Source organism: uncultured Schumannella sp., from assembly GCF_905479755.1.
Classification (GTDB): Bacteria; Actinomycetota; Actinomycetes; order Actinomycetales; family Microbacteriaceae; genus DCRR01.
The window spans coordinates 1-57671 of the sequence record NZ_CAJQNT010000014.1; the positions used below are offsets into that span (position 1 = coordinate 1).

At 69.8% G+C, this 57671-nt stretch carries 47 protein-coding genes and 1 tRNA gene; 18 read left to right on the top strand and 30 right to left on the bottom strand.

What is annotated here, in order from left to right:
• Positions 1-35: 35 nt before the first annotated feature.
• Together QZ258_RS04330 and QZ258_RS04335 are read right to left on the bottom strand one after the other, a co-directional pair.
• On the bottom strand, positions 36-401 hold the full coding sequence (locus tag QZ258_RS04330) for a hypothetical protein (protein ID WP_294179317.1): 366 nt from the start codon (positions 399-401) through the stop codon (positions 36-38).
• A 193-nt stretch (positions 402-594) separates the two neighbouring features.
• Positions 595-1787, bottom strand: a protein-coding gene (locus tag QZ258_RS04335; protein ID WP_294179318.1) for an IS3 family transposase whose coding sequence is annotated in 2 segments (ribosomal slippage) — positions 595-1500 and positions 1503-1787 — 1191 coding nt in all. Because the reading frame shifts where the segments join, the coding sequence is not laid out codon by codon here.
• 104 nt (positions 1788-1891) lie between these two features.
• On the opposite strand from QZ258_RS04335, the gene QZ258_RS12395 reads away from it, so the two are divergent.
• Positions 1892-3157 (top strand): recombinase family protein, encoded by a 1266-nt coding sequence (locus QZ258_RS12395; RefSeq protein WP_363182030.1) that lies wholly within the window; start codon positions 1892-1894, stop codon positions 3155-3157.
• On the opposite strand, the gene QZ258_RS04345 is transcribed toward QZ258_RS12395, so the two are convergent.
• From QZ258_RS04345 to QZ258_RS04355, 3 genes are all read right to left on the bottom strand, one after another.
• Positions 3114-3190 (bottom strand) — tRNA-Met (locus QZ258_RS04345). The genes QZ258_RS12395 and QZ258_RS04345 overlap by 44 nt on opposite strands.
• A gap of 50 nt (positions 3191-3240) precedes the next feature.
• The gene (locus QZ258_RS04350; protein WP_294179320.1) at positions 3241-6126 is read right to left on the bottom strand and encodes a UPF0182 family protein; all 2886 of its coding nucleotides are present in this window, start codon (positions 6124-6126) and stop codon (positions 3241-3243) included.
• A gap of 85 nt (positions 6127-6211) precedes the next feature.
• Entirely contained in the window at positions 6212-7357 is a 1146-nt protein-coding gene (locus QZ258_RS04355; protein WP_294179321.1) for a PDZ domain-containing protein, read from the bottom strand.
• Between the two features lie 113 nt (positions 7358-7470).
• Here QZ258_RS04355 and QZ258_RS04360 point away from each other — a divergent pair, with 113 nt between their 5' ends.
• Positions 7471-8826, top strand: coding sequence for a zinc-dependent metalloprotease (locus QZ258_RS04360; protein WP_294179322.1), 1356 nt, complete (start codon positions 7471-7473; stop codon positions 8824-8826).
• Positions 8827-9583: 757 nt separating this feature from the next.
• On the opposite strand, the gene QZ258_RS04365 is transcribed toward QZ258_RS04360, so the two are convergent.
• Together QZ258_RS04365 and nudC are read right to left on the bottom strand one after the other, a co-directional pair.
• Positions 9584-11305, bottom strand: coding sequence for an ATP-dependent helicase (locus tag QZ258_RS04365; protein ID WP_294179323.1), 1722 nt, complete (start codon positions 11303-11305; stop codon positions 9584-9586).
• Positions 11302-12273, bottom strand: a complete 972-nt coding sequence (nudC, locus tag QZ258_RS04370; RefSeq protein WP_294179324.1) for an NAD(+) diphosphatase — start codon at positions 12271-12273, stop codon at positions 11302-11304. Before nudC ends, QZ258_RS04365 begins: the two co-directional genes overlap by 4 nt.
• A gap of 73 nt (positions 12274-12346) precedes the next feature.
• Between nudC and QZ258_RS04375 the strand changes: the two genes are divergently transcribed.
• Positions 12347-13333 carry a phosphotransferase gene (locus tag QZ258_RS04375; RefSeq protein ID WP_294179325.1) on the top strand — a complete coding sequence of 329 codons (987 nt, stop codon included), beginning with the start codon at positions 12347-12349 and terminating at the stop codon, positions 13331-13333.
• A 9-nt stretch (positions 13334-13342) separates the two neighbouring features.
• Here QZ258_RS04375 and QZ258_RS04380 read toward each other — a convergent pair whose 3' ends face one another.
• Positions 13343-14686: an MFS transporter gene (locus QZ258_RS04380; RefSeq protein ID WP_294179326.1), complete on the bottom strand. Its 1344-nt coding sequence runs from the start codon at positions 14684-14686 to the stop codon at positions 13343-13345.
• 83 nt (positions 14687-14769) lie between these two features.
• Between QZ258_RS04380 and QZ258_RS04385 the strand changes: the two genes are divergently transcribed.
• The gene (locus QZ258_RS04385; protein WP_294179327.1) at positions 14770-15621 is read left to right on the top strand and encodes a LysR substrate-binding domain-containing protein; all 852 of its coding nucleotides are present in this window, start codon (positions 14770-14772) and stop codon (positions 15619-15621) included.
• Between the two features lie 21 nt (positions 15622-15642).
• Here the strand turns inward: QZ258_RS04385 and QZ258_RS04390 are convergent, their stop codons facing one another.
• Positions 15643-18900, bottom strand: coding sequence for an ATP-dependent DNA helicase (locus QZ258_RS04390; RefSeq protein ID WP_294179328.1), 3258 nt, complete (start codon positions 18898-18900; stop codon positions 15643-15645).
• Positions 18893-21985, bottom strand: a complete 3093-nt coding sequence (locus QZ258_RS04395) for an ATP-dependent DNA helicase (protein ID WP_294179329.1) — start codon at positions 21983-21985, stop codon at positions 18893-18895. The genes QZ258_RS04390 and QZ258_RS04395 overlap by 8 nt, the downstream gene beginning before the upstream one ends.
• Before the next feature lie 89 nt (positions 21986-22074).
• Between QZ258_RS04395 and QZ258_RS04400 the strand changes: the two genes are divergently transcribed.
• Together QZ258_RS04400 and QZ258_RS04405 are read left to right on the top strand one after the other, a co-directional pair.
• Positions 22075-22299: a DUF3107 domain-containing protein gene (locus tag QZ258_RS04400; protein WP_294179330.1), complete on the top strand. Its 225-nt coding sequence runs from the start codon at positions 22075-22077 to the stop codon at positions 22297-22299.
• An 8-nt stretch (positions 22300-22307) separates the two neighbouring features.
• Complete coding sequence (locus QZ258_RS04405; RefSeq protein WP_294179331.1) at positions 22308-22604, top strand: hypothetical protein; 297 nt, start codon at positions 22308-22310, stop codon at positions 22602-22604.
• A 47-nt stretch (positions 22605-22651) separates the two neighbouring features.
• Here the strand turns inward: QZ258_RS04405 and QZ258_RS04410 are convergent, their stop codons facing one another.
• The gene (locus QZ258_RS04410; RefSeq protein ID WP_294179332.1) at positions 22652-23368 is read right to left on the bottom strand and encodes a ferritin-like fold-containing protein; all 717 of its coding nucleotides are present in this window, start codon (positions 23366-23368) and stop codon (positions 22652-22654) included.
• Positions 23369-23438: 70 nt separating this feature from the next.
• Here QZ258_RS04410 and QZ258_RS04415 point away from each other — a divergent pair, with 70 nt between their 5' ends.
• Positions 23439-24860, top strand: coding sequence for a DEAD/DEAH box helicase (locus QZ258_RS04415; RefSeq protein ID WP_294179334.1), 1422 nt, complete (start codon positions 23439-23441; stop codon positions 24858-24860).
• Between the two features lie 42 nt (positions 24861-24902).
• Here the strand turns inward: QZ258_RS04415 and QZ258_RS04420 are convergent, their stop codons facing one another.
• Complete coding sequence (locus QZ258_RS04420; protein WP_294179335.1) at positions 24903-25754, bottom strand: PHP domain-containing protein; 852 nt, start codon at positions 25752-25754, stop codon at positions 24903-24905.
• Between the two features lie 25 nt (positions 25755-25779).
• Between QZ258_RS04420 and QZ258_RS04425 the strand changes: the two genes are divergently transcribed.
• Both QZ258_RS04425 and QZ258_RS04430 read left to right on the top strand, forming a co-directional pair.
• Complete coding sequence (locus QZ258_RS04425) at positions 25780-26787, top strand: endonuclease/exonuclease/phosphatase family protein (RefSeq protein ID WP_294179336.1); 1008 nt, start codon at positions 25780-25782, stop codon at positions 26785-26787.
• A 33-nt stretch (positions 26788-26820) separates the two neighbouring features.
• The gene (locus QZ258_RS04430; protein ID WP_294179337.1) at positions 26821-28305 is read left to right on the top strand and encodes an aminopeptidase P family protein; all 1485 of its coding nucleotides are present in this window, start codon (positions 26821-26823) and stop codon (positions 28303-28305) included.
• A 3-nt stretch (positions 28306-28308) separates the two neighbouring features.
• Here the strand turns inward: QZ258_RS04430 and QZ258_RS04435 are convergent, their stop codons facing one another.
• The gene (locus QZ258_RS04435; protein ID WP_294179338.1) at positions 28309-28797 is read right to left on the bottom strand and encodes a general stress protein; all 489 of its coding nucleotides are present in this window, start codon (positions 28795-28797) and stop codon (positions 28309-28311) included.
• 36 nt (positions 28798-28833) lie between these two features.
• On the opposite strand from QZ258_RS04435, the gene QZ258_RS04440 reads away from it, so the two are divergent.
• The 4 genes from QZ258_RS04440 to QZ258_RS04455 all read left to right on the top strand — a co-directional run bounded on the left by QZ258_RS04440 (position 28834) and on the right by QZ258_RS04455 (position 32851).
• A complete protein-coding gene (locus tag QZ258_RS04440; RefSeq protein ID WP_294179339.1) occupies positions 28834-30144 on the top strand; it encodes a magnesium transporter MgtE N-terminal domain-containing protein in 1311 nt (436 codons plus the stop codon).
• On the top strand, positions 30131-30649 hold the full coding sequence (locus QZ258_RS04445; RefSeq protein WP_294179340.1) for a DUF1003 domain-containing protein: 519 nt from the start codon (positions 30131-30133) through the stop codon (positions 30647-30649). The genes QZ258_RS04440 and QZ258_RS04445 overlap by 14 nt, the downstream gene beginning before the upstream one ends.
• Entirely contained in the window at positions 30639-31736 is a 1098-nt protein-coding gene (locus tag QZ258_RS04450; protein ID WP_294179341.1) for an Mrp/NBP35 family ATP-binding protein, read from the top strand. The genes QZ258_RS04445 and QZ258_RS04450 overlap by 11 nt, the downstream gene beginning before the upstream one ends.
• Positions 31737-31939: 203 nt before the next feature.
• A complete protein-coding gene (locus tag QZ258_RS04455) occupies positions 31940-32851 on the top strand; it encodes a LysR family transcriptional regulator (RefSeq protein WP_294179342.1) in 912 nt (303 codons plus the stop codon).
• Between the two features lie 48 nt (positions 32852-32899).
• On the opposite strand, the gene QZ258_RS04460 is transcribed toward QZ258_RS04455, so the two are convergent.
• Positions 32900-34360, bottom strand: a complete 1461-nt coding sequence (locus QZ258_RS04460; protein WP_294179343.1) for an aspartate aminotransferase family protein — start codon at positions 34358-34360, stop codon at positions 32900-32902.
• Complete coding sequence (locus QZ258_RS04465; protein WP_294179344.1) at positions 34360-35802, bottom strand: MFS transporter; 1443 nt, start codon at positions 35800-35802, stop codon at positions 34360-34362. The genes QZ258_RS04460 and QZ258_RS04465 overlap by 1 nt, the downstream gene beginning before the upstream one ends.
• A 67-nt stretch (positions 35803-35869) precedes the next feature.
• On the opposite strand from QZ258_RS04465, the gene QZ258_RS04470 reads away from it, so the two are divergent.
• The gene (locus tag QZ258_RS04470) at positions 35870-37462 is read left to right on the top strand and encodes a succinic semialdehyde dehydrogenase (protein WP_294179346.1); all 1593 of its coding nucleotides are present in this window, start codon (positions 35870-35872) and stop codon (positions 37460-37462) included.
• 19 nt (positions 37463-37481) lie between these two features.
• Here QZ258_RS04470 and QZ258_RS04475 read toward each other — a convergent pair whose 3' ends face one another.
• A complete protein-coding gene (locus QZ258_RS04475; RefSeq protein ID WP_294179348.1) occupies positions 37482-37874 on the bottom strand; it encodes a sec-independent translocase in 393 nt (130 codons plus the stop codon).
• Positions 37875-37925: 51 nt separating this feature from the next.
• On the opposite strand from QZ258_RS04475, the gene QZ258_RS04480 reads away from it, so the two are divergent.
• Positions 37926-38555 carry an O-methyltransferase gene (locus QZ258_RS04480; protein ID WP_294179350.1) on the top strand — a complete coding sequence of 210 codons (630 nt, stop codon included), beginning with the start codon at positions 37926-37928 and terminating at the stop codon, positions 38553-38555.
• A 23-nt stretch (positions 38556-38578) separates the two neighbouring features.
• Here the strand turns inward: QZ258_RS04480 and QZ258_RS04485 are convergent, their stop codons facing one another.
• The 3 genes from QZ258_RS04485 to dapE all read right to left on the bottom strand — a co-directional run bounded on the left by QZ258_RS04485 (position 38579) and on the right by dapE (position 41103).
• Positions 38579-38752: a DUF3117 domain-containing protein gene (locus tag QZ258_RS04485; RefSeq protein WP_294179352.1), complete on the bottom strand. Its 174-nt coding sequence runs from the start codon at positions 38750-38752 to the stop codon at positions 38579-38581.
• Positions 38753-38821: 69 nt separating this feature from the next.
• Positions 38822-40045, bottom strand: a complete 1224-nt coding sequence (locus tag QZ258_RS04490; RefSeq protein WP_294179354.1) for a hypothetical protein — start codon at positions 40043-40045, stop codon at positions 38822-38824.
• Entirely contained in the window at positions 40024-41103 is a 1080-nt protein-coding gene (dapE, locus tag QZ258_RS04495; protein ID WP_294179356.1) for a succinyl-diaminopimelate desuccinylase, read from the bottom strand. Before dapE ends, QZ258_RS04490 begins: the two co-directional genes overlap by 22 nt.
• A gap of 39 nt (positions 41104-41142) precedes the next feature.
• Between dapE and dapD the strand changes: the two genes are divergently transcribed.
• Both dapD and QZ258_RS04505 read left to right on the top strand, forming a co-directional pair.
• A complete protein-coding gene (gene dapD, locus QZ258_RS04500) occupies positions 41143-42078 on the top strand; it encodes a 2,3,4,5-tetrahydropyridine-2,6-dicarboxylate N-succinyltransferase (protein WP_294179358.1) in 936 nt (311 codons plus the stop codon).
• A 257-nt stretch (positions 42079-42335) separates the two neighbouring features.
• Positions 42336-43187 carry a DUF559 domain-containing protein gene (locus QZ258_RS04505; RefSeq protein ID WP_294179360.1) on the top strand — a complete coding sequence of 284 codons (852 nt, stop codon included), beginning with the start codon at positions 42336-42338 and terminating at the stop codon, positions 43185-43187.
• Positions 43188-43491: 304 nt separating this feature from the next.
• On the opposite strand, the gene QZ258_RS04510 is transcribed toward QZ258_RS04505, so the two are convergent.
• The 9 genes from QZ258_RS04510 to QZ258_RS04550 form a co-directional block, all read right to left on the bottom strand.
• Positions 43492-44790, bottom strand: coding sequence for a citrate synthase (locus tag QZ258_RS04510; RefSeq protein ID WP_294179361.1), 1299 nt, complete (start codon positions 44788-44790; stop codon positions 43492-43494).
• 91 nt (positions 44791-44881) lie between these two features.
• Positions 44882-45979: a succinyldiaminopimelate transaminase gene (dapC, locus tag QZ258_RS04515; RefSeq protein WP_294179363.1), complete on the bottom strand. Its 1098-nt coding sequence runs from the start codon at positions 45977-45979 to the stop codon at positions 44882-44884.
• A gap of 9 nt (positions 45980-45988) precedes the next feature.
• The gene (gene fdxA, locus QZ258_RS04520) at positions 45989-46309 is read right to left on the bottom strand and encodes a ferredoxin (RefSeq protein WP_294179364.1); all 321 of its coding nucleotides are present in this window, start codon (positions 46307-46309) and stop codon (positions 45989-45991) included.
• Between the two features lie 9 nt (positions 46310-46318).
• Complete coding sequence (locus QZ258_RS04525) at positions 46319-46741, bottom strand: hypothetical protein (RefSeq protein ID WP_294179365.1); 423 nt, start codon at positions 46739-46741, stop codon at positions 46319-46321.
• The gene (locus tag QZ258_RS04530) at positions 46738-47208 is read right to left on the bottom strand and encodes a hypothetical protein (protein WP_294179366.1); all 471 of its coding nucleotides are present in this window, start codon (positions 47206-47208) and stop codon (positions 46738-46740) included. Before QZ258_RS04530 ends, QZ258_RS04525 begins: the two co-directional genes overlap by 4 nt.
• 71 nt (positions 47209-47279) lie before the next feature.
• The gene (gene typA / locus QZ258_RS04535; RefSeq protein WP_294179367.1) at positions 47280-49181 is read right to left on the bottom strand and encodes a translational GTPase TypA; all 1902 of its coding nucleotides are present in this window, start codon (positions 49179-49181) and stop codon (positions 47280-47282) included.
• A gap of 57 nt (positions 49182-49238) precedes the next feature.
• A complete protein-coding gene (locus QZ258_RS04540; protein ID WP_294179368.1) occupies positions 49239-51011 on the bottom strand; it encodes an ABC transporter substrate-binding protein in 1773 nt (590 codons plus the stop codon).
• A gap of 21 nt (positions 51012-51032) precedes the next feature.
• On the bottom strand, positions 51033-52673 hold the full coding sequence (locus QZ258_RS04545) for an ABC transporter substrate-binding protein (RefSeq protein WP_294179369.1): 1641 nt from the start codon (positions 52671-52673) through the stop codon (positions 51033-51035).
• Between the two features lie 34 nt (positions 52674-52707).
• Positions 52708-54372 carry an ABC transporter ATP-binding protein gene (locus tag QZ258_RS04550; protein ID WP_294179370.1) on the bottom strand — a complete coding sequence of 555 codons (1665 nt, stop codon included), beginning with the start codon at positions 54370-54372 and terminating at the stop codon, positions 52708-52710.
• Positions 54373-54419: 47 nt separating this feature from the next.
• On the opposite strand from QZ258_RS04550, the gene QZ258_RS04555 reads away from it, so the two are divergent.
• The gene (locus QZ258_RS04555; RefSeq protein ID WP_294179371.1) at positions 54420-55016 is read left to right on the top strand and encodes a PH domain-containing protein; all 597 of its coding nucleotides are present in this window, start codon (positions 54420-54422) and stop codon (positions 55014-55016) included.
• 5 nt (positions 55017-55021) lie between these two features.
• Here QZ258_RS04555 and QZ258_RS04560 read toward each other — a convergent pair whose 3' ends face one another.
• Positions 55022-56107 carry an ABC transporter permease gene (locus QZ258_RS04560; protein WP_294179372.1) on the bottom strand — a complete coding sequence of 362 codons (1086 nt, stop codon included), beginning with the start codon at positions 56105-56107 and terminating at the stop codon, positions 55022-55024.
• A 2-nt stretch (positions 56108-56109) separates the two neighbouring features.
• A complete protein-coding gene (locus tag QZ258_RS04565) occupies positions 56110-57648 on the bottom strand; it encodes an ABC transporter permease (protein WP_294179373.1) in 1539 nt (512 codons plus the stop codon).
• Between the last annotated feature and the right edge of the window lie 23 nt (positions 57649-57671).

The window sequence follows — 57671 nt, forward strand, 5'->3', positions numbered from 1 at the left end:
CCGCTACTTCTCCGAGCACTCCATGGCACTGCTGCTCACCGACCCCGAGGAGGTAGCGATCCCGGAACTGACCGCGGCATAATCCCAATCAGCTGATCTCGCACGGTGTTGAGAAACTCCACCAACCAGCGGGACGTCACCAACTTGTCCCAGTTGGAGAGAACAGTGGCGCTCATGCCGTCGAACTCTTTGCGTACAGCGATCAGGGCCGCGGCACCCAGTAGACCGATGAGGAATAGAAGTCCGCTCAGCAGCAACAACCCGCGTGGAACGATCTCACCCCATGCAATACTTTGCGTCACCCAAATGGTCGGTGCTAGCGCGAAGAGCAGGGCGATGAGGCCGAGCAGCGTGGTGAACAGCAGCTGCGCCCGAGAGAGCACCCGGTCCAGCGATGCCATCTGCGCATCAAGCTGAGTCGTCGCGACATCGATGACAGCCGCGAGACCGTCTCTGCTCCACCCCTTCAGAGAACCAGTCGTGCGCGGTGCCCGAAGCGCCACCGTTCGCCCGGTAAATAGTGCGCCAATGAAACGCGGAAACAGTGGCCAGTTGGCGTACGGGACTGCTGCACGGATAGGTGACAGGTTGTAGTCACGCCGCCAGTGCGACGGTCGTGTTCATGATGGTCTCGAACTCGATGGGCGTCAAACGGCCCAGGCGGGGTTGGCGTCGGCGGCGGTGGTAGGTCCGCTCGATCCAGGTCACGATCGCGATGCGCAGCTCATCGCGGGTGGTCCACGCGCGTCGGTCGAGGACGTTCTTCTGGAGCAGGGCGAAGAACGATTCCATGGCCGCGTTGTCCCCGCTGGAGCCGACTCTGCCCATGGACCCGACCATGCGGTGGCGGGTCAGAGCGCGCAGGAACTTCCGGCTTCGAAATTGGCTGCCTCTATCGCTGTGGACGACGCAGCCGGCAACGTCGCCGCGCATCGCGACGGCGTTCTCAAGGGCTTGGACGGCCAGCCGGGACTTCATCCTCGAGTCGATCGAGTAGCCCACGATCCGGCCGGAGAACACGTCCTTGATCGCGCAAAGGTAGAGCTTGCCTTCACTCGTCTTGTGCTCCGTGATGTCCGTGAGCCAGAGCTCGTTCGGCGCCTCCGCAGCGAACACATGCCGTGTCCTGCCGTCCTCGTCGATCACGGCGCAGAGGTCATCGTGGACGGGCGGTCCGGGGCGGCGGCCCTTGCCGCGCTTGGGCTTTCCGAACGCACTGAACCAGCCGTTGATCGACGCGATCCGCCACGCCGTCCGATCCGCCATCGCCTCACCCGCCTCCGCGGCTTCGTCGGCAAGCAGCCGATGCCCGAACTCCGGGTCGTCCTTGTGAGCGTCGAACAGCGCGTTCGCGCGGTATGCCTCCACCACCTCGCTGGGCGTGATGGGGTCCGCCAGCCACCGGTAGTAGGGCTGGCGAGAGAGCTTGAGCACCCGGCACGTCACCGTCACGGGTATCCCCGATTCGGCGAGCTCTTTCACGAGCGGGTAGAGCCTTTTCCCGGCAGGTTCGCCTGTGACAGGTACGCCGTCGCGCGGCGGAGGACCTCGTTCTCCTGCTCGAGAAGCCGGACCCGCTTACGCAGCTCGCGATTCTCCGCCGACTCCGTGCGCGTCACGCCTGGAGCGGCACCGCTTTCGACCTTCGAGCGCTGCAACCACTTCTGCAGGGTCATGGGGTGGACACCGAAGTCTTTCGCGATCTGCTCGATCGTCACTCCGGGCCCGCGGTTCCTCGCGACGCGGACGACGTCGTCACGGAACTCGGACGGGTAGGGCTTGGGCACAGCAACATCCTTCCAGGCCCACCCCTCGGGCAAGCCAGATCAGATGTCACCTATCCGTGCAGCAGTCCCAGGTGCGCGCCAACGGCCGCGACATCAGCAAGAAGATGCTCCACAAAGCGCAACAAGGCGGCACCGTCGGGCGCGCCAAGCTCGGCTACCTCAACGTGCGCAAGACCTTCGACGGGCGCCTCGTGAACACAATCGACATCGACCCTGAGCGCGCGCCGCTCATCAAGTGGGCGTTCGAGGCGTACGCGTCAGGCGACTACACGATCAATGAGTTGCACCGAGCCCTCGCTGATCAAGGCCTGAGGACACGTCCGTCGCGTCGCTGGCCAGCCAAGCCGGTCTCGCAAAGCCAGATATCGCAGATCCTGCACGACCCTTACTACGCGGGGGTCATCCGATACGTCGGCGAGCTCTTCCCCGGACGCCACGAGCCCCTGATTACGAAAGAACTGTTCCTTCGCGTGCAGGACGTCCTGTCCGAACGGGCGCAGCGGGGCCAGCGAGACGTCACGCATCACCACTACTTGAAGGGGCTGTTGTACTGCCAAAAATGCTTCGAGAAGGGCACGCTCAGTCGTCTCGTCTTCAGCCAGATCAAAGGCAGCGGTGGTGTCTACGACTACTTCATCTGTCGCGGTCGGCAAGAGGGGATCTGCGATCTCACGTCGCTGCCCGTGGCCGAGGTTGAAGAGAAGATCGCGCGGCACTTTGCTGACATCGGCCTGCCCGCAGACTTCATCGAACGCATCCGGGGCGACATCGAAGATGCGGTCGCCGCGACGCAAGTCGCAGATCGTGAAATGCGCGGCAACATTGCCCGGCAACTCAAGACACTCGACCGACGCGAAGAGCAACTGCTCGACCTGGCGGCTGATCCAGACTTCGTGACCGAGAAACTCAAGGACCGGCTGAGGGTCCTCGCACTCGAGCGCGCAGCCCTCCGAGAGACCTTGACGCAGACCGACAGCAAAATCGAACGAGGCGTCGCGACGATCATGACCTACCTGGAACTGCTTGCCGAGCCCGGGCGGCTATATCGCCACGCCACGGAGAACGCCCGTCGCCAGCTACTCGAGGCCTTCTACAGCCAGATACGCCTGAACGCCGAAATCGACGTCTTCGCAGACGAACGAGAGTCGGTCGCGGAGCTTCGCGACGGTGCTCGCGCCATGCACGAGTTCAAGTCCAGCCCGCGCACCCAAGAGGGAAGCACCGAACGCAAAAACCCCGGTCTTTCGACCGGGGCCTCTGCGTTTGAAACTTCCGTTGGCCTACTCGCGGATCTCTTTCGATCCTTTAGTTTGAGTAAGGCAACCTTGGTTGCGGGGGCAGGATTTGAACCTACGACCTCTGGGTTATGAGCCCAGCGAGCTACCGAACTGCTCCACCCCGCGGCACAAGGATTGACTCTACCACGGCCGCGGGGTGGACACGAATCGGGACGCTATTCGAGCGCCGCGATCGCACGTTCGACGGCCGCCTGCATGCGCTCGTCGGCTTCCGCCGCGGCGACCAGGTCACCGGCGGCGTAGGCCGCGTTGCGGTCGGCGAGCGCGTCGACGTAGTCGTCGAGCGCCGCCTGCAGGGCAGCGTTGTCAGGATCGGTCGGCGTCTCCGGGTCAGTCGGATCCACCGGATCCACAGGATCGGTCGGATCCGTCGGGACATCGACGTCACCGTCGCCCGCCGACGCGCCGGCGTCGCCGCCGAAGAGCACATCGAGCGCCTCGGTGAGCGTGTCCTCGAACGCCACCTTGTCGCCGAAGGCGACGAGGATCTTCCGAAGCAGCGGGTAGCTGGTCTCACCCGTCGACTGCACGTAGACCGGCTGCACGTAAAGCAGCCCGCCGCCGACCGGCACCGTCAGCAGGTTTCCGCGACTGACGCTCGTGCCCTGCTGCTCGAGCAGGTTGAGCTCGGTCGCCACCTCGGTGTCCGAGTTGAACGAGTTCTGCACCTGACCGGGGCCGGGCGTCGTGTCCTGCTTCGGAAGCTCCAGCAGGGTGAGCTTGCCGTAGTCCTCGCCCGCATCCGCGTTGACGGCGAGGTAGCCGGTGAGCACCGAACGACTCGCGTCGCCGGCACCCTGCTGCGGGATGTAGGTCGAGTACAGCGTGAAGGCGGGCGCCTCCGTGCCGGGCACCTGCATCGTCAGGTAGTACGGCGGCTGGGCCACCCCTGAGGTCTGCGTCGGGTCGGCGGGCGTCGACCACGCGTCGTCACCGGAATACCACGATCCAGCCTGCGTCACGTGGTAGGTCTCGAGGATCGAGCGCTGCACCTTGAACAGGTCTGCCGGGTAGCGCACGTGCGCCTGCAGGTCCTCGGTCATCTCGTCCGCCGAGACGAGCGTCGCCGGGAACACCTTCTGCCAGGTCTGGAGGATCGGGTCCTCCTCGTCCCAGACGTACAGCACAACCTCACCCGTGTAGGCGTCGACCGTGGCCTTCACCGAGTTGCGGATGTAGTTGATGTCGTCGAGCGCATACAACGGCGCCGGCGTGTAGGTGTCGGCGATCGCGCTCGAGAGCTGCTCGATCTTCGAGTACGGGTAGCTCGCCGTCGTCGTGTACGCGTCGACGATCCACAGGATGCGCCCGTCGACGACCGCCGGGTACGGGTCGGAGTCGAGCGTCAGGTACGGCGCGACGTTCTGCACGCGCTCCATGGGCGAACGGTCGTACAGGATCTGCGAGTTCTCGTCGATCCCGTCCGAGAGGATGATCTGCTCGCTCTGGAACTTGATCGCGTAGACGAGCTGCTTGAACAGGCTGTCGAGCGCCGGACCGCCCTCGGCGTCGTAGGTGGTGAAGGCGTTGCCGGTGCTGTCTTCACCGCCGGCCGGGAAGTCGAGCTCGATCGGCGCCCCGTTGTCGTTTCCGCCCACGATCGAGTACTCGGGGCTCTCTTCGCCGAAGTAGACGCGCGGCTCGAACTCGCCGAGCGCTCCCGAGTTCGGGATGCCCGACTCCAGGAAGCGCGGCTGACCGTCGACCTCGCGCTGGTTTCCGTACGCCGCGACGACACCGAAGCCGTGCGTGTAGACGAGCGTGTTCGAGTACCACGTGGTGCTCGTCTGGCCGCCCTGGTTGAGCTCGCGCAGCGCGATCACCGTGTCGGTCGACTTGCCGTCGATCACGTAGCGGTCGACGTCGAGGTTCGGGAACTGGTAGTACTGGCGCACCTGCTCCAGCTGGGCGAAGGTGTCGCCGACGAGCGCGGGGTCGAGGATGCGGATGTTCGCCGTCGTTTCGGCGTCGGCGCGCAGGGCGCCGGGTTCCGCATCCGTCACCGCGTTGTAGGGCACCACGTTGACGTCGTCGAGGCCGTAGGCCGTCCGGGTCGCATCGATGTTGCGTTGAATGTAGGGCGCTTCGAGCGTCTGCTCGCTCGGCTCCACCTGGAAGCGCTGCACGAGCGCCGGGTAGATCGACCCGATGACGAGCGAGGCGACGAGCAGCGCCGCCGTTCCCAGCAGCGGCAGGCGCCAGCGGCCGATGATCGCCGTCAGGAGCGCGAGCAGGGCGACGAGCCCGGCGGCCAGCGCCAGAATCGCGCGACCCGGGATCACCGCGTTGACATCGGTGTAGGAGGCGCCCGTGATGAGCGAGCCCTCGCCGAGCACGGTCGCGTACTGGTCGAACCAGATGCTGACCGCCTGGATCCCCAGGTACAGCCCGGCCATGATCGCCAGGTGGATGCGCGCGGGGCGCGTGACGCGCACCTCGCGGCCCGAGACGCGAATCCCGCCGTAGAGGTAGTTGGTGGCGAGCGCCGCGAGACCCGCGACGAGCACGACGGCCGAGGCGTAGGCGAGGATGCCGCGCAGGAACGGCAGCTCGTAGACGAAGAACGAGACGTCGAGACCGAACTGCGGGTCGAGCGTTCCGAACTCGGTGCGGTTCAGGAACTGCAGCACGGTGGGCCAACGAGTGGCGGTCGACACCCCCATGAAGAGGCCGAGCACCAGCGGGATGCCGTAGATCGCCAACCGGCGAAGCGGCTCGATCACCTGCTGGTAGCGGTCCAGCTGCGCGCTGAGCTTGGCGTACACGGGCCGCGTGCGGAACGCGATCGTGATGCTCACCCAGACGACGAGCGCCATCGAGATGAACCCGATCGCGAACAGCACGCCGAAGGCGATCCACTGGGTGGTCAACACCTCCAGGTAGCCCAGCTGGTCGAACCAGAGGATGTCGGCGTAGAAGCCGGAGAAGGCGATGAATCCGATGACGATCACCGCGATGATCGCGGCGGTCACGGCAAGGGCAACTCGGCTCGAGCTGCGCGCGGGGCGCTGCTGTTCAGTCCGGTTGGTGGGCGAAGTCACGGGTGGCTCCTGTCAGGTATTCCATCGGCACAGACGGATCCCTCACATCCTACGTGGCACCCGGAGGGGGCCCGCTGGGTGTTGGCTACGACTCGCAGCGCGCGAGATCGCTCGTGTCACCGCCCACACCGACGGTCTCGACGACGGCGAGCGCGTCGTCGAGCGTCGCCACCTTGAACACCTCGAGACCGTCGGGGATGTTCCCGACGACGGAGTCGCAGTTGCCGGCGGGGGCCAGGAACCACTCGGCCCCGGCGGCGAGCGCGCCGTACATCTTCTGCTCGATTCCGCCGATCGCGCCGACCGTCCCATCGGCCGCGATCGTGCCGGTGCCGGCGATGTGCTCGCCGCCGGTGAGCTCCCCCGGTGTGAGCTTGTCGAAGATGCCGAGCGCGAACATCATTCCGGCGCTCGGACCGCCGACGCTCGAGAGCTGAATCGAAACCTCGATCGGGAAGTCGTAGGTACCGCTCACGAGCACCCCGATGATCGGGGTCGTCCCGTCAGTGGCGAGCTCCGGGGTCGCGAACACCTCCTGCTCGACGCCGTCACGGCGAATGAGGAACGCCATCGGCGTCTCGGCCCCGTTCTCGCTGATGCGCTCGCGCAAGGCGGACACGTCGGGGGTCGGGACGCCGCCGGCGGCGAGGATCTGGTCGCCCGCCTGCAGGACCCCCTCGGCGGGGGACCCCTCCTGCACGGACGCGACGTCGACCACGCCGGAGTACTCGATGTCGAGCTGGGTGAGCGCGGCGGCGATGGCCTCCTGCTGCGAGTTCTGCATCTCGATCGCGGACTGCTCCTGCGCATCCTCGGTGCTTTGATCCTCCGGGTAGATCGCCTCGATCGGCACGACGGCGCTGCTCGGCTCGAACCACGCCGTCGCGATGTCGATCCAGCTGGGCTGGCTCGTGCGATTGCCCTGGATGCGCACCGTCAGCAGGTCGAGTTCCCCGCTCGTCGGGTAACTTTCGGCCCCCTCGATCTCGATGAGCGGGACCGCTTCGCCGTCGATCAGCACCTCACCGAGCGTGTCGTAGACGGGCCCCGGCTTTTCGATCACGTACGGCGCGGGGGCGCTGCCGAGCAGCAGGGAGCCCACGACGGCACCCGCCAGGAGCACCCAGCCCGTGCCGCGCGCGATCGCCGTCCGGTTCTGCTCCCGGCGCAGGGCGGCGCGTTCCTCGACGCTGGGGCGATCCGAGGGCAGGGGAGGGAAGAGGTCGCTCACGGGGTCCTTCACAAAAGCGGGCGCGGCACTGTTCGCTCCCGGCGCAAGGCCAGTCGCCCGCGTCTCGGCGAAAACCCGGGCGGTGCCACGGGCCACCGGTTAGCGTAGTTGGCATGCCTGATGATCCGCGGGATGAGCCGGAAGCCGCCGACAACGATGACTTCCGTGACATGTTGCGCGAGTTCCTCTCCGGTGACGGAGACATGGACCCCGCCAAGCTCGCGAGCGCCGCGGGCCTGCCCTCCGATCCGGCGCTCGTCGCACGCCTAATCAGCCAATTGCAGGATGCGCTCAGCAACACGAACGACGGCGTCAACTGGGACCTCGCCCTCGAACAGGCCACGACGTTGGCGGCGCGCGGCGCCGTTCCGAGCACGGCCGATGAGCGCTCCGCGTTCGACAGCGCACTGCACGTCGCGGCCCTGTGGCTCGATGAGGCGACCGACATCGCGGGGCTGACGCGCGAGCCCGTGCTGTTGAACCGCTCCGGCTGGGCCGAGTCGACGATGCCCGTGTGGACCCAGCTCGCCGAGCCGGTCGCCACCTCGATCGCCGACGCGCTGACCGAGGTGCTCGAGGAGAGCCTGCCCGAGGACGCCTCCGGCATGTTCGGCGCCGACCCGGCGAAGCTGCTGCGCAACGTCGGCGGCACCCTGTTCGCGATGCAACTCGGCCAGGTGGTCGGCCAACTCGCCGCCGAGGTCGTCTCGGGCGGGGACATCGGCATTCCGCTGAGCGACGGTGACGAGCGTCAGGCCGTGATCGTGCCGCAGAACGTGGATGCGTTCGGCGCCGGCCTCGACATCCCCCTCGACGAGGTGCGCATCTACCTCTCGGTGCGCGAGTTGGCGCACGCCCGACTGTTCCGGCACGCCAAGTGGCTGCGCCTGCAACTGATCTCGCAGATCACCGACTTCGCGCACGGCATCCACGTCGACACCGAGCAGATCGAAAACCTGGCGGCGCAGTTCGACCCGAACAACCCGGAGGAGTTGCGCGACGCCGTCACGAGCGGTGCACTCATCCCGCCGAAGAGCGAGGAGCAGTTGGCGGCACTCGCCAGGCTCGAGACGCAGCTCGCGCTGATCGAGGGCTGGGTCGATGTCGTGACGGCGAGCGCCACCGCGCGGCTTCCCAAGAGCGGCGCGATCGCCGAGACCGTGCGCCGCCGACGCGCCTCCGGCGGCCCCGCCGAGTCCGCGTTCGCGACCCTGGTGGGACTCGAGCTTCGACCGCGACGGCTGCGCGAGGCCGCCGCCATGTGGCAGCAGGTCAGCGACGCGGTGGGTGCGGATGCCCGGGACGCGCTCTGGGCGCATCCGGACGTGCTGCCGACCGCCGCCGACATCGACGACCCCGCGGCGCTCATCGCGCGGCTCACCTCGACCGAGCCCGCGGAAGACGACGTCGACCGCGCGATCGCCGATCTGCTCGGCGACGAGTCGGGCGACCGCCCGCGCGAGGAGTAGCCGGCCCCAGCCCCATGCCGGCGCCGCGCGCGGGTGTGGAAAGCGCTGACGGCGCGCGCCTCGAGCGCGGACCATGGAGTGATGGTCCTGCGACTCGACCCCCGATTCCCCGTGTTGTGGCGCTCCCCCAGCTCCCTGCAGATCGGCGTCCATCCGGGGATCGTGCTCGATGAGGTCGATGCGCCCACCGAGCGTGCCGTCTCGGCCCTGGTGGCGGGGATCTCCGAGTCGGGTCTGCGCATGATCGCGAAAGGGATCGACGCGGATGCGCTGCTCGAACGACTCTCCCCGGTGCTGCTTGGCGCCGAGCCCCCGCGCACCCGCATCGCGGTCACGGGCGATGCCGCGCTCGCGAAGGAGATCGCGCGGCAACTCGACGAGGAGCACCGACGCGTGTCGGCGGATGCCCACCCCGAGCTGGTCATCGTCGTCGCCGACCATGTCCTCCAGCCCGAAGATCACGGCCGCTGGCTTCGCCGCGATGTCGCGCACCTGCCGATCGTCGTGAGCGAGGAGCGCATCGAGATCGGACCGTTCGTGGTGCCCGGCTCGGGCGCCTGCCTGTACTGCGTGTTCCTTGCGCGCTGCGACGCCGACCCCGCCTGGCCCGCGATGGCCACGCAGCTGGCGCGCCGCGCCCCCGCGTCCCTTCCGCGCACGGCGATCGCCGAGGCGGGCGCGTTCGCGGTGCGCCGCAGCGCCACCCGACCCGACGGGTTCGGGCGCGTGTGGAGCATCGATCCGCTCGGCGGCCCGCTCATCGAGGGGCGCGTTGCCCCGCATCCCGAGTGCTCGTGCCAAGCTCTGCCAGAAAACGGCTCGGGTCTCGACGCTGTCCCCGAAGTCCCGCCCGCGACCAGGAGAGAGACAGCCGTCGCCGTGCCCGCGTGATCCCCACGTAGAGCAGCCGGCGCTCCTCGTCGATGCCCGCGAGACCGCGGGCATGACTCACCGGCACGAGGCCCTCGCTCAACCCGACCAGGTACACCGAATCCCACTCGAGACCCTTGGCACTGTGCAGCGTCGAGAGCACGACGGAGGAGAGCGTCGGCTCGTGCTGCGCCGCCTGACGGTCGCGCAGCTCGGCCACGAAGGCCGCGAGGCTCGTTCCCGCCGGGGCCTGATCGGCGAGTTCGATGATCGCGTTGAGCGCCTCCCAGCGCTCCCGCACGGCGCCCGCCGCCTCCGGGGCCTCGGCCGACCAGCCGTTGGCGCGCAGCACATCACTCACCGACTGGAACAGCGGAGGCTCGGGCGTCGCCCGCTGCTCGCGCGCGACGCTGCCGAGTTCGAGGATCGCGCGCTTCACGACGTCCAGGTCGAAGAACTTGGTTCCCCCGAGCTCGCGCACGCTCACCCCCGCGGCGGCGATCGCCGCCTGCAGGTGCGGGCCCTGAGCGTTGACGCGATAGAGCACCGCGATCTGCTCGGGGCGGGTGCCGCCCGCGATCTCCTCCGCGATCGCCGCGGCCACCGCCCGCGCCTCCTCGACGTCGGTGTCGTAGGCGACCGGTGCGGGAACCTCCGCGCGCGAAGACGACGGGAGTGCCGGGGTCAACTCGAGCGCCCCGGCGCGCCCGCGCATCAGCCGGTTCGCGAGTTCCAACACCGGCCGTTCGGAGCGGTAGTTGTTCTCCAGCCGCACGACGCGGGCCCCCGGGTAGCGCGAACCGAACCCCAGCAGGTAGTCGCTCGTGGCACCGGTGAACGAGTAGATCGTCTGGCTTGCGTCGCCGACGACGCACAGTTCGCGGCGCGGGCCGAGCCAGAGATCCAGCAGCGACTGCTGCAACGGCGAGACGTCTTGATACTCATCGACCACGAAGAAGCGGTACTGGGCGCGCACCTGCTCCGCCACCCAGGGCTCGTCGTCGAGCATTCCCGCCGTGGCGAGCAGCACATCCTCGAAGTCGATCTGGCGACGTTCGTCTTTGATGCGCTCGTAGCCCTCGTGCAACGCGACCATCGTTTCAAGCGACACGTCGTTCGGCATCGAACGCGACGCGGCCGCGCGCGCATACTGCTCGATCGTCAGCTGCGAGACCTTGCGCCATTCGATCTCGGCGGCGACATCGCGCAGCACCGCGGTGTCGAGCTTCATCCGCACCGACTCGGCCGCGTGCGCGATCGCGGCTCCCTTCGCCGCGAGGATGCGCGGGGTCTGCCCCCCGATGACGCGAGGCCAGAAGAAGTTGAGTTGAGCCAGCGCCGCGGCGTGGAAGGTGCGGGCGCTCACCCCGCCCGCGCCGAGCGCGCGCAGCCGCGTGCGCAGTTCGCCCGCGGCGCGGGTGGTGAAGGTCAGCGCCATCATGCGCTCGGGATCGAAGGCTCCGGTCGCGACCCCGTAGGCGATGCGATGGGTCAGCGCGCGGGTCTTCCCGGTGCCCGCGCCCGCCAGAATGCACACCGGGCCGAGGAGCGCCTCGGCGGCCTCGCGCTGCTGCGCGTCGAGACCGTCGAGAATCTTCTCGGCGTTCACCGGGCTCGCTGCCCGTCGTCGATGTCGGCGCCGAACCAGTCTTCGATGATCCGGCGGGCGATCGAGGTCGGTCCGGGAAGCAGGATCTCGTCGAGCGCCGCGGCGAGTTCCTCACGGCTGAACCAGCGCAGTTCCAGGATCTCCTCGCCATCGGGGCGCCCGGTCGGGTCCTCCCCCTCGGCGAGGCGGGCACGGAATCCGACCATGAGCGAGGCCGGGAACGGCCACGGCTGAGAGCCCAGATAGACCGGATCGACGACCCGGAGTCCCGACTCCTCGAAGATCTCGCGCTCGACCGCCGCCTCGAAGCTCTCGCCCGGCTCGACGAAGCCCGCGAGCAGCGAGAAACGGTTCGACTCCCACACGGCGTTCGAGCCGAGCAGCAGCCGGTCGTCGGCATCCGTCACCCCGACGATGATCGCGGCGTCGGTGCGCGGGAAGTATTCGGAGCCGTCGGTCGGGTCGCGGCGCACCCACCCCGAGAGCACCGAGTCGGTGGGGCGCCCGGTGCGCGGCGAGAAGGCGGCGCTGCGGTGCCAGTTGGCGAGCGCGAGGGCCTGGGTCACGAGTCCCGCGTCGCGCGCGCCGAGGCTCGCGCCGAGCCGGCGCAGATCCCCCCACACGACCTCGCGCGGGAGAACTCCGCGCGCGGTGAGCGCCGCGACTCCCGCCTCATCGACGACGATCGCCAGCACGGGGGTGCCGACCGCCAACTCCTCGTCGCCCGGGAGCGCCGTGCCGAGGAAGAGCACGAGCGCCTCCGGCGGCAGTTCCGCGAACCGCGGAGCCGGCGGAAGCAGCACGCGTGCGTCCCCGTCACCGCGCAGCGGCACGCGGCCCTCGTGCAGGATCACGACGCGGGCACCCGGCACAGCGAGGAGCGCCTCGGGTTCGCGGGCGCGCAGGAGATGGTCGCGGTCGAGCGCCGTCCGGGAAAGCGGAAGTCGCGTACCGAAATCGCTGCGCACAGGCACCTCTCGGGAACGGACGAAGGGCGTGGCGTACGGGGCCGACGCACCAGGGGCGACCTACCCTGTCTCCATGGCCAGGTCGCACTTCACTCTAGCCGCGCTCGCGACGTCGGCCGTGGAGGGCCTCGACATTGCGGGCGCGACCCCCATCGGCTCCCCGGGCGGCGACTTCGACGCGGCACTGCTCACCGGTCGCGACGGTCGGCACTGGATCGTCCGAGTGCCGCGCAGCGAGAGCGCCGAGGCAGCACAGTCGGCCGACCTCGTCGCGCTCCGCGCGCTGAGCGCGGGAGTCCGTGCGCGCCTCCCGTTCGCCGTCACGACCTTCGCCGGCCAGGCGCCCGCGGGCGACACCCGCGCCGTCGTCTACGAGTTCGTCTACGGCGCCAAGGCCGAGCTCGCCAGCCTCGACCACGACCTGGCGACCTCGATCGGCGAAGCCATCGCCGCGATCCACGCGCTGCCCACCAGCTTCGTCGCCGACTCGGGTCTGCCCAGTCGCACCGGCATCGAGGCGGCCCGCGACGCCGCGCGACTGCTCGACCGCGCCATCTCGACGCGGGTGGTTCCCGCCGTCCTGCAGCAGCGCTGGGAGCGCGCGATCGGAGACCCGACGCTGTGGCAGTTCGCGCCGGCCGTCGTCAACGGGGCCCTCGAGGCCGAGTCGTTTCTCGCCTCCGAGGGTGTCGTCACGGGGTTGCTCGGCTGGCAGTCGCTGCACGTGGGCGATCCGGCCGCCGACCTGCACTGGTTGCTGCGCGCGCCGGGCGACGGCATCGCCGAGACCGCGTTCGGCGCCTACGCGCGAGTGCGCGGGTCGGTCGACCGTCAGCTCACCGAGCGCGCGCGGTTGCTGAGTGAGCTGGAGCTCGCCAAGTGGCTGCTGCACGGCACCTCGACGCGCTCGACCGAGATCGTCGATGACGCCGTGGAACTCATGTCGGCACTCGTCGACACGATCGCGCAGAACGACACCTCGTCGATCCGTCGGCCCGAGTCAACCCTCGACGTCGACGAGGTCGAAGAGCTGCTGACGCGCACCGCCACGGCCCGGTAGGTTCCCGCCTCAGCTTTCGAGGATCGACTGCCCGCGCGGCACGATCCGCACCAGTCGGCGCGGGGTCCGAATGTTCACCCGGATGCGCAACTGATGGCGTCGCGCGAGCACCACGGCGATCACGACGCCCGCGAGCGCGGGCACTCCCCCGGCGACCATGAACGCCACGTGGGCGCCGAAGTGCTCGGCGATGAAGCCCATGATGACGCCGCCGAGCGCCTGGCCGCCCACGACGACCATGAAGTAGAACGACATGATGCGCCCGCGGATCCCGGGGTTCGTCGACAGCTGGGTCATCGACTCGGCGCCGGTCGCGAACAGCAGGCGCGTGATCCCGATTCCGACGAGCGCACCGAGAAACAGCGGATACCAGAGCGCGACACCGGCGAGCGCCGTCACGAGTCCGTAGCCGATCGTCGCGATCACGATCGCGCGCAGGCGCAGCGACCGCCGTTGCGCCGAGAGCACCGCGCCGATCAGGGCGCCGACCGCGGCGAGTGAGCTGTAAAGCCCGTACCCGGCGGCGCCCGTCCCGAACGAGGTGGCGGCCGCGGTGAAGAGCACCGGCAGGTTCATGCCGAACACCGCGACGAATCCGAGCAGCACGATCGGCCAGAGGATCGTGGGCTTCCGCATCGCGTAGGCGAGCGCTTCACGGATCTGCCCGCCGCCGCGCGCCTGCCGCGGCGCACGGTGGAGCTCGTGCGTGCGCATGACGAGCAGCGTCGTGAGCGCGACGGACGCCGTGGCCGCATTGATCGCGATCGACCAGCCGGAGCCGACCGCCACGATCAGCACCCCCGAGATCGCCGGGCCGACGAGCCCCCCGAGGTGGAAGATCATCGCGTTGACGCTGATCGCGTTGCGCAGACGCGCGGTGCCGACCATCTCGCTCACGAAGGCCGAGCGGGAGGGACCGTCGATCGCCATCGCGATGCCCGTCGTCGTCGCCACCAGGAACACGTGCCAGACCTCGACCGCGCCGAGCAGCACGAGCAGGGCGAGCACGGCGTTCGAGACCAGGCCCACCGATTGGGTCGCCATCAGCACGCGATGCCGGTTCGCGCGGTCCGAGAGCACCCCGGCCCACGCCCCGAGCACGATCGTCGGGGCGAACTGGAGTGCCACGACGATGCCGACGAGCGCGACGTTGCCGGTGAGTTCGAGCACGAGCCAGTCGATGGCGATGCGCGCCATCCAGCCGCCGGTGTTGGCGAAGAGCTGGCCGATCACGTACGCGCGGTAGTTGTACGAGCGGAGGGCGATCGCGGTGTCGCGCCAGCGGGGACGACCGTTGATGACCGGGATCGGTGCGGTGAGATTTTCGGCATCGATGCCGGATACGGATGTCATGTCCCTTCCACGGTACGGGCGAGTCGGCCATTACATTGTGGAATGCTGGCTATAAGTCCCATTGACTTTTCGAATGGAGCACCGTGTTCGACCCGGTCTTGCTGCGCACCTTCGTCACCCTGGCGGAGACGTTGAGCTTCACGCGCGCGGCCGCCCAACTGGGCCTCAGCCAGCCCACGGTGAGTCAGCAGGTCCGAAAGCTCGAGACCGCCGCGGGTCGAATTCTGGTCGCCCGGGACACGCGCCAGGTCGCCCTCACCGACAACGGCGACGCCTTACTCGGCTTCGCCCGCACCATCCTCGCCGCGCACGACGAGGCCGCGGCCTACTTCACCGGCTCCGCCATGCGCGGACGGCTCCGCTTCGGCTCGGCGGATGACCTCGCCCTGACCCAGCTGCCGCAGATCCTGCGCGACTTCCGGCAGCTCTACCCGCAGATCAACCTGGAGCTGACCGTCGGGCAGAGCCCCTTCCTCAACCGCCGGCTGCGCGCCGGCCAGCTCGACCTGGTGTTCGTGCGCCAACCGGCGGATGCGGGGATCGGCCGCGTCGTCCGCCGCGAGCGCCTGGTCTGGGCCGCCCATCGCGCCGTCACGCTCGAGCCGGATCAGCCGGTTCCCCTCATCGTTTACCAGGCGCCCAGCCTGTCGCGCCAGGCGGCGATCGACGCCCTCGAAGCCGCGGGACGTACCTGGCGCATCACCTGCAACACGCGCGAAATCAACGGGGTGCTCGCGGCCGTGCGCGCCGGCATCGGGATCGCGGCCTTCCCGCAGAGCATGATCCCCGGGGATCTCGTGCCCGTCACCAACACCTTCGGTCTGCCGCTGCTCGACGAGGTCGAGTTCGCCCTGCTCGACAACCCGCAGGCCGACCGCGGCCCGATCGACGCGCTCGCTTCCGCGATCGTCACCCGCTCGCGCCTCGAAGTCTGAGCGCGGCCCGACCGTCGGCGCTCAGCCGAGCGCGGCGCGCCAGCGCTCCCGCAGCTCCGCCTCACTCTCCACGTGGGCGGGGCGGATCACGCGGTCCTCCGCGACGAAGTAGAAGGCGGCGTCGATGAGCTCCGGTTCGACGCCCGCCCACCGCGCGTAGGCGAGCCGGTAGAGCGCGAGCTGCAGTTGTTTGCGCTCAAGATCCTCGGCATCCCGGGGCGCCTTGCCGGTCTTCCAGTCGACGATCTCGAGTCGCCCGTCGCGCTCGTAGACGGCGTCGATCTTGCAGACGATGGTGCGGCCGTCGAAGGGCAGGTGGATCTCGCGCTCGACCTCAACCGGCTTCAGCGCCGCCCACGGCGACCGCTCGAAGATCGCCTTCAGCTCGGCGAACCGGTCGGCGTCGACCGCCACCAGCTCACCGTCGGCGTCGAGGTCGAGCTCGCTGAGCCGCGCATCCAGCTCCTCTTCGAGGCCATCCGGGTCGGCGCGATGCTCCACCCAGGCGTGGAAGAGCGTTCCGAGCCGGGTGGCGCGGTAGGGGCGCTCCGGCATCGGTCGCCGCAACTCGGCGGCGACCTGCTCGGGATCGGTCACGTACTCGTGGAAGCGCGAGGCGGGGATGCGCGCGGGCGGCGCGATCGGCGAGGGCCCGGCGAGCTGGCGCCGCCGTTCGGCGAGCAGCAGCTCGACGTCGCGCGCCCACGGGCCAGCCGCCGCGGTCGCCGACTCGACCGTCGCGCCCTCGAGCGCGCCGCGCACGAGCTCGGCCGCCGCCTCAACGGCATCCCGTCGCGTTCCCAAGGGATCACGCGGCCAGCTCACGCTCACGGGGTCGCCGATCAAGGGGTTGGTGTCGGGCTCGACCGGTTCCGTCGGCAGCTCGCCAATGACCCCCGCCTGCTCGAGTTCGAGCAGAAAACGGCTCGGGCCGCGCCACTTCGTCTGCGACGACCAGAACGACCCCGAGAGCAGCAGCTCGTGGCGGGCGCGCGTGATCGCGACGTAGGCGAGGCGACGATCCTCATCGAGCTGACCCGCCGCGACCCGCTCCTTGAATTCGGTGAAGCGGGAACGCAGCTCGGCCCGCGAGGTGGCACTGCGCCAGGCGAACACGGGAAGCGCGTGGGTGTCGCCGCGGAACTCGTAGGGCAGCTGACCGAAGCCGACCCACGCTCCCGTGTCGCGGGCGCGCGAGGGAAGCTCCCCCTCGACCAGGCGCGGAACCGCGACCAGATCCCACTCGAGTCCCTTGGCGCCGTGGATGGTGAGGATCTGCACGCACCCGGGCTCCGGCGGATCGCTGCGCGGGCTCAACCGGTCGCGAGTTTCCGCCTCGCGCAGCCAGCCGAGGAACGCGCGCAGGCTCCCGCCGCGTCCCAACTGTTCGAACTGGGACAGGGCGTCGAAGAATGCTTCGAGCACCCGCCCGCTGCCGGGCCGGGACTCGTTGGCGGCCGCCTCGATGTCGAGATCAAGCTCCTGCAGGACGACCGTCACGAGGTCGGGGAGTTCGAGCCGCGTGCGCGCGCGCAGGTTCGCGAACAGTTCGCCCGCCTCGCGAAGCCGCGCCAGCCCCTCCTCGCTGAAGCCGCGGATCGCGCCGTGCTCACGCTTCTGCAGCGCGAGGAAGTCGAGGGCATCGACGATCGAGGCCGACTCCTCCTCGATGACCGAGCCGCGCAGCCGGTCGCGCACGGCCTCGTCGAGTTCGTGCTGGTGCAGATCGCGCTTCTCGAGCCAACGGGCGAGGTCGCGCAGCGCCGCGATGTCGGCCGTGCCGATCCGCCAGCGGGAGCCCACGAGCAGACGGATGAGTTCGTTGCCCGCGCTCGGGTCGTCGATCACGCGCAGCGCCGCCACCAGATCGGCCACGAGCGGCTGCGCCAGCAGACCCTCGACACCGAGGACGTGGTACGGCACCTTGGCCCGCGTGAGCGCGGCCGTGAACTCTTCCAGGGTCGCGCGGGCGCGCAACAGCAGCGCGGCGCTCGGCGGAGCCTCGCCCGCCGGCCGCGCCCCGGAGCGCAGTCGTTCGGCGAACCAGGCGGCCACCGCATCCGCCTCCTCGACGACGCTCTGCTCGAAGCGCACGCTGATCGGGAGGGCGTCGGCCCCCTCGCGCGGCGTCAAACGCTCGACCGCGACCGGGCTCGTCGCGGCGAGCGGCTCGAGCACGGTGTTCGCCGCCTTCAGGACCTCCACCCCGTTGCGCCAGCTCGTCGACAGCGAAAAAGCGCGACGGGATCCGAACCACTGCGAGAACTCGCCGAGGTTGGCGGCGCTCGCGCCCCGCCATCCGTAGATCGCCTGGTGCGGGTCGCCGACGGCCATCACGGCGTGCCCGCGGAACAGGGTCGACAGCAGGCGCGTCTGCCCGACGCTCGTGTCCTGGTACTCGTCGAGAATCACGACCTTGAAGCGCGCGCGCAGCTCCTCGACGACGGTCGACACGCGTTGGGCGATCGTGAGGGCGATGCTGACCTGATCGCTGTACTGCAGATAGCCGCGCTCGTACTTGCGCGCCTGGAACTCGCGAGCCGCATCGAGCAGGGCGGGCAGCGGCACGAGCGGCGACACGATCGCGGTCATATCGCTCTCGTAGGCGAAACGCCCCTCGGGCGGAATCTCGGCGAGCCGCGCGTAGTCCTCGGCCATCCGCTCGACGTCGTCGGCATCGGCCAGGTGCTCACCGAGCGCCGAGGCGAGCTTCACCACCGCGGTGGTGACGGAGTCGATGCTCTTGCCCGCCGCGGCGAGACGGGGGTCGTCGCGCCCCACCACCACCTCGCGCGCGAGCAGCCATGACGCTGCCTCGCCCAGCACCACCGCGTCGCCATCGAAGCCGACGAGTGCGGCATGGTCTCGAAACAGCGTGCTCGCAAACGAGTTGTAGGTGGCGACCTTGGGCGCATCGAGCAGTTCGGCGCCCAGGTCATCGGCGGCGTCTCGCGCGGCGCCCTCCCCGGCCGAGTCGGGCTCCACGATCAGATTCTCGGCACGCAGCTCGCCGATCCGGGTGCGCATCCGCTCCGAGAGTTCGCCCGCCGCCTTACGCGTGAAGGTGAGCCCGAGGATCTCGGACGGACGCACGTGGCCGTTCGCGACGAGCCAGAGGGCGCGGGAGGCCATCGTCTCGGTCTTACCGCTGCCCGCGCCCGCGACGACGAGCGCCGGTTCGAGCGGCGCCTCGATCACGGCGATCTGTTCGTCGGTCGGCCGCGGCCGATTCAGCGCCTCCGCGATCGCGACCGCCGACTTGTGCGGCGAGTCAGTCACTGGACACCTCCGGGGGCAATTGCACGGCGCGCACCTCGGAGCCGTGGGCGAAATCGTCGTCGGTCAGCACCGCCTCAAATGAGGGCCCGGTCATCGCGCGGGCAGCCGCGCGCACGCGCTCGCGGAACGCCTCCCGCGCCTCGTCGTCGAACGCCGCCTGTTCGCGCACCGTGTAGGGCGCCTTCTTCGTCTTCGACGAGGTGTAGACCAGCCGGGCCTCGTGCAGCGGCAGCTCACCCCCGCGCTCCATCGCCCCCTCGGCGTGCGCCAGTTGATAGGCCCCGAGCTGCGGATGCTCCGCCGCATCGCCCGCAGACGGAATGAACGACCCGGTCTTGAGGTCCATGATCACAAGCCCCTCGGGGTAGGCCTCCACCCGGTCGATCTTGCCGCGGAGCCTCGCCGGTTCGACATCGAGTTCGAACGATCCCTCCGCCGCGATCAGTTCGCCCCCGCGCGCCTCGACATCGGCGAGATAACGAGCCAGGGCCTCGATCGCCGTGCGCGCCACCGTGCGCTGCCTAAGCGCATCCCACTCCGACTCGAAGTGCAACTCGCCCCAGCGCTCCTCGAGCGCGGCCCACAAGCGCTCGACATCGTGACTCGTGGCGTGCTCCAGCACGTCGTGGATGAGCGTGCCCATGCCGACCGCGGGACTCGTCGACCCGCCGCCCATTTGCTCGACGAAGGCCTCCATGGGGCTGCGCTCGATCGCCTCGATGCGCGACGGCGACACCGCCACGCGGGCCTCGGGCTCCGACAGGTCGACGAGGGGCGCCTCGGTCGAGGTGGCGCGGAGCCCTCGCCAGTCGTCCGGGTGGGCGCCTCGCACCCCCTCGATGGCGAGCGCCACGAGCGCCGCCGTCGCCGCCGCGCGCACCTCGTCGTGCGTGCCGCTCGACGTGATCATGCGCCGCAATCGCCCAACGAGTGGACGCAGGCCGAGCGGGCTGCGGTCGGCCTCGACCGGCCGCGCTCCCCCGCGCTCCGGGTCCGCCACCAGGTCGAGCAGCGGGCTCGGCATCTCGTCGTCACTGTGGATCGCGGCGACCACGAGCCTCGCCCGGGCGCGGGAGCAGGCGAGGGCGAAGATGCGCAACTCGTCGGCGAGCACCGCGCGACGCTCGTCGGTCGTCGACGCATTCTCGGCGACCTGACCGCGCAGCACCGCGACGAGATCGCTCGCGCCGAGGAGCGATCCGCGCAATCGCAGATTGGGCCAGTGGCCGTCCTCCAACCCGCAGACGACGACGGTGTCGAACTCGAGAGACCCGGCGCCCGCCGGTGTGGCGACGAGCACCGTATCGGCGAGCGCTTGCGGCGCGAGGGTGTCCTCGGGAATCTCGGCGTCGAGAACCTCGGAGAGGAAGGCCGCCGCGCTGGAATGCGGCGCGCGCTCGGCGAAGCGCCGGGCCGAGGCGAACAGAGCGACGACGCCGTCCAGCGCGCGGTTCGCTTCCTCCGCGGAGATCCCCGCGCCGCGGGCGCGCTGCTCCCAGCTCGCCGCAACGCCGGAACCCTCCCACGCCGACCAGAGCAATTCCTCGGCCGAGGCTCCCGCCTCGTTCTGGGCGCGGATGCGTGCAAGCAGCTCCGCGATGCGCGCGGCGCGGCGCCCCACCGCGTGATCGACCGTCGCCAGTCGACCGGGCGCGGCGAGCGCCTCGGCGAGCAGCTCGCCCCCGTGCCGGCCTCCGCCGCCGGCGAGCTCCTCGGCACGCAGGGTGAGTCGCAGCCGCCGAAGTGCCACCGCATCCAGCCCGCCGAAAGGACCGAGCAGCAGTTCCTCTGCCGTCGCCCCGGTCAGCGGGGCGCGCCCGATCGCGACTTCGACGACACGAAGGAGCGCCCCCGCCGCCAGGTCGTCGCGCAGCGCGGTACCGCCGGCGAGGGTGCGGGTCGGCACGTGGGCGAGCGCGAGCGCACGCGCGAGCCCCGGAATGGCGCGCGCCGTGCGCGTCACCACCGCGAGCTGATTCCACGGCACGCCGTCGAGCAGGTGGCGCTCACGCAACACGCGCGCGATCGCCTCGGCGTGCGCGCCGGGGCTCGCCTCACGAATCGCGAGCAGCGGATGCTCCACCGCGTCGGCAACCACCGACTCCGCGGCGCGCTGAGTGCCCTCGCCGGCTGTGCCGATGCGCGCCGTGATCTCGGAGATGACCTGGCGGATCGCGGGCCCGTGGCGGTGCACCCGCGACAGGACGAGCCGCGGGGTCGCCGTGTTCCCCAGGCGGATGCCGAAACCGCCGACCGCGTCGACCTCGCCCCCGCGGAAGGTGTTGCTGGCGATGTCGGGATCGCCGAACCCGATGACGGCGACGCCCCGGTCGGCGAGGGCACGCAACATCCGCATGGTCGTCTCGGTGGCCTGCTGCAGCTCATCGACCAGGACGAGGCGCACGCGCTCGAGTCGCTCCCCGAGGTGGCCACCCTCAATCGCGTGCACGGCCGCGGCGCCCAACTCGGCGGGGTCGAGCATCTCGCCACGTGCGCTCGCCAGCACCGTCTGGTACTCGACGGCGAACTCCGCGGCCGCCACCCAGGCGGGGCGCCCCGTCGTCTGGCCGAGTCGTCGCAGCTCCTGCGGCGACACCCCGAACTCCGTCGCGCGCATGAGAAGCTCGCGCAGCTCGACACGGAAGGCGGGCAGGCGACGCACGACCGCATCCAACTCCTCGGGCCAGGCCGGCCCTCGGCCGTCATCGAGATGACCCTCCAGCAGTTCCCGGATCATGAGGTCCTGGTCGGCGCCCGACAGCAGCCTCGGCGGCGCCGCGTCGTGCGCGCGCGCCTGAGCCGTGGCGAGTTCGAACGCGACCGAGCTCGCCGTGCGCGCGAGCGGGCCGGTGGTCACGACCGCCAGCTCGCGGGCGAGCCGGTCTCGCAAGTCGGTGGCCGAGTGCCGACTGCCGGTGATGACAAGCAGTTCCGTCGCGTCGTAGCCTCGGACGTGGACCCGGTCGGCCGCGAGCGCGACGAGCGTCTCGGTCTTGCCCGATCCGGGCGCGCCGACCACGACCGCGCTGACCCCCTCCGGGAGCTCGAGCACGGCCCGCTGCGATTCGTCCAACTCGAGGCCCACGCCTTCACGGTAGCGGGAGCGGCAGACATCGGTTCTGCCGACAGAGAACCTGGCGGCGAGCCGGCCCGGGCATCGAATACGCTGACCTCGTGGACATTCGCATCGGTATCGCCAACACTGCCCGCGAGCTCAGCTTCGAGACCTCGCAGAGCCCCGCCGAGATCGAGAAGCTCGTCGCCGACGCTCTCGAGTCTGAGGCGAAGTTCATCAAGCTGACCGACGACAAGGGCAAGGTCTACATCGTGCCGAGCACCGCGTTCAGCTACCTCGAACTCGGTCCGGCCGAAAGCCGCCGCGTCGGATTCGTCGCCTAGGTCACGCCGTGGAGTTCGTCTTCGTCGTCGTCATCGCCGCGAGCCTGGGTGCCATCGTGCGCTACGTGATTCCCGGGCGCGCCTCGTACGGCTCCGCATTGCTTCCCGCGATCGCCGCCGCCGTCACCGCGACGGTCTGGGTGGGCCTGGTCTGGCTCGGCTGGACCTTCGACGGCGGCTGGATCTGGGTGGTCTCGCTCGTCGCCGGACCCGCCGCGGCGATCGCCGCCGCGATCACGCTCCCGCGGGCCCGCGCTCACGCCGACGCGCAACTGCTGCACCAACTCTCCGACGGCCGCGCGTAACCCGCACCCCTCCTCGGCCTTCGCCTCCCCGGGCGAGTGCGGGGGCGTCAGGCGGTGAGGCCGAGGGCGTCCATGCGGCGGGTGTGCGCGGCGACGAGCTCGGTGAAGACCGGCTCGATGCGCTCCTCGCCTGGCATGACACCGTCGATCTCGAGCGCCTCGCGCGCCACCAGCATCGTGTCGCCGACCAGGCGGCGGCCCCACATCGCCAGGCGGGATGCGAGACGCGGGCTCGCATCGACACCGGAACGCAGCAGTTCGACAAGAACCGCCTCGCCGACCGTCACGCGCGCCAGGATCTCCGAGACCCGTGCCCGCAGATCGCGCGGCAGTCCCCCCGCGAGCCCCGCCGAGAAGTCGGTCAGGAAGCCCTGCGTCAGATAGCAGGTGACGAGGATCTCGTGCCAGTCGGCGCCCTGCGTGCGGCGCTGGAAGTCATCGAGTTCGAGGCGGTAGGGCTCCATCGCCGCCACCGGATCGTGCCCGATCGCACGCAGTTCGTTCACCACGGCCTCGTGCGCGTCGCCCATCTCTCCGGCGGCGCGCGTCAGCTCGCTCTTTCCCTCGGTCGTCGGCGTCGCCATGACGGCGCGACCCAGGTTCTCGAAGAGCACGAGCGTCAGGTATCCGAGTCGACCCAGGTAGACCACGGGCTCGGGAGTGAGGGCGGCGAGTTCGACGCGCGCGACCTGGACCGCCTCCGTGCGCGAGCCGAGCGGCGACGCATTGGGACGCGGCCTTGATCGTCGAAACCAGCGCAACACGACGTCCAGACTACTCGCGTCTCAGGTCCCGGTAGACTGGGGGACAATTCACCACTCAGACGGGTATTCCTTGACTTTCTCCGATCTCTCGATCGACCAGGACATGGTCGACGCACTCGCCGAGAAGGGCATCATTGAGCCCTTCCCCATCCAGACGCAGACGATTCCGCTCGCCCTCACCGGCCAGGACATCATCGGTCAAGCAAAAACGGGTACCGGCAAGACTTTCGGCTTCGGCCTCCCCCTCATCCAGGCGCTCGGCACCAGCCCCGAGCCCGGCGTCCAGGCGCTCGTCGTCGTCCCCACGCGCGAACTCTGCGTGCAGGTCGCCGAAGACCTCGAACTCGCCACCTCGAAGCGCGACACGAAGGTCGTCGCGATCTACGGCGGCAAGGCCTACGAAGGTCAGATCGAGCAGATCAAGGCCGGCGCGCAGATCGTCGTCGGCACGCCCGGTCGCCTTCTCGACCTCGCCGGCCAGCGCCTGCTGAGTCTCGCGAACGTCAAGGTCATGGTGCTCGACGAGGCCGACAAGATGCTCGACCTGGGCTTCCTTCCGGATGTCGAGAAGCTGTTTGCTCAGACTTCACCCACCCGGCACACGATGCTGTTCTCGGCCACCATGCCGGGCCCCGTCGTGACGCTCGCGCGCCGCTTCATGAACCGCCCGATCCACATCCGGGCGACGGATCCCGACGAAGGTCAGATCCAGGCGAACATCAAGCACGTCATCTACCGCGCGCACTCGCTCGACAAGGACGAGGTCATCGCACGCATCCTGCAGGCCGAAGGTCGCGGCAAGACGGTCGTGTTCACGCGCACCAAGCGCGCCGCCGCCAAGCTGGTCGAAGAACTCAACGACCGCGGATTCAACGCCGGGGCCGTGCACGGTGACATGAGCCAGGAGGCGCGCGAGCGCTCCATGGCGGCGTTCAAGGCCGGCAAGAAGGACGTCCTGATCGCGACCGATGTCGCCGCCCGCGGCATCGACGTCGATGATGTGACCCACGTCATCAACCACACGATCCCCGACGACGACAAGACCTATCTGCACCGCGCGGGCCGCACCGGCCGCGCCGGGAAAACCGGCATCGCCGTCACTTTCGTCGACTGGGATGACCTGCACAAGTGGGCGCTCATCAACCGCGCCCTCGAGTTCGGGCAGCCGGAGCCGACCGAGACCTACTCGTCGAGCCCGCACCTGTTCGCCGACATGAACATCCCGGAAGGCTCGAAGGGGCGCCTCAAGCCCTCCCCCGCCGCACCGCACCGCGAGAAGCCCCCGGCATCCCGCGACGGCGGACGCTCGCGCCAGCGCACCCGCTCCGGCGGATCCGGCAGCGCGAGCACCGGCCCGGCGAGCACGCCGCACGAGGCGCACGCGGAGGGCAGCGGAACGCATGACGGCGCGACGCCGGCCCGGCGCAAGCGCACCCGTCGTCGTCGACCCAGTGGCGGCCAGGGCGGCGCCCCCACGCCTCCCACGGCGTAGCGCGGGTCGACGCGCCGCGCGGTCGGCGCTGCCTCGTTCGGGCTAGCCGCCGAATGGCGAGCTGCCGCGCCCAGCGGCGAGGATCCGCTCGTACACCTCGAGCGAGGTCGTGTTCTCGGCGAGCCGATTCGGCTTGCCCTCGCCGTGGTAGTCGCTCGACCCCGTGACGAACAGGTCGTAGCGTTCGGCAAGCTCCCGAAGTCGCTGCTTGCCGTCGTCGGTGTTCTCCCGGTGCTCCACCTCGAGCCCGGCGAGTCCCGCGTCGACCAGTTCGGCGATCGCTCGCTCCGAGAGCACCCCGTCGCGCCCGTGCGTTGCCGGATGCGCGAGCACCGGCACGCCGCCCGCCGCCCGGATGAGGCGCACACCGTCGAGCGGCGTCGGCGCGTAGTGCGGTTCGCTGTAGCCCGCGCGCGGGTGCAGAATCCCCCCGAACGCCTCACCGCGGTCGGCGACATGCCCGCGCGCCACCAAGGCGTCGGCGATGTGCGGCCGGCCGATCGTCGCGCCGGTCGCGGAGTGCTCCAGCACGTCATCCCAGGAGAGGTCATAGTCGCGCGCGATGCGCTCCACGATGCGCTCGGCGCGCGTCAGCCGGTCATCGCGGATGCGTCCCGTCTCGCGCAGCAGGGCCGGATTCTCCGGGTCGACCAGGTAGGCGAGGACGTGGACGGAGCGCCAGTCGAGGCGCGTCGAGAACTCCATCCCCGGCACCACCACGAGCGAGGTGCCGACGACCGCGCGGCGCGCCTCGTCCCAGCCCGCCGTCGAGTCATGGTCGGTGAGCGCGACGACGTCGAGACCGCCCGCGATCGCAGCCTCGACCAGTTCGCTCGGCGACTCGGTGCCGTCCGACACGCGTGAGTGCGTATGCAGATCGATCGGCCCGGGCATCCTCACATCGTAGGCTTGCCGCGACATGATTCGCCGCGCCCTCGCCACCCTCCTCGCCGTGGGTCTCGCCCTCTTCCTCCTCGTCGGTAGCTGGCCGCAGCTCTTCGGCGTGCATCGCACCCTGGTGTTCGCGGAGCTGACCGCGATGCGCGGGCTGCTGGTGGCGGTGGCGCTCGTGGCGATCATGTTCCTGATCGTGATCGCGCTCGTCTCGCAACCACTGAGGCGCATCAGCGCCGTGCTCGCGCTCGTGCTGTTCGGGGTGGTGGCCCTCAACCTCGCGGTGCTCTCGACGCGCGGCTTCGGCGACCCCGCGTTTCAGGAGAAGGCGCCCGCCGATCTGACCGTCTTCACCTGGAACACCCTCGGCGATGCGCCCGGCGCGGGGGTGATCGCCGAGTTCGCGCTCGAACACGAGGTCGACATCCTCGCGCTCCCGGAGACGAGCCGCGAGGCCGCCGACGAGATCGCGGCGCGGATGGGTCAGGGCGGGGTGTCGATGCAGGTCTTCGTGATCGCCCTCGACGAGTTGAAGTCGCGCTCGACCGCGCTCCTGGTGAGCGACGGACTCGGCACCTACCGCCTCGACGAGACCGCGGGCAGCACCCCGTATCTTCCGAGCGTGACCGCGGTGCCGACCGACGGCAGCGGGCCGACGATCATCGCGGCGCATCCGGTCGCCCCGATTCCCGGCTACATCGACGACTGGGAGCCGGGGCTCGAGTGGCTCGCCGAGTCGTGCCGCGGCGGGAACGTCATCCTCGCGGGCGACCTGAACTCGACCCTCGATCACTACCAGGGGCTCGCGGATGACGGGGCCGCGCTCGGCACCTGCTTCGACGGTGCGAAACAGACCGGCAATGCGGCGCTCGGCACCTGGCCCTCGCAACTGCCCGAACTGCTGAGCGCGCCGATCGACCACGTCATGGCGACATCGGAGTGGGAGTTCGTCGGGTTCCGCGTCGTGGGCGCGCTCGACGGGCTCGGCAGCGATCATCGCGCCGTCCTGGCGCAGCTTCGCCCCGTCGGCTGAGCCGAATCCGCCGCCCGGTGCGAGAATGGGCGCATGAGCAAGTCGACGACGCAGGGCACTCCGAAAACGGCCAACCGCTCCACCACGCCCGGTTCGGACCGCTTCAAGGAGTTCATCTCCGGCAGCTGGGCGGAACGCGCGGATACCGCTGCCGCCCCGCGCGAGTCGGCTCCGTTCGCGGCGGCCCGGCGGGCGCGCATCTCGGTGCAGTTCCCCGGCCAACGCCTCATCATTCCGGCCGGCCCGGCTCGCGTCCGCTCCAATGACACCGACTACCCGTACCGCGCCCACAGCGCCTTCTCGCACCTCACCGGCTGGGGAAGCGACGCCGTGCCGGACAGTGTGCTCGTGCTCGAGCCCGTCGGTCCGGCGCACGAGGCCGTGCTGTACTTCCGGCCGAGCGCGGGGCGCGACTCCGACGAGTTCTACGCGAACGCGGCGATCGGCGAGTTCTGGACCGGCGCGCGCCCCTCGCTCGACGACGTCGCCGCCGACCTCGGACTCGCCACCCGCGCGCTCACCGAGTTCTCGGCCGTGCTGGAGAGCGGCGACGCGACGACCCTCATCGTGCGCGACGCCGACGACGCGCTCACCGACCAGCTCGACGGCCGCCGCCTGCTGGCCGCCTCGTCCGACCTGCTCGAGGTCGAGACCGACCCCGACACCGAATTCGCCCGCGCCCTGAGCGAGCTGCGTCTCGTCAAGGATGCCTGGGAGATCCGGCAGATGCGCGACGCCGTCGCCGCGACCAAGCTCGGCTTCGACGACGTCATCGCCGACCTCCCCCAGGTGCTGGCGCATCGCCGCGGTGAGCGGCTGGTCGAAGGCACCTTCAACCGGCGCGCCCGCGCCGAAGGCAACGCCGTCGGCTACGACACGATCGCCGCGAGCGGTCCGCACGCGTGCATCCTGCACTGGACCCGCAATGACGGCGCCGTAGAGCCGGGCGACCTGATGCTGATCGATGCGGGCATCGAACTCGACTCGCTGTACACGGCCGACATCACACGCACCCTCCCGGTGAGCGGCACCTTCACCGAGGTGCAGCGCCGCGTGTATGAAGCGGTGCTCGAGGCGGCCGATGCAGCCTTCGCGGTGGTGCGGCCGGGCATCCGCTTCCGCGAGGTGCACGCCGCGGCGATGCAGGTCATCGCTCGGAAGACCGCCGAGTGGGGCTTTCTGCCGGTGAGCGCCGAGGAGTCGCTCGAGCCGGACGCGCAGTTCCACCGCCGGTACATGGTGCACGGCACTTCGCACCACCTCGGCATGGATGTGCACGACTGCGCACAGGCGCGTCGCGAGCTCTACCTCGACGGCGTGCTCGAGCCCGGGATGGTGTTCACGATCGAGCCGGGCCTGTACTTCCAGCCGGACGATCTGACGGTGCCGGAGGAATTCCGCGGCATCGGCGTGCGGATCGAAGACGACGTGCTGGTGACCGCAGAGGGCTGCGAAAGCCTGTCGGCGGGCATCCCGCGCACCGTCGCCGAGGTGGAGGCGTGGCTCGCCGGGCGGTGACGCCTAGTCTTCGACCGGCCGCGCGAGCACGTCGCGCGCCTTGAGGAGGAGAGTCGGGTCGACGATCACGTCGTAGCTCTCGGCGAGCACCTGCGACGTCGACTGGAAGTCGCGGCTGCGGCGCGAGACCGCGTAACCGGCCAGTCGGAAGAACATGCCGAAGGCGGCACCGATCAGAATTGCGGCCCCGAACAGCCCCCAGTTGATGGTCGGCTGCACGAAGGTGAACAGCAGCCCGAGGAACAGCCCGAACCAGGCACCGCTCAGCGCGCCTTCGAGCGCCGCACGATTCCAGGACAGCTTGCGGGTGACGCGCTCGACCGTCTTCAGGTCATTGCCGACGATCGCCAGCTTGGCGACCGGGAAATCCGCCTTGGCCAGGTGATCCACCGTGCGCTGCGCCTCGGCATAGGTCGCATAGCTTCCGACGACCTCGCCGTGCGGGACGGAGACATCGACGGTGCGACGGCGGAATGGTCCGGTGTTGGTCACCACGGAATTCTCCCATACGGCGAGTAGGGTTTGACCGTGAGCGCCACGAGAGTCTTCGTTGCCCGTTTGGCCGGGTGCTCCGTTTTCGACCCCGCGGGCGACCGCGTCGGCAAGGTGCGCGACGTGATCGTGGTCTACCGCAAGTCGGATGCGCCGAGCGTCGTCGGTCTGCTCGTCGAGATCCCCGGAAAGAGGCGCGTGTTCGTCTCGATCGGGCGCGTCACGAGCATCGGCTCGGGCCAGATCATCACCACGGGGCTGTTCAACCTGCGCCGCTTCGAGCAGCGCGGCGGCGAGGTGCGCGTGATCGCCGAACTGCTGGGTCGTCGGATGGTGCTGCGCGACGGCTCGGGTGAGGCCACGATCGAGGACGTCGCGATCGAAGAGAGCGCACCGGCGGAGTGGTCGGTCGGCGACCTGTTCCTGCGTCGCCCCCCGACAACCCCGTTCGGCAAGGGGGCCACCGTGTTCGCCACCTGGGATCAGGTGCGCGAGAAGAACGCGCCGGGCGAATCCCAGTCCGCCGAGCAGCTGATCGCCACCTACTCGGATCTGCGCCCCGCCGACCTCGCGAACACTCTGCTCGACCTGCCCGAGGATCGCCGGCTCGAGGTCGCCGAGGAACTGCCCGACGAACGGCTCGCCGACGCGCTCGAGGAGATGCCCGAGCAGGAACAGGTCGAACTGATCAGCCGGCTCGACGACGAACGCGCCGCCGAGGTGCTCGACCAGATGGAGCCCGACGACGCGGCCGACCTGATCGCTCAGCTCTCCGCCGAGAAGGGCGAGGCCCTGCTGCAGCTGATGCAGCCGGACGAGGCCGAGGACGTCCGGTTCCTGCTCTCCTACGACCCGGAGACCGCCGGTGGCCTCATGACGACCGAGCCGATCATCGTCTCGGCCGACGCCACCGTGGCCGAGGGGCTCGCCCTCATCCGCCGCCACGAGCTGGCTCCCGCGCTGGGCGCCGCGATCTGCGTGACGCTCCCGCCCTACGAACCGCCCACCGGGCGTTTCCTCGGCATGGTGCACTTCCAGCGGATGCTCCGCTACCCGCCGCATGAGCGCCTCGGCACGATCCTCGACCAGGGTCTCGAGCCCGTGACGCCCGAGACGAGCGCCGCCGAGGTGTCGCGCCGGCTCGCGAGCTACGACCTGGTCTCGCTGCCCGTCGTCGACGACAAACACCGACTTGTCGGGGTGGTGACCATTGATGACGTCCTCGACTATTTGCTGCCCGACGACTGGCGAAGTTCGGACGACGATCGCCCCCCGGTGACCGAGCCCAGCACCCCCACCGCCACGATCGCGACCCGAGCAAGGAGGACGCCGTATGGCTCGCGCTGACCGCCGCGATAGCGTCCGCCTCGACGCCCCCAAGGGCCTGCGCACCCCGTTCGTGCCCCGGTGGCAGGGCCGCGACCGCTTCGGGCGCTTCACCGAGGCGATCGCCCGCGGCATGGGAACACCCTGGTTCCTGCTGGTGCTCTCGATCTTCGTCGCCGCATGGATGACCTACAACTCGCTCGCCGAGGCGAACGACTGGTGGCGCTTCGACTCGCAAGCGCTCGGGTTCACGGTGCTGACGCTCATCCTGTCGCTCCAGGCCTCGTATGCCGCGCCGCTCATCCTGCTCGCCCAGAACCGCCAGGATGACCGGGACCGCGTGCAGATTGAACAGGACCGTCAGCGCGCCGAGCGCAATCTCGCCGACACCGAGTACCTGGCGCGCGAGGTCGTCGCCCTGCGCCTGGCGATCAAGGACATGGCGACCAAGGACTTCATCCGCGCGGAACTCCGTTCGCTGTTGGAGGAGCTCGACGCCGATCGCGAGGAGTCGCGTGAGCGCTGAGCTCACCGACGCGGTGCGGCGCGCCCTAGCGCGCGTGCAGGACCCGGAGATCCGTCGCCCGATCACCGACCTCGATATGGTGCGTGGCGTCTCGGTCGACGGCGGCACCGCCCGCGTCGAGGTGCGTCTGACGATCGTCGGATGCCCCGCCGCCGACACGATCGAACGTGACGTGCGCGAAGCGGTGCTCTCGGTCGAGGGCGTCGAGTCGATCGAGCTCGACCTCGGCGTCATGACGGTGGCCGAGCGCGAGGCGCTCACGACGAGGCTGCGCGGCTCGCGGGCGATGCCGTTCGGGCCCGACTCCCTCACGCGCATCATCGCCGTCTCCAGTGGCAAGGGCGGCGTCGGCAAGTCGACGCTCACCGCCAACCTTGCCGTCGCGCTCGCGGCCGAGGGGTTGCGGGTCGGGTTGATCGATGCCGACGTGTTCGGGTTTTCGATTCCCGGCATCCTGGGAATCGCCGGCGCAAAGCCCACCCAGGTGGGCGAGATGATCCTGCCGCCGGTCGCGCACGACGTGAAAGTGATTTCGATCGGCATGTTCGTCGAGCCGTCGACCGCCGTCTCGTGGCGCGGTCCGTTGCTGCACCGCACGATTCAACAGTTCTTGACCGACGTGTTCTTCGGCGATCTGGATGTGTTGGTGCTCGACCTGCCGCCCGGCACGGGCGACGTCGCGATCTCGCTCGGGCAGCTGCTGCCGCACGCGGAGGTGCTCGTCGTGACGACACCGCAGCCCGCCGCCGCGGAGGTGGCCGAACGCAGCGGCCTCGTCGCGCGGCAGACCGGGCAGACCGTGATCGGCGTCGTCGAGAATATGGCGGGGCTCGTGCAGCCGGATGGCAGCGTGCTCGACGTGTTCGGCACCGGCGGGGGCGCGGATCTCGCCGCACGGCTCGACGTGCCGGTGCTGGCGAGCATCCCGTTGAGCGTGGAGCTGCGGCGCGACGGTGACGAGGGCGAGCCGGTCGTGCTCGCGCATCCGGAGGACCCGGCGGCGCGCGCGATCTCGGAGCTGGCCCAGAAGCTGGCGCGACGCGGGCGTGGCCTGGCGGGGCGGAAGCTTCCGGTCAGCTCGCGCTAGCGGGTCGTCGGTGAGCGGGCCGGTTCAGACGCGGCGGGTCGGCACGTGACGGTAGCCGTCTCGAGCGGTCGTGGTGAGCGTGGCGGCGATCGCGGCGACAGCGATCGCGGCGACGAGGATCAAGGTGGTCATGCGTCTATTTGAGCGCGTGAGTTGATGTAGCACAATCGAATCTTTCTTTAGTAATGATTTAGCATCACTACATGGATATCCATCGTCTCGCCGTGCTCCGAGAGCTCGCCGAACGCGGCAGCGTCACCGCCGTCGCCCAGGCGCTCGCCCTCACCCCCTCGGCCGTGTCACAGCAGCTGAAGATCCTCGAGCGCGAAGCCGGACTCCCCCTCACCGAGCGCTCCGGGCGCGGCCTCGCCCTGACGCCCGCCGGCCGGGTGCTCGCCGAACGCGCCATCGACGTGGCCGTCGCCCTGCAGCGCGTCGAGTCCAGCTGGGAGGAGTACCGCGACTCCCCCCGCGGCGAGGTGTCGATCTCGACCTTCCCCACCGGCGGCATGATGTTGCTCCCGGGCCTGTTGACCCGACTGCGCGAAACCCCGGGTCTGCGCGTCGCCGTCACCGACCAAGACCCCAACCAGCCCGACTTCGCCGAACTCACCGCCCGCTACGACGTCGTGCTCGCCGACTCCGGCGGGGTGACGGCGAGTTGGCGCGAACGGCGCCTGGAGGCGGTCGAGCTGATGCGCGAGCCGCTCGATGTCGCACTGCCGGAAGGGCATCCGCTCGCCGCACGGGTCTCCCTCTCGCCCGACGATGTCATCAGTGAGCCCTGGATCGGCGTCCCCGTCGACTTCCCCTTCGACCGCATCCTCACCGATCTCGAATCGCTCACCGGGAGACCCGCCGATGTCGTCCAGCGCATCGGCGACAACGGAATCGTCGAAGAACTCGTCGCGGCCGGCCACGGCCTGGCGATCCTGCCGCGCTACACGACGCGGGACCACGGCAACGGTCTGGTGACAAGACCGTTGCGCGGGATGCGCTCCGAGCGCGTGATCTGGGCGCTCATGCGCCCCGACATCGCCGTCCGCCCCTCGGTGCGACTCGTCGTGGATGCGCTGCGCGCGGAGGCCACCGCCTTCGTCGCCGCCCGCTCCTAGTGTGACGTTTCTCCGGAGATTCTGGCTCAGGACGCGGCGCGCGGGGCGTTAGCGGGGCTCGACGAGGCGCGCGAGCAGCTCGATGAGCAGCCGCTCGGCGAGCGGCGCCGGCAGCGCCTCGATCGCCGCGATGAGCGGGGCGAACTCCTCGGGCAGCGCACCGGATCCGTTGATGCCGAAGCCGACGAGCAGCGCCGCCGCGGTGTCGGAGTCGGGCATCCCCGGAAGCGGAGGAAGCGCGCCGAGCAGCCCGCTGATGTCCGGCCGAGGCACACCGCGCACCGCATCCGCCGACCGCACCAGAGCGGGCTGCAGCTCGTCGAGCACCGACGCGGTCACGGGCGTGATCGTGAGGTGCGTCGTGTGCGGCAGGAGTGATCCATCCGTCTGCGTCAGCCCCGGCTGGGTCTGCAGAATCCAGCCCTCGCGCTTCGCCGCGTCCGCCCAGACGTGCGGGTCGACCCGTCGCTCCGCCGGAAGCGCGTCATCGGTCGCGACCGCGAACAGCGGGCCGGTCGGCTCGCCCACGATGCGCAGCCCCTCGATGCCGTCGATCGTCGCGCGGAGGGCGAGCGTCGCCGCCCGCGTCTGCTCGGCCAGCTCGGCGAAGCCCTCGCGCCCGAGTGCGTGCACGATCGCCCACGCGGCCGCGAGCGGTCCGCCCGACTTCGACCCCAACAGGGTCGAGTTGACGACCGGATACCCGGGCCAGCGGGCCGTCGCGAAGTACTGCAGGCGTTGGCGGTCGCGGCCCCGCTGCAGCAGTACCGAGGCGCCCTTGGGCGCGTAGCCGTACTTGTGCAGGTCGGCGCTGATGCTCGTGACGCCCGGAACCCGGAAATCCCAGTCCGGCAGCTCGGGCCAGAACGGGAGCGCCAGGCCGCCGATGCACGCATCGACGTGCACCGGGATGCCCTGCGCCGACGCCGCGGACGCCACCTCGACGACCGGGTCGAGTCCCGCATGCGGATACGACGGAGCCGAGACGACGACAAGCGCCACGTCGTCGCCGAGTCGCGCGACGAGTTCCGAGGCGGCGACGACACCGCTCGGCAGCACCGGCGCGAGATCCAGTTCGAGACCGAAGTAGTGCGCCGCCTTCTGGAACGCCGCATGCACCGTCACCGGGGCAACCAGACGTGGGCGCGCGGTGCCGGGTTCCGCCCCGCGGACGGCGAGCCAGGCATCCCGCGCGGTCTTAACCGCCAGGAGGCAGCTCTCGGTGCCACCGCTCGTGACGGTGCCCACCACGTCGTCGCCCCCGTTCAGCAGCTCCCGCGTGAACGCGATGAGTTCGCGCTCCAACACCGCCACCGATCCGAAGGTGGTCGGGTCGAGGCCGTTGACCGGTTGCATCATGCGCACCGCTTCGGCGGCGAGCGCATCCAGTTCGGCGACCCCCGGGTCGTAGACGTAGCTCAGCACGTGCCCGCCGTGGGTCGGGGCGTCGGCGTCGCGAAGCGCGCCGAGGCGCGCCAGGATCGACTCGCTGGATTCGGCGAAGCGCATCAGGTGGTTCCCCCGCTCGCCGGGACGACGGGGGCCGTCGCCTCGTCGATGTCGATCTTGCGCAGCGGGTAGCGCCGCAGTGTGATGAGGCTCGCCAGGATGAGCGCGGCGGGGACGATGCTGAAGCTGATGACGATGCCGAGCACGGCGGATGCGGACTGCTCGACATCGACCGCGGCGGTCGACTCGAGGTAGCCGGTCACCGTCAAGATGATCGCCAGCACGGTCGTGCCGAGCGCCATTCCGGTGGTCTCCCCCGCCGTCCACACGCCGCTGAAGGTCCCGGCGCGGCCTGGGCCGTGGCGCCGCGCATCGACCGCCACGACGTCGGGAAGCATGGCGAGCGGGAGCGACTGCATGCCCGCGTAGGCGGCGCCCGCGAGCGCGACCGGGCCGTACACCCACGATCCGGGGAACCACGCCAGCGCCACCATCGCGAGCGCCGCGATGCCGTACAGGACGGAGGCGATCGCGAAGGCGCGCTCCTTGCCGATCCGATGCGCGATCGTGCCCCAGATGGGCGCAAACACGAGCGCGGGCGCGATCAGCGCGAGGAAGATGAAGGTCACCGCGTCCTCGTCGAACAGCACGTAGCGCGCCACATACTGGGCGCCGGCGAGCATGATTCCCGTCGCCAGGGCCTGCAGCACGAAGGTGATCAGCAGCGCGCGGAACGGCTGGCTCGTGCGCAACGTCCGCACCCCACGGCGATAGTGTTCGCCCAGACTCTCGCGCGGCGCGGCAAGACCGGCCACCGGCTCCGACATCGGAGGACGCGGCGCCGCCCCGACGCGTGCCGCCTTCTCCACGGTCGACGTCACCAGGAACGATCCGCCGAGCACCAGACCCGCGACGACCGCCATGATCAGGTAGCCCAGGTGCGAGTCGTCTCCGCCGAGCGAGCGCAGCGCGGGGCCGCCGGCCCCGAACAGCAGAATCGCGAAGGTGAGCACGACGACGCGCGCCGACAGCAGTCGCGTCCGCGCGTTGTAGTCGGAGACGAGTTCCGCCGGCAGCGCGATGTACGGCACCTGGAACAGGCTGAACGCGGTCGCGGCGAGCACGAAGGCCAGGAATACCCAGATCGCGGATGCCCACGCCGGCAGCCCCGCCGGCACGGCGAAGGTCAGCACGAAGAAGATCGGGAGGAACACGGCGCCGATCACCATGAAGCGACGCCGGTAGCCGGTGGCCGCGATCTGGCGGTCGCTTCGCGCACCGATGATCGGATCGATCATCACGTCCCACACCTTGGCGAGGGTCACCAGGACGCCCGCGAGCAGGGCCGTCACCCCGAGGGTGTCCGTCAGGTAGTAGACGAGGACAAGACCCGGAAGAGTTCCGAAACCGCCGGTTCCGACCGAACCGAGCGCGTAGCGAGCGACAACGCCCGCTCTCAGCCCTTCGGTGCGCCGACCCCCGGTGCGCAAAGAAGATTCCATGAATCGATGCTACCCACCACAGGTGCGCACCGGTCACGCCGAGATGCATGCGACGTAGACTGCGCGCATGTCCGGAATCACCGCCGATCGGTCACGCCGCACCGCACCGCGCGCCCGCGCCGCCCTGACGGTCGAGACGATCGAGACTCTCGTCGCGGGGCTCGTCTCCGCCTCGGGGGGTCGCGTCGAGGTCATCGCACCGTTCACCGGAGAGCTCCTTCATCGCCTGCCGCACAACACAGCGGCCGATGTCGCCCGCGCCGCCGAGACCGCGCGGGCGGCGCAGCACGCCTGGGCGCGCACCAGCCCCGCCCACCGTCGCCGCGTGCTGCTGCGCGCACACGACCTCCTGCTCGAGCGCCGCGAACTGGTGCTCGACGCGATCCAGCTCGAGACCGGAAAATCGCGTGCCCAGGCTTTCGAAGAGCTCTTCAACGCCGCCGCCGCCACGCGCTACGCCGCCCTCGCCGCGCCGCGCGTGCTCGCGACCCGCCGTCGCCGCGCGGGCATCCCGCTCGTCATGGAATCGCGGGTGAGCTACCGACCCAAGGGCCTGGTCGGTGTCGTCACCCCCTGGAACTACCCGCCGAGCCTCACCGCCATGGACGTCGCGCCGGCGCTCGCCGCCGGAAACGCCGTCCTCCAGAAGGCGGATGACCAGGGCGCCCTGAGCGTCCTCGCCACCCGAGGCGCTTTCCTCGACGCGGGCCTCCCCGAGGCGCTCTGGGCGGTCGTTGCCGGACCCGGGACCGAGGTCGGGTCCGCGCTCGTCGCCGCATCCGACGTCGTCGCCTTCACCGGGTCGACCGCAACCGGGATCACGGTCGCGACCCAGGCCGCCGCGACCCTCACCCCGGTGTCGCTGGAACTCGGCGGCAAGAATCCGGTGATCGTGCTCGACGACGTCGATGTCGAGCGCGTCGCCGTGTCGGTCGCCCACGCCTGCTTCGCCGCCGCGGGGCAGTTGTGCGTGTCGGCCGAGCGCATCCTCGTGCACCGCGACGTCGCCGACCGCTTCATCCCCGCGCTCACCGCGGCGGTCGCGGGTCTGCGCCTCGGCAGCGCGCTCGACTTCTCGGTCGACTTCGGTTCGCTCACCTCCGCCGCGCAACTAGAGCGGGTGCGCGCCCACGTCGACGATGCCGTGGCTCACGGCGCCACGGTCCTGGCGGGCGGCGCACCCCGGCCCGAGCTCGGCCCCTACTTCTTCGCCCCGACGCTGCTCACCGGCGTCACCGACCAGATGGTGTGCGCGCGCGAAGAGACCTTCGGGCCGGTCGCCAGCATCGTGATCGTTGACGACGACGCGGCCGCCGTGCGGGCCGCCAACGACACGCGCTTCGGTCTCAACGCCTCGATCTTCTCGGGCTCGACGCGACGGGCGCGCCGACTGGCGGAACAGCTGCAGGCGGGAACCATCAACATCAACGAGGGTTACCGCGCCAGCTTTTCCGCGGTCGCCGCCCCCTCCGGCGGCGTCAAGCTCTCCGGGCTCGGTCGCCGCAACGGGCCCGAGGGTATCCTGCGTTACACCGACACGGTGCAGATCGCGCGCAGCACCGGGATCATTCCGCTCCCGCGCACCGGCGCCGAACATGCGCGGCTCGCGGGCGTGATGCTGCTCACGCTGCGGGCGCTGCGATTCATCCGGCGCCGCTGAGCCGCGCGGCGAAATCCCGCTAGGTCGCCTCGGAGTCGAAAGGCGCGGGTTTCCCGTTGCCGAGCTTCCGCTGCCGCTGCTCGTAGGCCGACTCACGGTTGCCGCGACGACGCGGCGCCGCCGCCATCGTCGCCGTCGCCGGCTTCATCGGTGCCGGATCATCCAGCAGCGCGTCACGAATGATGCGCCGCGGGTCGTACTGACGGGGGTCGAGCTTGGTCCAGTCGACCTCGTCGAACTCCGGGCCCATCTCTTCGCGCATCCGGTCCTTCGCGCCGTTGGCGAGATCGCGCAACGAACGCACCAGCCGCGCCAGCTGCGCCGCATAGCCCGGCAGCCGGTCGGGCCCGATGACGAAGACCGCGATCACCAGAATGATCAGCAGCTTGTCAAATGTCAGCCCGAACGACATGCGCTCATCCTATGCGGCCCCCGCTCGGTAGGGTGGGGCCGAAGGAGTCACGTGAACCACGATTTGAGCTGGAAGTTCGCGGAGGAGTTCGTTCCCGAGTCCCCCGCGATCACGCTCGCGCGCCAACACTCGCACGAACTCGGCATCGAGGCGGTCAGCCCCGGCGTCGCCGCCCAGTTGCGCGTGCTCGCCGCCGCGAGCGGCGCCCGCAGTATCCTCGAGATCGGCACCGGCGCGGGAGTCTCCGGACTCGCCCTGCTCGACGGCGCCCCCGAGGCGATCCTCACCACGATCGACGTGGAACCCGACCACCAGCAGAGCGCGCGCCAGAGCCTGCTGGCCGCGGGAATCCCCGCGAACCAGCTCCGGCTGATCGCCGGTCGCGCACTCGATGTGCTGCCGCGCATGAACGACGGCGCGTACGACCTCGTCGTCGTGGATGCCGACACGACATCGCTGCTCGCCTACGTCGAACACGCCCTGCGCATCGCACGCGCCGGCGGACTGGTGCTCGTGCCGCACGCGCTCTGGCGCGGCAAGGTCGCCGATCCCGTGCAGCGCGACGACACCGTCGCGGAGTTCCGAGCGCTCCTCGGCGCCATCGGGGAGAGCGAGACCCACACGGTCGCGCTCTCCACCTCAGGCGACGGATTGCTTCAGCTGGTCACCCGCGCGGGCTGACCCGCGCATCGAGTCGGCGGCGTCTAGGCCTCGCCGACGGCACCCACCAGGGCGTCACGAAGCTCTTTGGCTTCATCGTCGTTGACCGAGACGACAAGTCGCCCGCCACCCTCGAGCGGAACGCGCACAATAATGAGGCGTCCCTCCTTCACAGCCTCCATCGGGCCGTCACCGGTCCTCGGCTTCATGGCTGCCATGAGTAGTCCCCTTTCGATGGCGTTCTCCCATTATCCCGTATTCGAGGGACGCACGGTTAACGCGGGTGCTTACGGCGGAGTCCAATCGGCGCCATCCACCCACCAGCCGATGTAGGTCCAGCCCACCTGGAGCGCCACGAAGGCGAGAACGAGCAGGATGCGGTAGACCGGCGAGCGCGGAATCGCCAGCGCGCCAAGCCCCGGCGCGAGCGGCATCAGCAGACGGAACACGCTCGACTGCGGAAAGAAGACCGCCACCAGGTAGGCGACGTAGCTGACCAGCCAGAGCCGGAGATCCACGCCGAGTCGGCGCGCGATCGGCGTCACCAGGAAGATCGCGAACGCGGCGAGGGTGAGGATCACCAGGAGCGCGCCGAGCCAGCCGGCCGCGGAGCCCGGGATGCCGTTCCAGCGCAACCACCAGTCGGCCGCCTGGAACCACGGCTGGAACGGGACGAGGTGATCGCGCCCGACGTAGGCGACCCGCCACGCCAATTCGGTGTCGAGATACGCCGTCGGCGAGCCCGTGACGAGCGCCGCAATCCCGAGCCAGGCGAAGCCGAAGCCGACGCTCGCGAGACCCGCCGCAACGACGCGGATGCGCTCCCGCATCGGGAACGGATCCCGCGCGCGCGTGACGAAACGGTGGATCGCGTGCAACCCGAGCAGCAGCGCGAACGCGAGCGCGCCCGGCCGGGTGAATGCGAGGGTCGCGACCACCGGGATGATCAACAGGTAGCGGCGTTCGAGCAGCAGCAGCAGCGCCGCGAAGAGCAGGAACAGCTGCATCGACTCGGCGTAGGCGACCTGCAGAATCGGGCTGAGCGGCGCGACGCAGAACAGCACCGTGGCGAACAGCGCGCTCTCCGGGATCACGCGGTGCATCACCCGGTTGAACACGAGCGCGGCGCCGCCCGCGAACGCGACCGAGACCGCCACCGCGAGGATCTCGAACGGCAGCCCCGTGGCGATCATCAGCAGGCGCACGACGCCCGGGTAGGCCGGCAGGAACGCCCACGCGTTCTCGCCCACGAAACCGGCCGCGTCCAGCGGCAGCTCGGTCGGGTATCCGACCACGGCGATGATGTAGTACCAGTGGCCGTCCCAGATCCGGGCGAAGCTCGCGTAGTCGGGGGAGGCATCCGTCCAGGGATTCGCGGGCTGGATCGCTGCGAAGGCGAGCAGAATCGTCGTCGTCACCACGCGGGACGCGGCGAACACCGCCAGCACCTGGGCCCACCACGGCAGGCGTGCGAGCCGCAGCGGCAGGCTCAGTCGCGCGTGGTCAGCCATGCCCGCAGTCCGCGCTCGCAGCGCTCGATCTGCTCCACCGGGACGCGTTCATCGTCGGCGTGCGCGAGGCCCGGGTCGCCGGGGCCGTAGTTGACGGCGGAGATGCCGAGCGCCGAGAAGCGGGCCACGTCCGTCCAGCCGTACTTGGGACGCGCCTCGCCTCCGACCGCGGTGAGGAACCCCTGCGCGAGTGGCGCGTCGAGGCCCGGGCGGGCGCCCTCGGCGAGGTCGGCGACGACCACCTCGAACCCGTCGAAGAGCTCACGCACGCGCTCGACCGCCTCGGCGCCGGACTTGTTCGGCGCGAACCGGTAGTTGACGTGCACCGTGCACTCGTCGGGGATCACGTTGCCCGCCACCCCTCCCGCGATCTTCACGGCGTTCATACCCTCGCGGTAGTCGAGCCCGTCGACGCGGATCGTCTCCGGCTCGAAGGCCGCCAGTCGCGCCAGGATCGGAGCGGCGGCGTGAATCGCGTTCTCGCCCATCCAGGCGCGCGCCGAGTGAGCCCGGCGGCCGCGGGTGGTGACGTCGACGCGGAGGGTGCCGTTGCATCCGCCCTCCACCTCGCCGTTGGAAGGTTCGCCGAGGATCGCGAAATCGGCGGCCAGCAGCTCGGGATGCGTGCGCGCCAGTCGGCCCAGACCGTTCAGCTCCGCCTCGACCTCCTCGTGGTCGTACCAGACCCACGTGACGTCAACGCTCGGCGTGGTCAGCTCGGCGGCGAGGACGAGCGCGATCGCGCATCCGCCCTTCATGTCGACGGTGCCGCGACCCCACAGCGTGCCGTCCTCGTCGAGGCGGCTCGGCAGGTTGCCGTTGACCGGCACGGTGTCGAGGTGGCCGGCGATCACGGCGCGCTGCGCACGGCCGGCGTTCGTGCGGGCGATGATCGCGTCGCCGTCGCGGGTCACCTCGAGATGCGGAAAGGCGCGGAGCGCCGCTTCGACGGCGTCCGCGATCGCGGTCTCGTTGCCCGACACCGACTCGAGGTCGACGAGCGCTCGGGTGACGGCGACGCTGCCGGCCGCGAGGTCGAGGGCGGGGGCGTCAGTCACCGCACCAGCCTACCGAGCCGCGCCCGATACCCTGGAGGCATGAGCACAGCATGGGGTCACGGACTCGCCACCATCACCACCGACGGGACGATTCTGGACACCTGGTACCCCGCGCCGCACCTCGGCGAGGCCCCGGCCGGACTCGATCGCTACATCGCGCCGGTCGAGTTCGAGGACTGGCTCGGCGAGGACGAGCGCCGCGGCGTGCGCCTCGACTACGTGGCGACCTCGATCGATCTGGAGGCGCCTCCCGCGTCGACGCCGGATGCCTACTTGCGGCTGCACCTGCTCTCGCACCTGCTGGTGGCGCCGAACTCGCTCAACCTCGACGGCATTTTCGGGCACCTCCCGATCGTCGCGTGGACCACCGCGGGCCCGATGCTGCCCGCCGAGTACGCGCGCCGCCGCCCGCTCCTGCAGCGCGAAGGCATTTCGCTCCACGGCATCGACAAGTTCCCGCGCCTGGTCGACTACGTCGTCCCCGAGCGCGTGCGCATCGCGGATGCCTCCCGCGTCCGCCTGGGAGCCCACCTCGCGCCGGGAACCACCGTCATGCACGAGGGCTTCGTGAACTTCAACGCGGGCACGCTCGGCTCCTCCATGGTCGAGGGGCGCATTTCGCAGGGCGTCATCGTGGGCGATGGCTCCGATATCGGCGGCGGTGCCTCCATCATGGGCACGCTCTCCGGCGGCGGCACGCAGCGCGTCGCGATCGGCGAGCGTGCGCTGCTCGGCGCGAACTCGGGAATCGGCATCTCGATCGGCGACGACTCGGTCGTGGAGGCCGGGCTCTACGTGACGGCGGGCACCAAGGTCACGGTCTTGGTCGCCGGCGAAGAGCCGCGCGTGGTGAAGGCCGTCGAGCTTTCCGGCCAGCCGGGGCTGCTGTTCCGCCGCAACTCGGTCACCGGCGCCGTCGAGGTGCTGCCCCGCACGGGCTTCGGCGTCACCCTCAACGAACAGCTGCACGCCTAGCTCCGCCGCCCCGCGGTCGCCCCCCCCCCCCGCCGCCCGCCCGCCTGCCCGCCCGCCCGCTGCCGTTCACGAAATGCAGGAGATCCGTCGGGCCAGTGCGGAGTTCTCGGGCGCGACTCACGCCGCCGGGTCCGTCTTTCCTGCATTTCGTCGTGCGGGCGGGGTGATCGGCTCCTCCGCATCGCGCACATCTCGGCGGACTGCACGGATGCGCCCGCCGCCCCCACCGGCCGCGCCGCGCGCGCGAGCCTGTCGACATGGACCTCCGACGCGAAGTTGCCCTGCGCGGCGGCCTCGCGGCGACGCACGAGCTACTTCGGGCCGGCGCCACCGCGTACGACCTCCGCGCGGCGGTCACCGCGGGTGAGCTGGTCCGCATCCGGCAGGGCTGGTATGCGTTGCCGGGCACGTCTGCGGTGTTGGAGTCCGCCGTGCGCGTGGGCGGACGCGCGACCTGCGTCACGGCCGCGCGCGACCTCGGGCTGTGGGTGATCGACTCGCCGACCGTGCACGTGCGGATCTTCGCGCATGATGCGCGTCTGCGCCAGCCCGGCAACGCCCGCCAACGGCTCGCGCTCGAGGACGACAGCGTCTGCCGACACTGGGGGCCACGCGGAGTCGGCACCCGCTTTCGACTCAACGCGCCGGATGCTCTGGCCGACATGATCACCTGCCAGAGCCCCGAGCGCACGGTCGCCGCCGCCGAGAGCGCACTCCGCGCCGGGCTGCTCGCGGCGCGGGAGTGGGAGCAGCTCGTCTCGCGCGCACCGCAGCGACAGCAGCGCCTCCTCGGCGATGTCGACCCACGCACGGAGTCGATCATCGAGTCGATCACCCGCTTCCGCTTGCGGCGCCTCGGATTCCTCCCGGAACCGCAGGTCGACATCCCCGGCGTGGGCCGTGTCGACCTCGTGATCGGCAGAGTTGTGATCGAGCTCGACGGGTGGGAACATCACCACAGCCGCGAGTCCTTTGAGAACGATCGCCAGCGGGATGCGCGACTCACCGCCCGCGGATACCGCGTCCTGCGCTTCACCTATCGCGCCGTGATGCACCACTGGGCCGAGGTCCGCGACGCGATCATGGCCGCCGTCGCGGCCACGAACTAGCGCGACCGGGCCGCCGCCCGTCCGACCCGAGCCGCGACGCCTCGCCTCGCGCGAGTCGGTGCCGCGCGATCTCCGCGTATCCGCGATGCGTCGGCCGCTCCCCCCGCGCGTCACGAAATGCAGGATTGGCGAAGCGCGGGTGCTGTGTTGGCGGGGTCAGGCATCCGCCCGATGTCAGGATCTCCTGCATTTCGTGAATGCTGCGGCGCGGGGAGGTCGGGCGGCAGGGCGGGCCGGCACGCGGCGGCAGGGCGGGACTGCACGCGGCGGAAGGCGGGCCTGCAGGCGGCGGGGCGGGCGGGCCCTAGCGCTCGGTGGGCCAGGGGCGGGCCGGCGGGCCCACGTAGAGCTGCTGCGGGCGCCCGATCTTGGTCGCCGGGTCGTTGTTCGCCTCGCGCCAGTGCGCGATCCAGCCGGGAAGGCGGCCGATCGCGAAGAGCACGGTGAACATGCGCGTCGGGAAGCCCATCGCCTTGTAGATCACGCCGGTGTAGAAGTCGACGTTGGGGTAGAGCCGGCGCTCCTGGAAGTACTCGTCCTCGAGCGCGATCTGCTCGAGCTCCTTGGCGATGTCGAGCAGCGGGTCCTGGACGCCGAGGTCGGCGAGCACGGCATCCGCGCTCTCCTTGACGAGCTTCGCGCGCGGGTCGTAGTTCTTGTAGACGCGGTGCCCGAAGCCCATGAGCCGGACGCCGTCTTCCTTGTTCTTGACGCGCTCGACGAAGCGATGCGCACCATCACCGGAGTCGCGGATCTGGGCGAGCATCCTGAGAACCGCTTCGTTCGCTCCCCCGTGCAGCGGCCCGTAGAGCGCGTTGATCCCGGCGGAGATCGAGGCGAAGATGTTGGCCTCGGTCGATCCGACGAGTCGCACCGTCGAGGTGGAGGCGTTCTGCTCGTGGTCTTCGTGCAGGATCAGCAGACGATCGAGCGCCTGCGACAGCACGGGGTTGATCTGGTACGGCTCGGCGAGGTTGCCGAAGTTGAGCTTCAGGAAGTTGTCGACGAAGCTCAGCGAGTTGTCGGGGTAGAGGAAGGCCTGCCCGAGGCTCTTCTTGTGCGCGTAGGCGGCGATGACCGGCAACTTCGCCAGCAGTCGAACGATGTTGAGTTCGACCATCTCGGGGTCGTGCGGGTCGAGCGAGTCTTCGTAGTAGGTGGAGAGCGCCGACACGGCCGAGGACAGCACTGACATCGGGTGCGCCGTGTGCGGCAGCGCGGAGAAGAAGCGCTTGAGGTCTTCGTGCAGCAGCGTGTGCCGACGAATGCGCTCGGTGAAGTTCTCGAGTTCGACGGCGGTGGGAAGCTCACCGTAGATGAGCAGCCAGGCCACCTCGAGGAACGTCGAGTTGCCGGCGAGGTCTTCGATCGCGTACCCGCGATAGCGCAGGATGCCTTCGTCACCATCGATGTAGGTAATCGCGCTCTTGGTGGAGGCGGTGTTGACGAACCCCTGGTCGAGCGAGGTCAGACCGGTCTGCTTGGTGAAGCTCGACCAGTCGACGCTGTCGCGACCGTCCACCGCGCGCAACACGGGGAGTTCGGCGTTGATGTCACCAAACGTGAGCGAGATCTTGTCGGGGTCCCTAGTGACGTCATTCACCATTACAGCCTAGGGGGTTCCGGCGACAGCATGCCTCCCTCCAGATCCGCGCGGCGCGCGTTGGAGAGACCCTCCAACGCTAGGCGGCGAATCAGTTGGCGAGACTCGCCAAACGCGCGACCGCCGCGGCGATGCGCTCGTCGGTCGCCGTGAGCGAGATCCGCACGAACTCGTCCCCCGCGGGGCCGTAGAAGTCCCCGGGGGTCACCAGGATGCCGATCTCCGCGAGCGCGTCGACGCTCGTCCGCCCGTGCTCGCCTCGCGTCGCCCAGAGGTAGAGGCCGGCGTCGCTCGCGTCGATGCGGAACCCGGCGGCTTCGAGCGCCGGCCGCAGCTTCGCCCGACGCTCGCGGTAGCGCTCGCGTTGGAGGGCGACGTGCGTCTCGTCGCCGAGCGCGGCGATCATGGCCGCCTGCACGGGGGCCGGCGGAATCAGCCCCGCGTGCTTGCGCGCTTCGAGCAGCTCGCCGATGAGGTCGCTGCAGCCGGCGACGAACGCCGCGCGGTACCCGGCGAGGTTGGACTGCTTGCTGAGTGAGTAGACCGAGAGCGTGAGCCGGCGGGAGTCGCCGATCACGCGGCGATCGAGGATGCACGGCGTCGGCTCCTCGCCCGCCCAGTTCAGTTCGGCGTAGCATTCGTCGTTGGCGATGACGGCGCCGAGCTCGCGCGCGCGGGTGACGGCGCGGCGGAGGTAGTCGAGCTGGTCGACGTGACCGTCGGGGTTGCCGGGGCTGTTGAGCCACACCAGGCGCGTTGCGGCCGGCCACTCCTCGGGATCGTCGGAGGGCAGCGGCGTCGCCCCCGCGATGAGTGCCCCGACGGCGTAGGTCGGGTAAGCGACGGTCGGGTGCACGACGACGTCCCCCTCCCCCAGGCCGAGCAGGGTGGGCAGCAGTGCGACGAGTTCTTTCGACCCGATCGTCGGCATGACGTTGGCCACCTCGACGTCGACACCGCGTCGCCGCGCGTACCAGTCGACGATGGCCTCGCGCAGCGCCGGAGTTCCGGCGGTCTGCGGGTAGGCGTGCGCATCGGTGGCGGCGCGGAGCGCGTCGCGAACGACCTCCGGCGTGGCGTCGACGGGAGACCCGACCGACAGGTCAACGATCCCGTCGGGATGCGCTCGCGCCCGCTCGGCGGCCGGCGCGAGGGAGTTCCACGGAAAGTCCGGAAGAGACAGCGCCATGAGCCGCGCTCAGTGGGCCTGCGGCGGCAGTGCCGAGACGACCGCGTGGTCGCCGGCGATCACGCCGACCTTGGCGGCGCCTCCGGGCGAGCCGACCTCCTGGAAGAACTCCACGTTGGCGGTGTAGTAGTCCGACCACTTCTCGGGCAGGTCGTCTTCGTAGTAGATCGCCTCGACCGGGCAGACCGGCTCGCACGCACCGCAGTCGACGCACTCGTCGGGGTGGATGTACAGCATCCGGTCGCCCTCGTAAATGCAGTCGACGGGACATTCATCGATGCAGGCACGGTCTTTCACATCGACACACGGGAGGGCAATCACGTAAGTCACCCGACCATTCTATGGTCGCGGCGCGGCACCTTCTGTCGCGGGCACGAGCGTGCGGGGCCGCGGCTTCGGCCACGCGATGACAATCGCCGCGATGAGGGCGGGCGCCAGGGCCCAGCCGTAGCCGAGCACGTCGTCGACGACGAGCACCGAGCCCCCGGCCCCGGGTAGCGCCAGGAGCGCGGATGCGGCGACCAGCCCGATGGCCGCGGCAGCCGCGTGCAACCGGCCCCCCATCGCGAGCCGGAAGCCGGCGATGAGTGCGACCACGATCACGAGCGCGAGGGCGAGCCCCCACGGTGCCGAGAGCCGATGGGTGAAGGTCAGAATCACGCCGACACCGAATCCGATTCCAAGCGCGAAGGCGACGCCGAGCACCTCGAGCGCGATCACCACCAGGTGGAGGGCGCCCCGCGGGGGATGCTCTGCGGTCACTCGCCCGATCCGCGTGTCACGGTGTAGCTGGCAACGTATCCGCCGGAGTCGTTGTCTTCGGCGATCACCACGAGGACGCTGAGCTCGTCCTTCTGGTAGAACAGCGTGCCGGTGTCGCCGGAGAGCGATCCTTCGGCGCTCACGGTGAATCCGGCGGACTCCAGCTCGGAGGCGATCTGCTCGGTGGCCTCACTGCCGACGTTGATCGTGACGTTCCAGATCTTCTCGGTGTCGTTGCCGAAGCCGGTTCCGAACACCACCTCGCCGTCGATGAGCGGGACCTCACTCGGGAAGTCGTCCGGCACGGTGCTGCCCGGCAGCTCGATGTCGCCCCCGGTGACACCTTCGATGACGCCCTCGACGGGGTTCGGGATCAGTCCACAGCCCGACAGGAGCAGGGGCGTGCCGACGGCGAGGACGGCTGCCATCGCGATCGTGAGGGCGCGGGAGGAACGGTGATTCGACATGAGGGTCTCACTCTCTCGGATTCCGCCTCGAGTCTACGACTCGGAGCGCCGATCGCACCCGGCGTTCGGCGCTACTGCTTCTTCGAGCGCGACAGGTTGCGCGCGCGCTGCGTGGCGTCGAGCTCGACCTTGCGGATGCGCACGACCTCGGGGGTGACCTCGACGCACTCGTCCTCGCGGGCGAACTCGAGGCATTCCTCGAGCGTGAGCTTGCGCGACGGGGTGAGCTTCTCGAAGGAGTCCGAGGTCGACGAACGCATGTTCGTCAGCTGCTTCTCCTTCGTGATGTTGACGTCCATGTCGTCGGCGCGCGAGTTCTCGCCCACGACCATGCCCTCGTAGACCTCCTGCGTCGGTTCGACGAAGAAGCTCATCCGCTCCTGCAGGGCGATCATCGCGAACGGCGTCGCGACACCGGAGCGGTCGGCCACGATCGAGCCGTTGGTGCGGGTGTTGATCTGGCCGGCCCACGGCTCGTAGCCGTGCGAGATCGCGTTGGCGATGCCGGTGCCGCGCGTGATGGTGAGGAACTCGGTGCGGAACCCGATGAGTCCGCGCGAGGGCACGATGAACTCCATGCGCACCCAGCCGGTGCCGTGGTTCGACATCGACTCCATGCGCCCCTTGCGGGCGGCAAGGAGCTGCGTGATCGCGCCGAGGTGCTCTTCGGGAGTGTCGATCGTGAGGTGCTCGAACGGCTCGTGCTTCTTGCCGTCGATCTCGCGGGTGACCACCTGCGGCTTGCCGACGGTCAGCTCGAAGCCTTCGCGACGCATGTTCTCCACCAGGATGGCGAGGGCGAGTTCGCCTCGGCCCTGCACCTCCCAGGCATCCGGCTTGCCGATGTCGAGCACGCGGATCGAGACGTTACCGATCAGTTCGCGGTCGAGGCGGTCCTTGACCATGCGCGCGGTGAGCTTGTGACCCTTGACCTTGCCGACGAACGGCGAGGTGTTGGTGCCGATCGTCATCGAGATCGCCGGGTCGTCGACGGTGATCGCGGGCAGCGGGCGGATGTCGTCGGGGTCGGCGATCGTCTCACCGATCGTGATGTCTTCGATTCCGGCCACGGCGACGATGTCGCCCGCGTGCGCCTCTTCCGCCGGGTAGCGCTCGAGCGCGCGGGTCTTCAGCAGCTCGGTGATGCGCACGTTCTGGTGGCTTCCATCGTGCTTGACCCAGGCGACCGTCTGGCCCTTCTTGAGCGTGCCGTTGAAGACGCGCAACAGGGCGATACGGCCGAGGAACGGGCTCGCGTCGAGGTTGGTGACGTGCGCCTGCAGCGGGTGCTCGTCGTCGTACTCGGGCGCCGGCACGTGCTCGAGGATCGCCTCGAACAGCGGTTCGAGGTCGTCGTTGTCGGGCAGGGTGCCGTTCTCGGGCTTGTTGTGGCTGGCGGCGCCGGCGCGGCCGGAGGCGTAGACCACGGGGACTTCGAGGATCGCGTCGAGGTCGAGGTCGGGGACCTCGTCGGCGAGGTCGCTCGCGAGACCGAGTAGCAGGTCGTGGCTCTCCTCGACGACCTCGTCGATGCGCGCATCCGGACGGTCGGTCTTGTTGACGGCGAGGATGACGGGGAGCTTGGCGGCGAGCGCCTTGCGCAGCACGAAGCGGGTCTGCGGGAGCGGACCTTCGGAGGCATCCACCAGCAGGACGACGCCGTCGACCATGCTCAACCCGCGCTCGACCTCGCCACCGAAGTCGGCGTGGCCCGGGGTGTCGATGACGTTGATCGTGATGGGGCCGTCGGTCGCGTGCTTGCCGTCGTAGCTGACGGCGGTGTTCTTCGCGAGGATCGTGATGCCCTTTTCGCGCTCGAGGTCGTTCGAGTCCATCGCCCGGTCTTCGAGGTGCTCGTGGGCGCTGAACGAGTTGGTCTGACGCAGCATGGCGTCGACGAGGGTCGTCTTGCCGTGGTCGACGTGGGCGACGATCGCCACGTTGCGCAGATCGGAACGGCGAACGGAAGCCATGGAAATACCTCGAAAAAGAATGTGGGGATGCGGCGCAGAAAGTGGCCAGCTCCCAGTTTAGGGGGCTGGGCGCCACTCCCACGCGTTGGAGGCGATGCCCGGGGCGAACGGCGAGGGCGAAACCGAGCCCACGGCGTCGGCGACAAGCGCGACGGTCGGGTAGCTGAACAGCGGTACGCCGTAGGCGTCGGCCCACAGCGCGGCGTCGATCGCGGCGAGCGCAGCCGCTCGCTCCTCGCTCGTCAGCGGAGTCTCGAGCCGCTCAATCAGGCGATCCACCTCGGCGTTCGCGTAGCGATTGAGGTTGGCGACGGCGGAGTCGCTGCGGAACACCGCGCCGATCGTGTCGGGCCCGAGCGCTCGGGTGTCCCACGCGAACAGCGCCGCGTCGTACTCCCCGGCGACCCCGAGCGCGCTCTCCCAGTCCGGCCGCGAGCAGTCGCTCACCCGGAACCCGGCGGAGGCGGCGCTGTCGGCGATGAGCGTGTAGGCGAGTTCGCGTTGCGGGTTCTCGGCGTCGTAGAGGATGCAGACCCGGGGGTTCGTTTCTCCGGCCTCGGCGAGCAGCCGCGCGGCCTCGACCAGGTCGGGCTCACCGAAGCGCGCCGAGCCGTTGCGCGTCACCACGTCGGTGTACGCGGCCGTGGACTCCCCGACGACGAACGAGTCGAGGGGTTCGACACCGGGCGCGAGCTCGCCCCACAGTTCGTCGACGAGTGCGGCGCGCGGCACCGTCAGCAGGAAGGCCTCCCGCACGAGCGGATCGTCGAAGCTGGTGTGTCGCGCGTCGTCGAACTGCAGTTCGAGATGCTCGATGCGGGTCTGACTGCCGTACTCGAGCCGCACACCGTCGAGGTCGGTGAGCGCCTCCGCGACCTCGGGGCCTAGCGGCGGCGCGGCGACGTCGATCTCGCCGGATCGCACCAGGTCGATCGCCTCCCGCGGATCGGCCACAACGCGCAGCCGGATCGTCTCGTAGGCCGGGCGGCGGTCGCCGTCGTATTCGGGGTTCGCGCGCAGCGCGACGCCGCCGTCATCGTCGAGGACGTCCACGACGTAGGGACCGCTCGCGATCCACAACGTCGGGTCCGGGGCGGGGGCGTCGCCGTCAGGATCGAGATCGAGGCCGTGGTTCCACACCTCGGAGAGCGCCGCGAGGGCCACGGGGTCGCGCGTCCGGATCGCGTCACGAACGGCCGCCTTGGCATCGGCTGCGCTCGCCTCCGCATCCAGGTCGAGCGCGACCACGGCGAGCGCATGCGCGGCGACGCCGGGGGCGAGCGCCGTCTGCCATTCGGGAACATAGCGGTCGAAGTGCACGAAGATCACCTGCTCGGACCCGAGGTGCGGAGTCTGCGTGGCGAACTCGATCCCGCCGGTCGCGGCACCGTCGAAGTACCGAGCGTCCGGATCGTCGCTGCCCGGATCAGCGAGCGCGCCGGAGCCCCCGGCCCAGGCCAGCAGCAGATCCACGGCGTCGAGGGCCGTGCCGTCGGACCAGCGCACGCCGGGCGCGATCTCGTATCTCACGGTCAGCGGGTCGAGGGCGAAGACCTCGGCGCTGCCGAAGGATTCGTCAAGCACGAGCTCGCCGCGCGCATCCCGAAAGCCGAAGACCCCGCCGGTGAGCGCCGCCACCTCGGCGTTGGTGCTGGACAGGCGCCCGTGCGAGCTCGCCGCGTTGAGCGAGGTGAGCGGGGCGGAGACCGCGATCCGCACCTCGCTTCCCGCCACGAGGTCAGAGGGGGTGCAGGCCGACAGCCCCACGGCCGCGATGAGGCACAACACGACGGCCGCCGACCGTCGGGCCGCCCGCCGTCGGGCCGTCACCGGCGCCCGCCTCGCCATCGGCTAGGGCGCGGGCAGGATCGCCGCGTAGTCGAGCACCGCGCCCCACTCGTGCTCAACGCCGGTGACGCCCGGCGCGTACCCGGCTCGGATGGTCGGCGACCAGATCGGGATGATCGGCACCGTCTGCCACAGCTCGTCCTGCGCGGCCACCGCGAACACGGCCGCCCGTTCGTCGTCGGCCGCGGTCGCCGCCTGTTCGAACCGCAAGCGGATGCTCGCCGTGGTCAACGACCTCGGGACGGCGGCCGAGAGCGCGGCCTCGAGCGACCCCGTCTCCACCGTGGTGGTCTGGAGCCGGAACGCGGTGAGCGGTTCGTCGTCGTCGCGAAGCGCCGCGGCCACTTCCTCGGCATTGGCGAACGCCACGATCTGCACGTCGAGGTTCAACACCGCATCGAAGCGCTCCGCCAGTTCGTCGGCGAGCCGGACCTCCGGAGTTCCCGCCACCACCGCGATGGTCAGCACCCCCTCCCAGTGGGAGAAGTCGTTGGCCTGTCGCCAGAGCGAGCGCGCGAGTTCGTCGTTCGCGCGGTCGGTCCAGGCATCCTCGTCCTCGCCCAGACCGAAACTCACCGGGAAGAAGCCGAGCGCGGGCTCGGCGGCGCCGTCGAGGAGGTCGCGCACCAGAATGGCGCGGTCGATAGTGTGCGCGAGCGCCAGGCGGCGCAACACGCCCTCCTCGCCCGCGAGGTTTCCGGAGGCACGCGGCGGGATGAGCGACACGAGGACCGGGAGCGCCGCCTCGCTAACCCGACCGTTCAGGAGGGACGACAGTGCGCCGTCGGTGCGGTCGGGAAGCTGGTCGACGACGTCGACGTTGCCCGCGAGCAGCTCGGCGAACGCGATCGTCGAGGTGCGGTAAAAGCGGAACGAGATGCCGGAGTTCTCGACCTCGCGGGTACCTCCGTACGACGGATTCGGAACGAGATCGAGCCGGTCACTCGCCACCCAGGCCTCCGACCCGGCGAGCATGTACGGTCCGGCCCCGACGGGCGCGGCATCGAAGGCGTCGGGATCCTGGAACGCGCTTTCGGGAAGCGGCAGGAACAGCGGTTGTGCGAGTCGTCGCACGAAGCTGGCGTCCGGCTCCGCGAGAGTCACCGCGAAGCTCGCCTCATCCAGAACCTCGAGCGCGCCGGATTCGACGAGGTCGAGCTGCGCGTCTTCGACGTCGTCGGCGTCCTCCGACGCGACGCTGCTCACGAACTCGGCGACGCCCAGGAAGTCGGCGAACCCGGTCGGCTCCGTGAGCGCCTCACCGGACCGCGCCCGCTCGCGCCACGCCTCCACGAATGAGGCGGCATCGAGGGGTTCGCCATTGCTGAACCGCGCCTCGGGGTCGAGCGAGACGACGAACCGCGTGTTGTCGGAGGTCTCGACCGACTCGGCCAGCTCCAGGATCGGCGCGCCCGTGGTCTCGAGTCGCACGAGCCCCGAGGTGATGGCCGGCAGGATCCGAGCGACGGCAGGATCGGCCGCGAATTCGGGGGTGATCGGCGAGCCCGGTTCGGCCACGGCGATCGAGACCACGTTCTCGAAATCGACGACGCCGGACGGGCTGGGCGAACTGCACGCGGCCGTCGCCACGAGCACGGCGCACGCCGTCACGGCCGCCGCTGCCGCCCTCACCCGTCCTCGCATCGTGCTCAGCATAGCCAGGCGAGTTGAGAGGAGATCAGCCCCGCGACCGCTGTTCGCGCCGCTCCCGCTGCGCCTCCGGGTCCGGCAACGGCACCGCCGAGATCAGGCGCTGCGTGTACGGATCCTTCGGGTGGCGCAAGACTTCGGAACTCGTCCCGACCTCGACGATGCGGCCGCGGTGCATGACCGCGATTCGATCGGCGAGCAGGTCGACGACGCCGAGGTCGTGACTGATGAACAGGGTCGCGAACTGCTGTTCGCGCTGGATCTCCTGAAGCAGGTCGAGCACGCGCGCCTGCACCGACACGTCGAGCGCGCTCGTCGGTTCGTCGGCGACGAGAACGCGCGGCTTGAGCGCGAGGGCGCGCGCGATTCCGACGCGCTGGCGCTGACCGCCCGAGAGCTCATGCGGGAAGCGGTTGCGGTAGTTGCGCGGCAGCTGCACGAGCTCGAGCAGGTCTTCGACGCGCTTGTCGACGACCTTCTGATCCTTCTCCCCGGCCAGGACGAGAGGCTCGCCGATCGACTGGCCGATGGGCCACCGCGGATTGAGCGACGAGCCCGGGTCTTGGAAGACGATGCCTAGGCTCTTGCGCACCTCGCGCAGGTCACCGCGGGAGATGCCGACCATGTTCTTGCCGTCGACCGACAACTCGCCCGAGTGCGAGGGCACGAGGCCGACGACGGCACGACCGATGGTGGTTTTTCCGGAGCCGGACTCCCCGACGAGTGCGAGCACTTCGCCCGGGTAGATGTCGAGCGTGGCGCCCTCGACGGCACGGAACGCCGGGACGCGCCCGCGCTTCGGATACTCGATCACGAGGTCGCGCATCGAGAGCACGGGCTGGACGGCGGCCTCGCGCTGGGCGACGCTCACGGCGGGCCCTTCGGCGGCGAGCTTCGGCACCGCGGCCAGCAGCTCCTGCGTGTAGGGAACCTTCGGCTCGCGGAAGACCTGCATCGCCGTGCCGGACTCGACGACCTCGCCGTCCTTCATCACGATCATCTTGTCGGCGAGGTCGGCGACGACACCCATGTCGTGGGTGATCAGGATGATCGCCGAGTTGAGCCGCGTGTGCAGGTTGCGCAGCAGGTCGAGGATCTCGGCCTGGACCGTGACGTCGAGCGCGGTGGTCGGCTCGTCGGCGATGAGCAGCAGCGGGTCGCACGAGATCGACTGCGCGATCATCGCGCGCTGGCGCTGGCCACCGGAGAGCTGATGCGGGTAGGAATCGAAGGCCTTTTGCGGGTCCGGCAGTTCCACCATCTCGAGCAGCTCGAGCGCGCGAACGCGCGCTTGCGCCTTCGACAGGTTGGTGTGCACCTGCAGCGCCTCGATGATCTGGAACCCGATCGTGTAGACCGGGTTCAGAGCCGTCATCGGCTCCTGGAAGATCACCGCGATGCGGTTTCCGCGCACCTTGCGCAGGGTCTGCAGGTCGGCCCCGATGAGCTCCTGGCCCACGAGCTTGGCGCTGCCGAGCGCGCGTCCGTTGTCGGGCAGAAGGCCCAGGATCGCCATCGAGCTGGTGCTCTTGCCGGAGCCCGACTCGCCGACGATGGCGAGCACCTCTCCGGGGCTGAGCGTGTAGTCCATGTTGCGCGCGGCGGACACCCACTCGCCGTCGACCCAGAAGTCGACGCCGAGTCCGGAGACCTCGAGAATGGGGGCGGCCGGATCGGTCGCTGTCGTGCTCACAGTCGTGCTCGGCTCTCTGTGCTGGTGCGAGGTGAAATCATGGGGGCGTGTCGACTCACGTCATCGCCCCGGTGTGGGGCAAGATCCTGACCCTGGTCATCGCGGCGCTCGCCGTGCTGTCGCTTGTCAGCGTCGCCCTCGGTCCGCAACCGGCCGACGTGGTGCGCGTGGCGCCGAGCGTCGTCCTCATCACGGTCGCCACGTGGGCGATCTACTGGCGCCCGTTCGTCCGTCTCGACGACAGCGGCATCACGGTGCGCAACGTGCTTCGCACCTTCACGGTGCCGTGGGGCGCCGTTCGCGAGGTCGAAACGCGTTTCGCGTTCACGCTCGTCACCGAGTCGGGGCGCATCGTGGCGTGGGCGGCTCCGGCCCCCGGTCGACTCGCCGCGATGCGCGTCGCCCGCGACGACCTGCGCCATCTGCCCGCGGGCTCCCACGCCGACGGCATGGCGCGGCCCGGGGACAGTGCCGGCAGCGACTCGGGCGCCGCCGCGTACCTGGCTCGCACCGAACTGGCGCGCCGCGCGGAACTCGGCATCCCGGCCGAGAGCGCGCGCGTCGAACGACACTGGCACCTCGGCACGATTGCCGCGTTCGTCGTGTTCGGCGGCGCGGCGATCCTCGCGACGACGCTCGCGTAGCGCCGTCACGAGACGTCCCGGCTCGAGGTCGACGCGACGGTCGCGGAGGCGAGCGCCCGGGCCTTGCGGGTGAGGGCGCGCTTCTGGCGGGGGTCGAAGGCGTCGCGCAGACCGTCGCCGATGAAGTTGATCGTCAGGGCGATCGACACAATGATCAGGCCCGGCCACCAGAACAGCCACGGCCGCGTCTTGAACGCCTCCTGGTACTCGGTGATGATCTGGCCGAGCGAGACGTCCGGCGACTTGATGCCGAAGCCGAGGAAGCTGAGCGAGGTCTCGAGCAGGATCGCCGCGCTCATCAGCAACGTCGTGTTGACGATGATGACGCCGACCGCGTTGGGCAGGATGTGGCGGAAGATGATCCGCGCATCCGAGGCTCCGGCGACCCGCGCGGCATCCACGAACTCTCGTTCGCGCAGCGACAGGAACTCCGCACGGACGAGACGGGCAAGGCCCGGCCAAGCGATGAGGCCGAGCAGGATCGCCAGCAGGATCGCGTTGCCGCCGATCGTGCGGCCGAGGACGGCGCCGAGGACGAGCAGCGGGATGATGATGATGACATCGGTGAAGCGCATCAGCAGCTGATCGGCCCAGCGGCGGAAGTAGCCGGAGATCGCCCCGACCAGAATGCCGATGATGGTCGAGAGCACACCGACGATCACGGTGACCGTGAGCGACTGCTGCGTGCCGCGCATGACGCGGGCGAACACGTCCTTGCCGAGCGTGTCCTGCCCGAAGGGGTGCTCTCCGATGTGGAACGGGAACAGCGTGAGCGTCGGGCTTCCGCCGTTGACGATCGGGTAGTTGGTGTACCAGTCGGCCCACCACCAGCCCGCGAGCCGGATGCCGTCGACCACCTGGCGACCGGTGTCGGGGTCCACGACGAGGCGACCCGAGCCGCCGACCACGGTGCCGACCGAGCTGAAGGCGAAGAGCGTGATGAAGATCAGCACGCCGAGCGAGACCACGGCGCCGCGGTGGTGCAGGAAGCGGCGACGCACGATCGTGCCCTGGCTGAGCCCCGCGGTTTCGCGCTGCTCGATCGTCATTTCGTTGGCCGCGGCGTCCGCGGTCGGTTTCGTGTTCGTCATGATCAGCTCACTCGAATCCGGGGGTCAAGGGCCGAGTACACGAGGTCGGCGAGAATGTTCGCGATGACCACCAGGACGCCCGTGATGAGGAAGAAGCCCATCACGAGGTTCACATCCGTGTGCGTCAGTCCGTTGATGAAGAGGGTTCCCATCGCCTGCCAGCCGAAGATGCGCTCGGTGATGACGGCGCCACCGATGAGGGCACCGAAGTCGAGCACGACGATCGTCGTGATCGGGATGAGCGCGTTGCGGAAGGCGTGGCGCAACACGACGACGCGCTCGCTGAGGCCCTTGGCCCGCGCGGTGCGCACGTAGTCCTGGTTCATCACCTCGAGCAGGCTGGCGCGCGCGTAGCGCGTGTAACCGGCGAAGGAGATGAGCGTCAGCGCGAGCGTCGGCAGGATGAGGTGCGCGATCAGGTCGAGCGTCTCGATCCAGACGTCGCCGCTCAGGTTCGGCGTGGTCGCCCCGATCGTCGGAATGACTCCGGAGGAGAGCGGGATCTTGTTGCTGTACTCGTCGAAGACCAGCAGCACACGGTCGAGCAGAATCACGAGCCCGACGACACCGCCGGTGATGCCGGCCCAGCGCGCGAGCGTCGGCTTGTTCTCGCCACCGAAGATGATTCCGAACACGACTCCGATCGCGATGCTTCCCAGCAGCGTCAGCGGGATCACCCAGATGACCTCACGCAACCCGAAGAACAGGAACTGCAGCGGGTACCAGAGCGCAACGAGCACGACAACGGTGCCGAGCACGGCGATCAGGTAGGGACGCTGGCGGAAGCCACCGGCGGCGAGCAGCACGACCGCCGCCGTTCCGATGCTGAGGATGATGATTCCGAGAATTCCGATCGAGGGCTGCGAGAACCAGCCGGTGACGAGCAGAATGCCCAGGATGCCGCCGGTCACGAGACCCGAGACCGCGAAAGTCATCGCACGGCGCTTGACGGCACCACCGATAATCGCTTGCCAGATCAGACCCCCGACGGCGCCGAAGGCGATCACCCCGAGGATGGGGACGGCGGGATCGGCCATGAACTGGTTGACGCGAATCGCGCCCCACTCCTTGAGCAGCACCGCGACCCAGAACACGGGGAGCGAGTAGAGCACGAAGGTGATGAAGGTGATCGTGTAGTCGAAGCCGCTGTACTGACGCAGCGCCGACACCATGCCGACCGCGATGCCGAGAATGATCGCGATAACGGTGGCCGCGGTCACGAGCGACAGCGTCGCGGGGACGGCCGCCGCGAGCGCCGCCGTCACCTCTTGGTTGGTGACGTAGGACTGCCCGAGGTCGCACTGACCCACGAAGCAGCCGCCGACTCCGGCGAGCCAGCTGAAGTAGCGCAACGGGACCGGGGTCTCAAGATTCAGTTCGCGAATGCGCTCGGCGATGAGCTCTTCGCGGTTGGGGTCGCGCGAGCCGATGAGGTCGGCGAGCGGATTTCCCGAGTAGGCCGTCAGGAGATAGACGACGAAGGAGGCAGCGAGAAGGACGAGGAACGTCGCGAGCGTGCGCCGCAGCACGAAGGTCAGCATGCGCTGACCTGGTTGGGGAGAGT

Excerpts from the sequence above, each read along its gene's own strand:
- QZ258_RS04360 (WP_294179322.1), top strand. The coding sequence starts at position 7,471 with ATGCCTGATGATCCGCGGGATGAGCCGGAAGCCGCCGACAACGATGAC.
- QZ258_RS04445 (WP_294179340.1), top strand. The coding sequence starts at position 30,131 with ATGGCTCGCGCTGACCGCCGCGATAGCGTCCGCCTCGACGCCCCCAAG.
- QZ258_RS04455 (WP_294179342.1), top strand. The coding sequence starts at position 31,940 with ATGGATATCCATCGTCTCGCCGTGCTCCGAGAGCTCGCCGAACGCGGC.
- QZ258_RS04475 (WP_294179348.1), bottom strand. The coding sequence starts at position 37,874 with ATGTCGTTCGGGCTGACATTTGACAAGCTGCTGATCATTCTGGTGATC.
- QZ258_RS04530 (WP_294179366.1), bottom strand. The coding sequence starts at position 47,208 with ATGTCGAATCACCGTTCCTCCCGCGCCCTCACGATCGCGATGGCAGCC.
- QZ258_RS04465 (WP_294179344.1), bottom strand. The coding sequence starts at position 35,802 with ATGGAATCTTCTTTGCGCACCGGGGGTCGGCGCACCGAAGGGCTGAGA.
- QZ258_RS04425 (WP_294179336.1), top strand. The coding sequence starts at position 25,780 with ATGATTCGCCGCGCCCTCGCCACCCTCCTCGCCGTGGGTCTCGCCCTC.
- QZ258_RS04485 (WP_294179352.1), bottom strand. The coding sequence starts at position 38,752 with ATGGCAGCCATGAAGCCGAGGACCGGTGACGGCCCGATGGAGGCTGTG.
- QZ258_RS04560 (WP_294179372.1), bottom strand. The coding sequence starts at position 56,107 with ATGACGAACACGAAACCGACCGCGGACGCCGCGGCCAACGAAATGACG.
- QZ258_RS04470 (WP_294179346.1), top strand. The coding sequence starts at position 35,870 with ATGTCCGGAATCACCGCCGATCGGTCACGCCGCACCGCACCGCGCGCC.
- typA (WP_294179367.1), bottom strand. The coding sequence starts at position 49,181 with ATGGCTTCCGTTCGCCGTTCCGATCTGCGCAACGTGGCGATCGTCGCC.
- QZ258_RS04420 (WP_294179335.1), bottom strand. The coding sequence starts at position 25,754 with ATGCCCGGGCCGATCGATCTGCATACGCACTCACGCGTGTCGGACGGC.
- QZ258_RS12395 (WP_363182030.1), top strand. The coding sequence starts at position 1,892 with ATGCTCCACAAAGCGCAACAAGGCGGCACCGTCGGGCGCGCCAAGCTC.
- QZ258_RS04565 (WP_294179373.1), bottom strand. The coding sequence starts at position 57,648 with ATGCTGACCTTCGTGCTGCGGCGCACGCTCGCGACGTTCCTCGTCCTT.
- QZ258_RS04430 (WP_294179337.1), top strand. The coding sequence starts at position 26,821 with ATGAGCAAGTCGACGACGCAGGGCACTCCGAAAACGGCCAACCGCTCC.
- QZ258_RS04460 (WP_294179343.1), bottom strand. The coding sequence starts at position 34,360 with ATGCGCTTCGCCGAATCCAGCGAGTCGATCCTGGCGCGCCTCGGCGCG.
- QZ258_RS04505 (WP_294179360.1), top strand. The coding sequence starts at position 42,336 with ATGGACCTCCGACGCGAAGTTGCCCTGCGCGGCGGCCTCGCGGCGACG.
- QZ258_RS04545 (WP_294179369.1), bottom strand. The coding sequence starts at position 52,673 with ATGCGAGGACGGGTGAGGGCGGCAGCGGCGGCCGTGACGGCGTGCGCC.
- QZ258_RS04375 (WP_294179325.1), top strand. The coding sequence starts at position 12,347 with ATGGCCAGGTCGCACTTCACTCTAGCCGCGCTCGCGACGTCGGCCGTG.
- dapD (WP_294179358.1), top strand. The coding sequence starts at position 41,143 with ATGAGCACAGCATGGGGTCACGGACTCGCCACCATCACCACCGACGGG.
- dapC (WP_294179363.1), bottom strand. The coding sequence starts at position 45,979 with ATGGCGCTGTCTCTTCCGGACTTTCCGTGGAACTCCCTCGCGCCGGCC.
- QZ258_RS04490 (WP_294179354.1), bottom strand. The coding sequence starts at position 40,045 with ATGGCTGACCACGCGCGACTGAGCCTGCCGCTGCGGCTCGCACGCCTG.
- QZ258_RS04330 (WP_294179317.1), bottom strand. The coding sequence starts at position 401 with ATGGCATCGCTGGACCGGGTGCTCTCTCGGGCGCAGCTGCTGTTCACC.
- QZ258_RS04380 (WP_294179326.1), bottom strand. The coding sequence starts at position 14,686 with ATGACATCCGTATCCGGCATCGATGCCGAAAATCTCACCGCACCGATC.